The organism is Bariatricus sp. HCP28S3_A7 (genome assembly GCF_052066375.1).
In the GTDB taxonomy this organism is placed as follows: Bacteria; Bacillota; Clostridia; order Lachnospirales; family Lachnospiraceae; genus Allocoprococcus.
In genome coordinates, this window is the sequence record NZ_JBQHSG010000014.1 from 1 (window position 1) to 57671 (window position 57671).

The 57671-nt window shown below is 42.5% G+C and carries 52 protein-coding genes, 3 pseudogenes, 1 riboswitch and 1 other annotated feature (1 of these 57 running past the window's edge); of the genes and pseudogenes, 46 read left to right on the forward strand and 9 right to left on the reverse strand.

What is annotated here, in order from left to right:
- The 8 genes and pseudogenes from ACTNA4_RS10375 to ACTNA4_RS10410 all read left to right on the forward strand — a co-directional run.
- Window positions 1-235, forward strand: a pseudogene (locus ACTNA4_RS10375) (hypothetical protein); the annotation flags it as partial.
- A gap of 35 nt (window positions 236-270) precedes the next feature.
- Window positions 271-582 carry a hypothetical protein gene (locus ACTNA4_RS10380; RefSeq protein ID WP_441025123.1) on the forward strand — a complete coding sequence of 104 codons (312 nt, stop codon included), beginning with the start codon at window positions 271-273 and terminating at the stop codon, window positions 580-582.
- Window positions 563-1081, forward strand: coding sequence for a prepilin peptidase (locus tag ACTNA4_RS10385; RefSeq protein ID WP_427820033.1), 519 nt, complete (start codon window positions 563-565; stop codon window positions 1079-1081). The genes ACTNA4_RS10380 and ACTNA4_RS10385 overlap by 20 nt, the downstream gene beginning before the upstream one ends.
- A gap of 30 nt (window positions 1082-1111) precedes the next feature.
- Complete coding sequence (locus tag ACTNA4_RS10390; RefSeq protein ID WP_441025127.1) at window positions 1112-1369, forward strand: hypothetical protein; 258 nt, start codon at window positions 1112-1114, stop codon at window positions 1367-1369.
- Window positions 1300-1569: a helix-turn-helix transcriptional regulator gene (locus tag ACTNA4_RS10395; RefSeq protein ID WP_441017540.1), complete on the forward strand. Its 270-nt coding sequence runs from the start codon at window positions 1300-1302 to the stop codon at window positions 1567-1569. Before ACTNA4_RS10390 ends, ACTNA4_RS10395 begins: the two co-directional genes overlap by 70 nt.
- A gap of 84 nt (window positions 1570-1653) precedes the next feature.
- A pseudogene (locus ACTNA4_RS10400) lies at window positions 1654-1856 on the forward strand (AAA family ATPase); the annotation flags it as partial.
- Between the two features lie 198 nt (window positions 1857-2054).
- Window positions 2055-2840 (forward strand): Uma2 family endonuclease, encoded by a 786-nt coding sequence (locus ACTNA4_RS10405; protein ID WP_441029930.1) that lies wholly within the window; start codon window positions 2055-2057, stop codon window positions 2838-2840.
- Between the two features lie 203 nt (window positions 2841-3043).
- Window positions 3044-3430 (forward strand): DegV family protein, encoded by a 387-nt coding sequence (locus ACTNA4_RS10410; protein ID WP_441029932.1) that lies wholly within the window; start codon window positions 3044-3046, stop codon window positions 3428-3430.
- Between the two features lie 59 nt (window positions 3431-3489).
- On the opposite strand, the gene ACTNA4_RS10415 is transcribed toward ACTNA4_RS10410, so the two are convergent.
- A complete protein-coding gene (locus tag ACTNA4_RS10415) occupies window positions 3490-4434 on the reverse strand; it encodes a hypothetical protein (protein WP_441029934.1) in 945 nt (314 codons plus the stop codon).
- 315 nt (window positions 4435-4749) lie between these two features.
- Between ACTNA4_RS10415 and ppk1 the strand changes: the two genes are divergently transcribed.
- From ppk1 to tuf, 24 genes are all read left to right on the forward strand, one after another.
- A complete protein-coding gene (ppk1, locus tag ACTNA4_RS10420) occupies window positions 4750-6831 on the forward strand; it encodes a polyphosphate kinase 1 (protein WP_441029935.1) in 2082 nt (693 codons plus the stop codon).
- 261 nt (window positions 6832-7092) lie between these two features.
- Entirely contained in the window at window positions 7093-7242 is a 150-nt protein-coding gene (gene rpmG, locus ACTNA4_RS10425; RefSeq protein ID WP_081445272.1) for a 50S ribosomal protein L33, read from the forward strand.
- A 22-nt stretch (window positions 7243-7264) separates the two neighbouring features.
- Window positions 7265-7462 (forward strand): preprotein translocase subunit SecE, encoded by a 198-nt coding sequence (gene secE / locus ACTNA4_RS10430; RefSeq protein WP_427806096.1) that lies wholly within the window; start codon window positions 7265-7267, stop codon window positions 7460-7462.
- 35 nt (window positions 7463-7497) lie between these two features.
- Entirely contained in the window at window positions 7498-8013 is a 516-nt protein-coding gene (nusG, locus tag ACTNA4_RS10435) for a transcription termination/antitermination protein NusG (RefSeq protein ID WP_427806095.1), read from the forward strand.
- Window positions 8014-8067: 54 nt separating this feature from the next.
- Complete coding sequence (gene rplK, locus ACTNA4_RS10440) at window positions 8068-8493, forward strand: 50S ribosomal protein L11 (protein WP_427806094.1); 426 nt, start codon at window positions 8068-8070, stop codon at window positions 8491-8493.
- A 92-nt stretch (window positions 8494-8585) separates the two neighbouring features.
- Entirely contained in the window at window positions 8586-9278 is a 693-nt protein-coding gene (rplA, locus tag ACTNA4_RS10445; RefSeq protein WP_427806093.1) for a 50S ribosomal protein L1, read from the forward strand.
- 214 nt (window positions 9279-9492) lie between these two features.
- Window positions 9493-10287 (forward strand): Uma2 family endonuclease, encoded by a 795-nt coding sequence (locus ACTNA4_RS10450; protein ID WP_427820027.1) that lies wholly within the window; start codon window positions 9493-9495, stop codon window positions 10285-10287.
- A 58-nt stretch (window positions 10288-10345) separates the two neighbouring features.
- Window positions 10346-10488: a sequence feature (ribosomal protein L10 leader region), on the forward strand.
- Between the two features lie 29 nt (window positions 10489-10517).
- Window positions 10518-11030 carry a 50S ribosomal protein L10 gene (gene rplJ / locus ACTNA4_RS10455; protein WP_441029937.1) on the forward strand — a complete coding sequence of 171 codons (513 nt, stop codon included), beginning with the start codon at window positions 10518-10520 and terminating at the stop codon, window positions 11028-11030.
- Window positions 11031-11065: 35 nt separating this feature from the next.
- Window positions 11066-11443: a 50S ribosomal protein L7/L12 gene (rplL, locus tag ACTNA4_RS10460; protein ID WP_427806090.1), complete on the forward strand. Its 378-nt coding sequence runs from the start codon at window positions 11066-11068 to the stop codon at window positions 11441-11443.
- A gap of 332 nt (window positions 11444-11775) precedes the next feature.
- A complete protein-coding gene (gene rpoB, locus ACTNA4_RS10465) occupies window positions 11776-15639 on the forward strand; it encodes a DNA-directed RNA polymerase subunit beta (protein ID WP_427820026.1) in 3864 nt (1287 codons plus the stop codon).
- 13 nt (window positions 15640-15652) lie between these two features.
- On the forward strand, window positions 15653-19360 hold the full coding sequence (gene rpoC, locus ACTNA4_RS10470) for a DNA-directed RNA polymerase subunit beta' (protein ID WP_427806088.1): 3708 nt from the start codon (window positions 15653-15655) through the stop codon (window positions 19358-19360).
- A gap of 184 nt (window positions 19361-19544) precedes the next feature.
- Window positions 19545-20087, forward strand: coding sequence for an XRE family transcriptional regulator (locus ACTNA4_RS10475; protein WP_441029939.1), 543 nt, complete (start codon window positions 19545-19547; stop codon window positions 20085-20087).
- A 368-nt stretch (window positions 20088-20455) separates the two neighbouring features.
- Window positions 20456-21529, forward strand: coding sequence for a M24 family metallopeptidase (locus ACTNA4_RS10480; protein WP_441025109.1), 1074 nt, complete (start codon window positions 20456-20458; stop codon window positions 21527-21529).
- A gap of 17 nt (window positions 21530-21546) precedes the next feature.
- A complete protein-coding gene (locus ACTNA4_RS10485) occupies window positions 21547-23190 on the forward strand; it encodes a peptide ABC transporter substrate-binding protein (RefSeq protein WP_441029941.1) in 1644 nt (547 codons plus the stop codon).
- A 183-nt stretch (window positions 23191-23373) separates the two neighbouring features.
- Window positions 23374-24300, forward strand: a complete 927-nt coding sequence (locus ACTNA4_RS10490) for an ABC transporter permease (protein ID WP_427806084.1) — start codon at window positions 23374-23376, stop codon at window positions 24298-24300.
- A gap of 10 nt (window positions 24301-24310) precedes the next feature.
- Window positions 24311-25234 carry an ABC transporter permease gene (locus ACTNA4_RS10495; protein WP_427806083.1) on the forward strand — a complete coding sequence of 308 codons (924 nt, stop codon included), beginning with the start codon at window positions 24311-24313 and terminating at the stop codon, window positions 25232-25234.
- A gap of 17 nt (window positions 25235-25251) precedes the next feature.
- A complete protein-coding gene (locus tag ACTNA4_RS10500; RefSeq protein WP_427806082.1) occupies window positions 25252-26277 on the forward strand; it encodes an ABC transporter ATP-binding protein in 1026 nt (341 codons plus the stop codon).
- Entirely contained in the window at window positions 26277-27251 is a 975-nt protein-coding gene (locus tag ACTNA4_RS10505; protein ID WP_427806081.1) for an ABC transporter ATP-binding protein, read from the forward strand. The genes ACTNA4_RS10500 and ACTNA4_RS10505 overlap by 1 nt, the downstream gene beginning before the upstream one ends.
- Before the next feature lie 181 nt (window positions 27252-27432).
- Window positions 27433-28518 carry a M24 family metallopeptidase gene (locus ACTNA4_RS10510; RefSeq protein WP_427820022.1) on the forward strand — a complete coding sequence of 362 codons (1086 nt, stop codon included), beginning with the start codon at window positions 27433-27435 and terminating at the stop codon, window positions 28516-28518.
- A 229-nt stretch (window positions 28519-28747) separates the two neighbouring features.
- Complete coding sequence (locus ACTNA4_RS10515; RefSeq protein ID WP_441029943.1) at window positions 28748-30511, forward strand: LCP family glycopolymer transferase; 1764 nt, start codon at window positions 28748-28750, stop codon at window positions 30509-30511.
- Window positions 30512-30706: 195 nt separating this feature from the next.
- Window positions 30707-31129, forward strand: coding sequence for a 30S ribosomal protein S12 (rpsL, locus tag ACTNA4_RS10520; protein ID WP_427806078.1), 423 nt, complete (start codon window positions 30707-30709; stop codon window positions 31127-31129).
- A 201-nt stretch (window positions 31130-31330) separates the two neighbouring features.
- Window positions 31331-31801, forward strand: a complete 471-nt coding sequence (gene rpsG / locus ACTNA4_RS10525; RefSeq protein ID WP_427806077.1) for a 30S ribosomal protein S7 — start codon at window positions 31331-31333, stop codon at window positions 31799-31801.
- Between the two features lie 117 nt (window positions 31802-31918).
- On the forward strand, window positions 31919-34036 hold the full coding sequence (fusA, locus tag ACTNA4_RS10530; protein WP_427806076.1) for an elongation factor G: 2118 nt from the start codon (window positions 31919-31921) through the stop codon (window positions 34034-34036).
- A 119-nt stretch (window positions 34037-34155) separates the two neighbouring features.
- The gene (gene tuf, locus ACTNA4_RS10535; protein ID WP_427806075.1) at window positions 34156-35349 is read left to right on the forward strand and encodes an elongation factor Tu; all 1194 of its coding nucleotides are present in this window, start codon (window positions 34156-34158) and stop codon (window positions 35347-35349) included.
- A 428-nt stretch (window positions 35350-35777) separates the two neighbouring features.
- Here tuf and ACTNA4_RS10540 read toward each other — a convergent pair whose 3' ends face one another.
- Window positions 35778-36695, reverse strand: a complete 918-nt coding sequence (locus ACTNA4_RS10540; protein WP_427806074.1) for a cation diffusion facilitator family transporter — start codon at window positions 36693-36695, stop codon at window positions 35778-35780.
- 158 nt (window positions 36696-36853) lie between these two features.
- Window positions 36854-36938: riboswitch (NiCo riboswitch) on the reverse strand.
- Window positions 36939-37093: 155 nt separating this feature from the next.
- Between ACTNA4_RS10540 and ACTNA4_RS10545 the strand changes: the two genes are divergently transcribed.
- The 4 genes from ACTNA4_RS10545 (at window position 37094) to ACTNA4_RS10560 (ending at window position 40328) form a co-directional block, all read left to right on the forward strand.
- Window positions 37094-37732, forward strand: coding sequence for a 4'-phosphopantetheinyl transferase family protein (locus tag ACTNA4_RS10545; RefSeq protein WP_441029946.1), 639 nt, complete (start codon window positions 37094-37096; stop codon window positions 37730-37732).
- A gap of 30 nt (window positions 37733-37762) precedes the next feature.
- A complete protein-coding gene (locus ACTNA4_RS10550; protein WP_427806072.1) occupies window positions 37763-38698 on the forward strand; it encodes a carbohydrate kinase family protein in 936 nt (311 codons plus the stop codon).
- 73 nt (window positions 38699-38771) lie between these two features.
- Window positions 38772-39308, forward strand: coding sequence for a V4R domain-containing protein (locus tag ACTNA4_RS10555; protein WP_441029948.1), 537 nt, complete (start codon window positions 38772-38774; stop codon window positions 39306-39308).
- Window positions 39309-39323: 15 nt separating this feature from the next.
- Window positions 39324-40328, forward strand: coding sequence for a diguanylate cyclase (locus tag ACTNA4_RS10560; RefSeq protein WP_441029950.1), 1005 nt, complete (start codon window positions 39324-39326; stop codon window positions 40326-40328).
- Window positions 40329-40358: 30 nt separating this feature from the next.
- Here the strand turns inward: ACTNA4_RS10560 and tpiA are convergent.
- Window positions 40359-41024 (reverse strand): annotated as a pseudogene (gene tpiA, locus ACTNA4_RS10565) (triose-phosphate isomerase); the annotation flags it as partial.
- Between the two features lie 30 nt (window positions 41025-41054).
- Here tpiA and ACTNA4_RS10570 point away from each other — a divergent pair.
- From ACTNA4_RS10570 to mutY, 4 genes are all read left to right on the forward strand, one after another.
- The gene (locus ACTNA4_RS10570; RefSeq protein ID WP_441029970.1) at window positions 41055-42032 is read left to right on the forward strand and encodes a 2-keto-3-deoxygluconate permease; all 978 of its coding nucleotides are present in this window, start codon (window positions 41055-41057) and stop codon (window positions 42030-42032) included.
- A 196-nt stretch (window positions 42033-42228) separates the two neighbouring features.
- Entirely contained in the window at window positions 42229-42732 is a 504-nt protein-coding gene (locus ACTNA4_RS10575) for a YcxB family protein (protein ID WP_441029952.1), read from the forward strand.
- A gap of 24 nt (window positions 42733-42756) precedes the next feature.
- Window positions 42757-43539 carry a DeoR/GlpR family DNA-binding transcription regulator gene (locus tag ACTNA4_RS10580; RefSeq protein ID WP_441029953.1) on the forward strand — a complete coding sequence of 261 codons (783 nt, stop codon included), beginning with the start codon at window positions 42757-42759 and terminating at the stop codon, window positions 43537-43539.
- A complete protein-coding gene (mutY, locus tag ACTNA4_RS10585; RefSeq protein ID WP_441017573.1) occupies window positions 43529-45295 on the forward strand; it encodes an A/G-specific adenine glycosylase in 1767 nt (588 codons plus the stop codon). Before ACTNA4_RS10580 ends, mutY begins: the two co-directional genes overlap by 11 nt.
- Window positions 45296-45352: 57 nt before the next feature.
- Here the strand turns inward: mutY and ACTNA4_RS10590 are convergent, their stop codons facing one another.
- The 3 genes from ACTNA4_RS10590 to ACTNA4_RS10600 form a co-directional block, all read right to left on the reverse strand.
- Window positions 45353-46024 carry a phosphatase PAP2 family protein gene (locus ACTNA4_RS10590; protein WP_427806065.1) on the reverse strand — a complete coding sequence of 224 codons (672 nt, stop codon included), beginning with the start codon at window positions 46022-46024 and terminating at the stop codon, window positions 45353-45355.
- A gap of 77 nt (window positions 46025-46101) precedes the next feature.
- Window positions 46102-46920, reverse strand: coding sequence for a glycerophosphodiester phosphodiesterase family protein (locus ACTNA4_RS10595; RefSeq protein ID WP_427806064.1), 819 nt, complete (start codon window positions 46918-46920; stop codon window positions 46102-46104).
- Between the two features lie 24 nt (window positions 46921-46944).
- Window positions 46945-47862, reverse strand: a complete 918-nt coding sequence (locus ACTNA4_RS10600) for a diacylglycerol/lipid kinase family protein (protein ID WP_441029955.1) — start codon at window positions 47860-47862, stop codon at window positions 46945-46947.
- Window positions 47863-48029: 167 nt separating this feature from the next.
- On the opposite strand from ACTNA4_RS10600, the gene ACTNA4_RS10605 reads away from it, so the two are divergent.
- Both ACTNA4_RS10605 and ACTNA4_RS10610 read left to right on the forward strand, forming a co-directional pair.
- Window positions 48030-48395 carry a CidA/LrgA family protein gene (locus ACTNA4_RS10605; RefSeq protein WP_427806062.1) on the forward strand — a complete coding sequence of 122 codons (366 nt, stop codon included), beginning with the start codon at window positions 48030-48032 and terminating at the stop codon, window positions 48393-48395.
- A gap of 2 nt (window positions 48396-48397) precedes the next feature.
- On the forward strand, window positions 48398-49087 hold the full coding sequence (locus ACTNA4_RS10610) for an LrgB family protein (RefSeq protein ID WP_427806061.1): 690 nt from the start codon (window positions 48398-48400) through the stop codon (window positions 49085-49087).
- A 64-nt stretch (window positions 49088-49151) separates the two neighbouring features.
- Here the strand turns inward: ACTNA4_RS10610 and ACTNA4_RS10615 are convergent, their stop codons facing one another.
- Together ACTNA4_RS10615 and ACTNA4_RS10620 are read right to left on the reverse strand one after the other, a co-directional pair.
- Window positions 49152-50894, reverse strand: coding sequence for a [FeFe] hydrogenase, group A (locus ACTNA4_RS10615; RefSeq protein ID WP_427806060.1), 1743 nt, complete (start codon window positions 50892-50894; stop codon window positions 49152-49154).
- A complete protein-coding gene (locus tag ACTNA4_RS10620) occupies window positions 50888-52720 on the reverse strand; it encodes an NAD(P)-binding protein (RefSeq protein WP_441029957.1) in 1833 nt (610 codons plus the stop codon). The genes ACTNA4_RS10615 and ACTNA4_RS10620 overlap by 7 nt, the downstream gene beginning before the upstream one ends.
- A 300-nt stretch (window positions 52721-53020) precedes the next feature.
- Here ACTNA4_RS10620 and ACTNA4_RS10625 point away from each other — a divergent pair, with 300 nt between their 5' ends.
- Together ACTNA4_RS10625 and glpK are read left to right on the forward strand one after the other, a co-directional pair.
- Complete coding sequence (locus ACTNA4_RS10625; protein WP_441029972.1) at window positions 53021-54052, forward strand: aldose epimerase family protein; 1032 nt, start codon at window positions 53021-53023, stop codon at window positions 54050-54052.
- 440 nt (window positions 54053-54492) lie between these two features.
- A complete protein-coding gene (gene glpK / locus ACTNA4_RS10630; RefSeq protein ID WP_441029958.1) occupies window positions 54493-55986 on the forward strand; it encodes a glycerol kinase GlpK in 1494 nt (497 codons plus the stop codon).
- A gap of 97 nt (window positions 55987-56083) precedes the next feature.
- Here the strand turns inward: glpK and ACTNA4_RS10635 are convergent, their stop codons facing one another.
- Entirely contained in the window at window positions 56084-56689 is a 606-nt protein-coding gene (locus ACTNA4_RS10635; RefSeq protein WP_427806057.1) for a TetR/AcrR family transcriptional regulator, read from the reverse strand.
- A 106-nt stretch (window positions 56690-56795) separates the two neighbouring features.
- On the opposite strand from ACTNA4_RS10635, the gene ACTNA4_RS10640 reads away from it, so the two are divergent.
- Both ACTNA4_RS10640 and ACTNA4_RS10645 read left to right on the forward strand, forming a co-directional pair.
- On the forward strand, window positions 56796-57278 hold the full coding sequence (locus tag ACTNA4_RS10640; protein WP_427806056.1) for a DUF4143 domain-containing protein: 483 nt from the start codon (window positions 56796-56798) through the stop codon (window positions 57276-57278).
- Between the two features lie 363 nt (window positions 57279-57641).
- A protein-coding gene (locus tag ACTNA4_RS10645; protein WP_427806055.1) for a Tex family protein crosses the window boundary here: on the forward strand, window positions 57642-57671 show its 5' portion. 2127 nt of this gene lie beyond the right edge of the window; 30 of the gene's 2157 nt are visible here — the first part of the coding sequence; its start codon is at window positions 57642-57644; its stop codon lies off the right edge, out of view.

Here is a 57671-nt window from a genome sequence, read left to right on the forward strand (position 1 = left end):
TATCACCAAAACAGGATTCGAAGATGTCTCTGAGTATGAACTTTTTATTCGCTGTTTTTCAGAGCAGTCCATTGTCGAACAGGGAAAACGTCGCTGGATTACTAAGGAAGATAACCTCGGCAATTCAACCATGCTGTTAAATCCAACTGATCCTGAGGCTACATACCGAAGGAAAGCAGGGAAAGAATATCGCGGCTATGTGGCTAATGTAGAGGAAACTGTTGGGATCGTGTGACATCGGTCCAAAATGATGGTGCAAGACACATTTTTGTGACAAAAGGAGATGCAAACCAGACAGAGGATCCGTATTTAACTTCGGAAGAAGATGTGATTGGTAAAGTTATCTGCATTTCATATCCGTTGGGAGTTGCAGTACATCTGCTGTCCAATCCTTTGATTTTTATACCGCTTATTCTCCTTCCTTTGTTCTTTATACTGATCTATAACTTGATCTATTCTGTTAAAGTTACAAAAGGTATTATTCGTGAAGAGGAAGAAGCGGCTGTGCGGGAAGCTGTGGAAGCGATTCGTAAGAAAAGGGCAGAAGAAGAGGAGGAAAAGAATGATTCAAAATCCAAGTAGTGTCTTTCATGGCCTCATGGAATATGATTCAATAGCGTTAAACCTGAGAAATCTGGTATTTTTCTTCTGTCTGCTATATTTGTCAGTAGAAGATTTGAAAAGATACAGGATTCCGGATAAATGTCTGGGAATCTCTGTAATTGCATGGTGCATGGCAATACCATTTGCATATCAGGATTATGGTGGATGGAGTGGTATTGCTGTGCATTTACTGGCTGCTGTAGTATACGGCGGCGGCGTACTTATTCTTTCCATTCTTATTGAGCAAATCTTTAAAAAAGAAAGCCTTGGCGGCGGTGATGTGAAATTAATTGCTGTCATGGGACTGTATCTTGGTATGAATTTATCATTGTATGCATTGTTCTTTGCATGTATTTTCGGTTTGGTTATATTGCTTATAAGTTATAAGAGCCGTGAGGGAAAGGGTGGAGTAATTCCATTTGGACCGGCTCTTGCGGCAGCAACCATGTTGATGGTTTTGTGGGGACAGGTTCCGTGACTCATTTATTCGGAAATGGAACGGAAGATTTTGCCGAACAAAGATGCGTTTCGCCAGTTTACGACTACATCTGCAGAGTTGTATGCGATTTATCTGAATGATTTCCTCGAAGCGCTTGCCACAGGAGTTTATAAAAAGACTTCAGATAAGTTGAAGATTTTTCTTGACGCGAATGGGACGACGAAGATCACTTCGCTCTACAAATATTGTCCCTTGCTGTGCTGGCAGAAGAATTTCACAAAAATGCGTCTTTCCTTTCCGGGCAGTTCAGCAAAGAGACCGGGATGAGTATGACCGATTACATTCATCACGCCCGAATTCGTGCGGCGGTTCAGTACTTTAATACGACACAGATGTCGGTCACGCAGGTGGCGACAAGCGTTGGAATGGATAATTTCGGATATTTCTCGAGGATTTTCCGAAGAGAGATCAGAATGAGCCCGCGGGAATATAAGAAGATGGTATCGGGCGGGAAAAGTGGGAAATAAAATTCGCAGCATCATTGTAATCGTAAAGAAAAATCATTATACTAAAAATAGAAATAAAAATAGAATCTATTAAAGGAGGCATTTATGGCAAGAACAGTAGGAATTGGGATACAGGATTTTGAAAAATAATAACGAATAAATGCTTCTATATAGATAAGACGGATTTTATCCGTGAATGGTGGGAAAGCAAGGATGATGTGACACTAATTACCCGTCCGAGGCGCTTTGGAAAAACGTTAACTATGAGTATGTTGGAGAAGTTTTTCTCACTTGATTATGCAGGGCGGGTGGGTGTCCGAAAAACAGGTACTACACTAATTCGCGTGTCCACTGTTATGGGTACATTATAACTCATTAGTTGAGAGTCGTGGGGACAGGTCCCTTGACTCCCCTTCAACTCCCCATCCCCACGACTCCCACTATTCTCTTGACAAAATAACCGCAAACGGTTAAAATGTAAAAAACGGTTAAAGGAGATAGAGGCAGTGATTTCTGATATATTAAAACGAAAAAAGGAAGAAAGGGGTATGACCACCGAGGCACTATCTCGACTTTCCGGAGTACCGGTGGGAACGATCAATAAGATTTTGAACGGGGAAACCAGGTCGCCCAGATACGATACGCTGATGGCACTTGAGAAAGTTCTTATGGATAAGAAGGATACGGATGAATATCTTGTCATACGGGATTCGCAGGCGGCTTTGGAATATCAGGGGTGTGGACCGTATACGATAGAAGATTACCGGGCACTTCCGCAAGAGGTGCGTGCAGAACTGATTGATGGGGAATTGATTTTTATGGAAGCGCCAGGCACTGCACATCAGATTCTTGTGATGAAGATTGCATTTTTATTAGAATTATTTATACGAGAGAATAAAGGAGAATGTTTGGTGCTTCCGGCTCCTCTTGATGTACAGCTGGATTGCGATGATAAGACGCTGGTTCAGCCTGATATTGTAGTACTGTGCAAGAAAGAAAAACTTGTAAAAGAAGGTATTTACGGAGCGCCGGATATGGTGATTGAGGTTACGTCGCCTTCTACCAGAAGAATGGATTTTGCCAAAAAGATGGTGAAATATGATAATGCCGGTGTGCGGGAATATTGGATTGTTGATCTTCAGAAGAAAAAAGTGGTGACGTATCACCTGGAAGAGGACCCGATGCCGTCCCTTTATACATTCGGGGATAAGATCCCGGTTCAGATTTTTGATGAAAAATTAGAGATAGATTTTGCAGGATTTGCAGATGTATTAGAAAGCATACCTGAGTAATGCGAGCAGGTGGTGACGGGGTTCGTTTGTCAGAGAGGGTTCATCCTTGCGGCTGAACTGTTATATTTTTGGAGAATTTTGGGGAAAATGCCTGAATAACTGTGAGAAGATTGTGAATAATTGCCGAAATGTCTTGGTGGCAACACGTAAATAATGCAAACTGCAATAAGTAGAAATCAAAACTATGTTGCGAGGTATTGGATGTGGTTCAAATTATTACAGACTCTTCAACACTGCACACGGTGGAGGAGGCAAATGCATTGGGAGTCGAGACGTTGCCTCTTTGTGTCAATATTGACGATCTGGAAGGGCGCGACCTTCAGATGGATATGAAAGATTTTTATGAAAGGATTCGTAAGGGACAGATTCCCAGAAGTTCCCAGCCGCCAATTGGTGAGGTGGTGGATATGTTTGATAAATACAAGGATTCAGACATTATCAATATCACCATAGCGGACGGACTTTCCGGTACATATCAAAGTGCGTGCGCGGCGAAGGAAATGTCAGAAAATCGGGAGCGGATTACGGTCTTCAACTGCAGGACGCAGGGCGGTCCGCATTGCGTGGCGATTCAGTATATTGAAAAATAGCAGGAAAAGGGGGAGGTCGCATAGCGCTCTCCCCAGTGTTTTTTGAAATACATCCAACATTAGTAACCAATTCCCATCCCAAAGAGCAGGAGCAGGCTTGTAAGTACAAGATTCAGAGTCTGGAATTTCCAGCTCCATTTCACCCAGGTACCATAGTTTACATCCGCAAGACCCAGACCGATCAGAAGAACCGGATTTGTCGGGTAGAATACATTGGAGAAGCCGTCGCCGAACGCGAATGCCGCAACGCAGAGCTGGGCAGAGATCCCGAATACCTGTGCAACCGGAACGATCAGCGGCATCAGCAGAAAGGCTTTGGCAGAACCCGATGGAATGAAGAAGTTCATGATCAGTACAAATGCAAGGGCGCGGAACCAGATTCCCGAGAACATCGGAAGTCCGGCAAGTTCCTGTGCTACACCTACGGTAAATGGATTGCAGACTCCGGCAGCAAACCCACAGCCTACGGCAAGAAGACTCATGCCGACACCGGTAAGAGGATCCCATCCCAGGCTGACGGCCAGCGCAACGACGATCGGAACCAACGGAACGTATTCTTCGAAGGACCCGATAAAAGAACCGAGGGCCATGAAGAACAAGGTGATGACGGCCAGAAGCTGGTAGCGTTTCTGACCGAATCGGCTGGTAATTCTGTCCAGCATATATTTCATAAGATTACATTTCTCAAGACTGTTAAAAACGCCTCCGATCACCAGGAGGAAGACGATAACGGCAATCAAAGCTCCGCTTCCTTCTGAGCTGAGAACGAGAAGTGGGGAAAAGATCCATTTCCAGAACGGAATTCCGCCTTCTACATAAGAGAATCCTGCTTCGGTATCGATTACCGTATTTCCGGATGCATCTGTGAGTCTGGCGTATTCACCTCCCGGGATCAGGAATGTAAGTATGTAGGTGAGTACCATCAGAACAAAGATGACTGCGATTGCGGTCAGGGAAGAACGTGTGCTGATATTTAGGCCTTTTTTCTGTTTTTGTGTTCCCATTTTTTTCCCTCTCTGTTAGAATAGTTATAAGGTATTTGCTACGATTATATACTCCCGGGTAAGCTAAGTCAATAAAAGAGGGGGTGGCACTTTGCGGAGAAAGGAACGGGAAGATTTATGGCTTAAACCGGATCATGAAGCATGTTTCGGGGCAAAGCGAATGGTCTTATGAGGAAAGCATGCTTCGGAGCGTCGGAGTTTTTAAACTTAAAGCGGAAGAAATGAGCTGTAAGGAACAACAACGATGAGACATGTCTATATCCGCGGCAATTGAATGATGCTTGTAAAATGGCGAAAGAGAGAAGGAAACAAGGAATGAAGAATAAGAAACAAAGTGAAAAGAAGAATCAAAACCTGTGTATGACAAACAGAGAATTGTCATGGCTTCAGTTTAATGAACGAGTGTTAAATGAAGCCGGGAATCCAAGAGTGCCTTTGGCAGAAAGGATGACATTTGCGTCTATTTTCCAGACAAATCTGGATGAATTTTTCATGGTACGTGTCGGTACGCTCCTGATGCAGATGCAGTCTTCGGAAGAAATTATAGAGAATAAAACTGGCATGAATAGTAAAGAGCAGGTCAAGGAGATTCTCAAACGTGTGAACGTGCTTGAAGAGAAGAAGGCAAAAATATATGAGCAGCTTATGGGTGAACTGGAGCCTGAGGGAATCCGTATCATTAATTTTAACAAGTTGTCCGCGGAAGAAGGAAAACTTCTGGAGAAGTATTTTGACGCGCATATTGCCCCGTTCCTTTCTCCGATGATCATCGGGAAGCAGCAGCCGTTTCCGTTCCTTGCAAATAAACAGTTGTATGCGATTGTTTTACTTGAAACACCGAAGGGCAAGAGAAGAACCGGACTGGTTCCCTGCTCCAACAGCGTATTTAAACGGCTGATTGAGATCCCTACAAGACCGGGAACCTTTATGTTGTCAGAAGAACTGATCCTTCATTTCGTTTCCAAATTGTATTCAAAATATATTGTGAAAGAAAAATCTATCATGCGTGTGACGCGTAATGCGGATATTGATGCGACAGAGATATATGACGAAGATCTTGACTACAGAGATATGATGGAACAGTTGATCAAACGTCGTACCAGGCTGAATCCGGTGCGAGTGGAGTTCAGCCGCAGTATCAATAAAAAGACAAAGCAGGAAATTGCCCGTTTCCTGAAAATCGGGGCGGATCATATTATCGATGTGAAGACACCACTGGATCTGTCTTTTGTATTCTCGCTCCAGACCTATCTTCGAGATAAACCGGAATTGTTTTATGAAAAACGCAGTCCGAGACTCAGCCCGGCGCTGAACCTGAAAGAAAATCTGTTTAGCCAGATCGAGAAGAAGGATGTGCTGCTTTCCTATCCGTATGAAAGCATGAAGCCGTTCCTGCAGCTCCTTCAGGAAGCGGCAGAAGATGAGTCGGTCGTTTCTATTAAAATGACGCTTTATCGTGTTGCAGAGCGAAGCAAGATCATTGACACGTTGATCGAGGCTGCCGAAAATGGCAAGGAAGTTGTTGTTCTGGTTGAACTGAGAGCAAGATTTGACGAGGCGAATAATATTGAAATGTCCCACAGGCTTGAGGATGCCGGATGTCAGATCCTTTATGGACTGGGAGACTATAAGGTTCATTCCAAACTGTGTCTGATCACACGCAAAACGGAAACGGGATTTGCTTACATAACCCAGATCGGAACCGGAAATTATAATGAAAAAACATCAAGGCTTTACACAGATCTTTCTCTGATCACGGCAAGACAGTCCATAGGAGCAGAAGCAGCAGAGATATTTACCGCGTTGCAGAAGGGAGAAGTGGTCGAGCATACGAACGAACTCCTTGTCGCGCCGAAATGTCTGCAGAACAAGGTAGTGGATATGATCGATGCGGAGATTGAGAAGGTGAAACAGGGCAGTACAGGATATGTGGGGGTGAAGATCAATTCGCTTACGGATAAGGTTCTGATCGATAAGATGATCGAGGCTTCGCAGGCCGGAGTGAAAATTGATCTGATCGTCAGAGGTATCTGCTGTCTGAAACCGGGTGTGAAAGGCATGACAGAGAATATTCATGTGATCAGTGTTGTCGGGCGTTTCCTTGAACACTCCAGAATCTACCGCTTCGGAAGGGGAGATGAGGAGAAGATTTACATTGCATCTGCCGACTTTATGACCAGAAATACGGTTCGCCGTGTGGAAGTGGCTGCTCCGATTTATGACCAGGATATCCGCACCAGAATCCGTCATATATTTGACACGATGATGATGGATGATGAGAAAGGAAAAGAACAGAATTCAGAAGGAGAATACTGCGACCGGTCTGTAAATGCAGAAAAACTGAACTCTCAGGAATTCTTCTATCAGGAAGCATATGATATGGAAAATGGAAGATAGTTTGTAAATAATCCGGCAAAACACGGGAAATATGTGTTTTGCCGGATTTTTAATAGCTGTGGACGGAAGGAGAATTTGCCGGATAACAAAAAGAAAACCTTGACTTTGCGGGGACTGTATGTTACACTATCCTAGCGAATGGAAGTTATAGGTCTTTTTTTTATGCCTATTTTTAGCAGAATTCCGGAGACGGGATTTTGCAGACAGCCTCGCAAGCTGTCGTGTAACTGAAAATTAGAACATAAAAGCGAGGTGGAAGTTGTGCGTACAAGAATTACACTGGAATGTACAGAATGCAAACATCGTAACTACAACATGACAAAGGATAAGAAATCTCATCCGGAGCGCATGGAGACAAAGAAATACTGTAGATTCTGCAAATCACACACATTACACAAAGAGACGAAATAGTCGTTGAAGGGAAGTGAATGTTATGGGAGATGCTAAAGAAACCCGCAAGACACCGTTTTTCAAAGGTGTAAAAGCAGAGTTTAAGAAGATTATCTGGCCAGACAAAACCACACTTGCCAAACAGACAGCGGCAGTCGTATCTGTTTCTGTTTTGCTGGGAGCGATTATCGCGATTACCGATATTCTTGTAAAATACGGAATTGATTTCTTAGTAAGATAAGATACTGATAATGGTAACACAGGAAAGGTGATATTATGGCAGAAGCAAAATGGTATGTGGTTCATACCTATTCAGGGTATGAGAACAAAGTAAAAGCCGACATTGACAAGACGATTGAGAACCGTCATCTGGAAGAAGAGATTCTGGAAGTTCGTGTTCCGATGCATGAGGTTGTGGAACTGAAGAACGGAGTGCAGAAGGCATCACAGAAAAAGCTTTTTCCGGGATATGTACTCATTCATATGATCATGAATGATGATACATGGTATGTCGTAAGAAATACCAGAGGTGTGACTGGTTTCGTTGGTCCGGGGTCCAAACCGGTTCCGCTTACAGACGAAGAAATGGCACCGCTCGGAATCCAGAAAGAGGATGTTGTCGTTGACTTTGCAGAGGGCGATACCGTTACTGTTATTGCCGGGGCATGGGAAGGAACGGTTGGTGCTGTTCAGTCCATTAATATGCAGAAACAGAGTCTTACAATCAATGTTGAGTTATTTGGTCGCGAAACACCGGTAGAAATTAGTTTCGCAGAAGTCAAGAAAATGTAGCAGACATTACGTGGGAGGGAAATCCCCGCAAATACCACAAGGAGGTACTTTAAAATGGCAAAAAAAGTTACAGGTTATATCAAATTACAGATTCCAGCCGGAAAGGCTACTCCGGCTCCACCGGTTGGTCCTGCTCTTGGACAGCATGGTGTAAATATCGTTGAGTTTACAAAACAGTTCAACGCAAGAACAGCAGACCAGGGAGATTTAATTATTCCGGTTGTTATCACTGTTTACAGTGACAGAAGCTTCAGCTTTGTTACAAAGACACCGCCGGCAGCAGTTCTGATTAAGAAAGCCTGCAATATCAAATCAGGTTCAGGCGTTCCGAATAAGACAAAAGTTGCTAAGATCACAAAAGCTCAGGTTAAAGAAATCGCAGAGATGAAGATGCCTGATTTAAATGCAGCTACTGTTGAGAGTGCTATGAGTATGATCGAAGGAACCTGCAGAAGTATGGGTGTAACTGTAGTTGAATAAGTCTGATTTACGGGCGAAAGAACTACACTATGAAAACTGTAAACAAGCACGTGGGAGGGAATTCCCGTAATCACCACTAGGAGGTATTTAACATGAAAAGAGGAAAGAAATATGTAGAGGCTGCTAAACAGGTTGACAGAACAGTCCTCTATGATAAAGCAGATGCAATCGCATTAGTTAAAAAATGTGCGACAGCAAAATTTGACGAGACAATCGAAGCTCATATCAGAACCGGATGTGACGGACGTCACGCTGATCAGCAGATTCGTGGAGCAGTTGTTCTTCCACACGGAACAGGTAAAAAAGTTCGTATCCTTGTATTTGCAAAAGATGCAAAAGCAGAAGAAGCAAAAGCGGCTGGCGCAGATTACGTAGGAGCAGAAGAACTGATTCCGAAGATCCAGAATGAAAACTGGTTTGAATTCGACGTTGTAGTTGCTACACCGGATATGATGGGTGTTGTTGGACGTCTTGGTCGTGTACTTGGACCAAAAGGTTTAATGCCGAACCCGAAGGCTGGTACCGTAACAATGGACGTTACAAAAGCAATCAACGAGATCAAAGCTGGTAAGATTGAGTACAGATTGGACAAGACAAATATTATCCATGTACCGATTGGAAAAGCTTCCTTCACAGAAGAACAGTTGGCGGACAACTTCCAGACGCTTATCGATGCAATCAATAAGGCTAAACCGGCAGCAGTAAAAGGACAGTACCTTAGAAGTGTAACTCTTACTTCTACAATGGGACCTGGCGTAAAACTGAACCCGATGAAGTTAGCTTAATTGATGATATATTGATACCTATCGAGGACGCAGCATTTCAAAGTGCTGCGTCCTGTTTTTTGTCAATGAAGCATTGGAGAGATGCAGATTATATAATATGGTAAAATAATAATATTGTATAAAAAGAGTTGAATATTATTATAATAAATGGTAATATATAATATATAAAGAGGCGTGGCGGGCAAGTGCAGATTGAATGGAAGGAGGAACGGGAATGGATATACGTGATATTAAGAATCGGAAAAAACAATTGGGTCTTACGAATAAACAGCTTGCTGACTATTCGGGGGTATCGCTGGGGACTGTGAATAAGATCTTGAGCGGAGCGACAAAATCGCCGCAGATTGATACGCTGGACGCATTGGATCGTGCGCTTCAGCGGAAGGAATTCCGGTATCATACGGAATCGGAACCTGTTCTTTGCATTCGGGAAGAGTCCATTGCCTACGATACAATGAAAAAGGATGGGGAGTATACATTAGAGGATTACTATGCGCTTCCGGAAGAAGTGAGAGCAGAGCTGATAGACGGTTATCTGATTTATATGGATGCCCCGACAATTGTACATCAGGAAATAATTGGTGAACTGTGTTATTATATGAGGGATTATGTCAAGAAAAATGAAGGGGAGTGCAGAGTGATCCTTTCACCTATAGATGTCTGCCTTAGTAAAGATAATAAAACGATGCTTCAGCCTGATCTTGTGGTGATATGCGACAAAGAACTGACGGACGGGCGAAGAATTAATGGTGCGCCGGATTTTGTGGCTGAAGTAGTATCGCCATCCAGCCGCAAGCGGGATTATATGATCAAGCTTAATAAATATTGGAAGGCAGGAGTACGCGAATACTGGATCATCGATCCGGAGAAGAAGGATATCTCTACATATTGGCTTCAAGGAAGCGACACGGAGTTTGAAGTAATGCATTATGACTTTGAGGATAAAGTTCCGATGAGAATATGGGCTGGTGCGGAAATTGATTTTTCTGAGTTTGATATACTGTGGTAAGCTGAAAAAATTACGAAAAAATCCAAAAAGTACTTGACGAACAGGAGAACACCTGTTATTATATATAGCGTAACTGCCAGAGACAGTAGGTGCCGCAAGGCATAAGGATGAAAACGCCTACCGAGGAAGAAACGAATTCGATAAAAGTTTGAATTTATAGAAGCTTCCAGTCTGCGGACAGGGAGCTTTTTCTAGGCAGCTCATAAATAATACAAGGAGGTGCACCATTCGTGGCAAAAGTTGAATTAAAACAACCTATCGTTCAGGCAATCGTAGATGATATCACTGATGCACAGTCAATCGTGCTGGTTGACTACCGCGGATTAACTGTAGCAGAAGATACAGAACTTCGTAAGCAGTTAAGAGAAGCTGGTATTGTTTACAAAGTCTGCAAAAACACAATGATGAAGAGAGCTTTTGAAGGAACAGATTTCGCACAGTTAGACGAATATCTGGAAGGACCGAGCGCTATTGCAATTTCTAAAGACGATGCAACAGCACCGGCAAGAATTATTTGCAAGTTTGCAAAGACAGCTCAGGCTCTTGAAGTTAAAGCAGGTGTGGTTGAAGGCACAGTATATGACGCTAACGGAGTTGCAGAGTTATCTAAGGTTCCATCAAGAGAAGAATTACTGTCCAAGTTACTTGGAAGCTTACAGTCACCGATTACCAATCTTGCTCGTGTGCTTAATCAGATCGCAGAGCAGAATGGAGCTCCGGCAGAAGCCGCAGCAGAAGAATAAGAGTATTATAAAAATATCAAATGGAGGAAAATAAAATGGCAAAATTAACAACAGCAGAATTTATTGAAGCTATCAAAGAATTATCTGTATTAGAATTAAATGAATTAGTTAAAGCATGTGAAGAAGAATTTGGTGTATCTGCAGCAGCAGGTGTTGTAGTTGCAGCAGCAGCTGGAGACGGAGCAGCTCAGGAAGAAGAAAAAGATGAATTCAACGTAGAATTAGTAGCAGCTGGTTCTTCTAAAGTTAAAGTAATCAAAGTTGTTCGTGAAATCACAGGACTTGGATTAAAAGAAGCTAAAGAATTAGTTGACGGAGCACCGAAGGTAGTGAAAGAAGCAGTATCTAAGGCAGAAGCTGAAGAAATCAAAGCAAAACTTGAAGCTGAAGGCGCAGAAGTTGCCCTTAAGTAATTTTAAGAGTATTCCAAAGCGGGGGAGAGAGATCTTCCCCGTTTTTTCTAGACAGAAGTACCATTTTTGTTTCTTGAAATCATTTAAAAAATATTCCAAATCACAAAAAAATCCTTGACAAGCCAGCAGACTCTATGATATAGTAAAAAATGCGCTATTGTGGAAATTTATGCTATAATTGCGCCCTAAAATCGACTGTTTCCGATAAAAGGGAGATAGTTGAGCCACAGATTGAAGTCGTGGACGGCAAAAACTGTCCACTTGTTTAAAAATCTGTGTGAGTGTTAGGCGGAATTAACCCGAAAATTTATTATATAAGGAGTGAAACGTCAATGGAGAAAAACAGAATTCGTCCCATCACAACCGGAAAAAGTATGCGTATGAGCTATTCCAGACAAAAAGAAGTACTCCAAATGCCGAACTTAATCGAAGTTCAAAAGGACTCCTATCAGTGGTTCTTAGACGAAGGATTAAAAGAAGTATTTGATGATATTTCTCCGATTACAGATTACAGTGGACATCTGAGTCTGGAACTGGTGGATTTTACATTATGTGAAGACGAGGTAAAGTACTCAATCGAAGAATGTAAAGAGCGTGACGCGACTTATGCGGCACCGCTGAAAGTGCGTGTAAGGCTTCATAATAAGGAAACGGATGAGATTAACGAACATGAGATCTTTATGGGAGATCTGCCGTTAATGACGAAGACGGGTACTTTCGTAATTAACGGAGCAGAACGTGTTATTGTAAGCCAGTTGGTACGTTCTCCTGGCATTTATTATGGAATTGCACATGACAAAATCGGTAAAGAATTATTTTCTTGTACGGTAATTCCGAACCGCGGCGCATGGCTTGAATATGAGACGGATTCGAATGACGTTTTCTATGTGCGTGTTGACAGAACCAGAAAAGTGCCGATCACAGTGTTGATTCGAGCCCTGGGTGTTGGTACGAATGCGGAGATTTTGGAACTCTTTGGTGAGGAACCGAAGATTCTGGCAAGTTTTAGCAAAGATACAGCGGAAAACTATCAGGAAGGTCTTCTTGAATTATACAAGAAGATTCGTCCGGGTGAACCTCTTGCTGTGGACAGTGCTGAAAGCCTGATCACAAGTATGTTCTTTGATGCAAGACGTTATGATCTTGCTAAAGTTGGACGTTATAAATTTAATAAGAAGCTTCTGCTCCGTAATCGTATTAACGGACGAGTTCTGGCAGAAGATGTTGTAAGCCCTCTGACAGGAGAGGTGATCGCGGAAAAAGGAACGGAAGTTGACAGAGAACTTGCAGATACAATTCAGAACGCGGCAGTCCCATATGTATGGATTGCAAGAGAAGAGGGAGAACGCAATATCAAAGTTCTTTCTAATATGATGGTAAATCTGCAGAGCATTGTTGACATTGACCCTAAGGAAGTGGGCGTGACGGAGCTGGTGTACTATCCGGTTCTCGCTGAACTTCTGGAAGAGACAGCAGGCGATATCGATGAATTGAAAGATGCGATTCGCAAGAATATCCATGAGCTGATTCCGAAGCACATTACAAAAGAAGATATTTTCGCATCCATCAATTATAATATGCATTTGGAATATGGTCTTGGAAATGATGATGATATTGATCATCTTGGCAATAGACGTATTCGTGCGGTCGGTGAACTGCTTCAGAATCAGTACAGAATTGGTCTGTCCAGATTGGAAAGAGTTGTTCGTGAAAGAATGACAACACAGGATCTGGAAGGGGTATCCCCGCAGTCTTTGATCAATATTAAACCGGTTACGGCAGCTGTGAAAGAATTCTTTGGTTCATCTCAGTTGTCACAGTTTATGGATCAGAATAACCCGCTGGGTGAGCTGACTCATAAGAGACGTCTGTCTGCCCTTGGCCCAGGTGGTCTGTCTCGTGACCGTGCCGGATTCGAGGTTCGAGATGTACACTATTCTCACTATGGAAGAATGTGCCCGATTGAGACACCTGAAGGACCGAACATTGGGCTTATCAACTCTCTGGCATGTTATGCGAGAATTAATGAATACGGTTTCGTGGAGGCTCCGTATCGTAAGATCGACAAGAGCGATCCGATGAACCCGGTAGTAACAGATGATGTTGTCTATATGACAGCAGATGAAGAAGATAATTATCATGTAGCACAGGCGAATGAGCCACTGGATGAAGAAGGACATTTCATTCATAAGAATGTATCTGGTCGTTACCGTGAAGAGACTCAGGAATATGAGAGAAGAATGTTTGACTATATGGACGTTTCTCCGAAGATGGTATTCTCTGTAGCTACAGCATTGATTCCTTTCCTGGAAAATGACGATGCCAACCGTGCGCTGATGGGATCCAACATGCAGCGTCAGGCGGTACCGCTTTTGATGACCGAAGCACCGGTTGTCGGAACTGGTATGGAAGTAAAATCAGCCGTTGACTCGGGAGTCTGCATTGTGGCAGAACAGGGCGGTGTGGTAGAACGCGCAACTGCAACAGAAATCGTAATTAAGCAGGATGATAAGACCAGGAAAACGTATAAATTGACCAAATTCCTCCGCAGTAACCAGAGTAACTGTTATAATCAGAGAACGATTGTTGTCAAGGGAGAACGGGTAGAGGCAGGACAGGTTATTGCAGACGGCCCGTCTACATCAAATGGTGAGATGGCGCTTGGTAAGAACCCGCTGATCGGCTTCATGACCTGGGAAGGTTATAACTACGAGGATGCTGTTCTGTTAAGTGAAAGACTGGTACAGGATGATGTATACACTTCTGTGCATATTGAAGAGTATGAAGCAGAAGCCCGTGACACCAAGCTTGGGCCGGAAGAAATTACACGTGATATTCCGGGTGTCGGTGACGATGCGCTGAAAGATCTGGATGAAAGAGGTATTATCCGTATCGGTGCGGAAGTTCGTGCCGGGGACATCCTCGTCGGTAAAGTGACACCGAAGGGTGAAACAGAGCTGACGGCAGAAGAGAGACTGCTTCGGGCAATCTTTGGTGAAAAAGCCCGTGAAGTAAGAGATACTTCTTTGAAAGTACCGCATGGCGAATACGGTATCGTTGTGGATGCAAAAGTATTTACAAGAGAAAATGGAGATGAACTCTCACCGGGAGTAAATCAGGCAGTTCGTATTTATATCGCTCAGAAGAGAAAGATTTCTGTCGGTGATAAGATGGCCGGACGTCATGGTAACAAGGGTGTTGTTTCCCGTGTGCTCCCTGTAGAAGATATGCCGTTCCTGCCGAACGGACGTCCGCTTGATATCGTGCTTAACCCTCTGGGTGTGCCGTCACGTATGAATATCGGACAGGTGCTTGAGATTCATCTGTCTTTGGCTGCGAAAGCTCTTGGATTCAATATTTCTACACCGGTCTTCGATGGCGCCAATGAGGTTGATATTATGGATACGCTTGACCTGGCGAATGATTATGTAAACTTGAGCTGGGAAGAGTTTGAAGCAAGACATAAAGAAGAGCTGCTTCCGGAGGTTATGGAATATCTGTATGAGAATAGAGACCACAGAGAACTATGGAAGGGGGTTCCGCTGTCAAGAGACGGTAAAGTTCGTCTTCGTGACGGACGTACCGGTGAATTCTTTGACAGCCCGGTAACGATCGGACACATGCATTATCTGAAACTGCATCATTTGGTTGATGATAAGATCCATGCGCGTTCAACCGGTCCTTACTCACTGGTAACCCAGCAGCCACTTGGTGGTAAAGCGCAGTTTGGTGGACAGCGTTTCGGAGAAATGGAGGTTTGGGCTCTTGAGGCGTACGGAGCTTCCTACACTCTGCAGGAAATCCTGACAGTAAAATCTGATGACGTTGTAGGACGTGTGAAGACTTATGAAGCAATCATAAAAGGTGAGAATATTCCTGAACCGGGTATTCCGGAATCCTTTAAAGTACTTCTGAAGGAGCTGCAGTCTCTTGGCCTTGACGTACGAGTACTGCGTGATGACAATACAGAAGTTGAGATTATGGAAAGCGTAGATTATGGCGATACAAATCTGAACCACATCATTGAAGGAGACAGACGTTACCGCAATGACGAGGATTTCGGAAAACATGGATACAGCACACAGGAATTTGAAGATGGTGAGCTTGTGGACATTGATGAAGAGCCGGATGACGCTGACTTTGAAGAAGACTTTGAGGAAGAATTTGAAGATTTTGACGATATGGACTTAGAATAGGGAGGATGCCGAAATGACAGAAAATAAAAACGAAGTAACATCTCAGCAGATGACATTCGATGCAATTAAAATTGGTCTGGCATCTCCGGAGAAGATTCTGGAATGGTCACACGGTGAAGTGACAAAACCGGAAACCATCAACTACAGAACTTTAAAACCGGAAAAGGATGGTCTGTACTGTGAGAGAATTTTCGGACCGAGCAAAGACTGGGAATGTCACTGTGGAAAATATAAAAAAATCCGCTACAAAGGTGTTGTCTGTGACCGCTGTGGGGTTGAGGTAACCAAGTCAAGTGTGCGTCGTGAACGTATGGGGCACATTGCACTTGCTGCCCCGGTTTCCCATATCTGGTATTTCAAGGGGATTCCGAGCCGGATGGGACTGATCCTGGATCTGTCCCCGAGAACACTGGAGAAGGTTCTGTATTTTGCTTCTTATATCGTGCTGGATAAAGGAGAGACAGATCTTCAGTACAAGCAGGTTCTTTCTGAAGCTGAGTATCAGGAAGCGAGAGAAACATGGGGCAATAAGTTCCGTGTCGGTATGGGTGCGGAATCTATTAAAGAATTACTGGAAGCAATCGATTTGGACAAAGAATATGCAGAACTTCAGTCAGGACTGGAAGGTGCAACCGGACAGAAGCGTGCAAGAATTGTAAAACGTCTCGAAGTGGTTGAGGCATTTCGTGAATCCGGTAACAGACCGGAGTGGATGGTAATGACTGTAATCCCGGTTATTCCGCCGGATCTGCGTCCGATGGTTCAGCTTGACGGAGGTCGTTTTGCAACATCAGATCTGAATGACCTGTACCGCAGAATTATCAACAGAAATAACCGTCTTAAGAGACTCCTTGAACTGGGAGCTCCGGACATTATTGTAAGAAACGAAAAGAGAATGCTTCAGGAAGCAGTCGATGCTCTGATCGACAACGGACGCCGCGGACGTCCGGTAACCGGACCTGGTAACCGTGCGCTGAAGTCTCTTTCCGATATGCTGAAAGGTAAATCAGGACGTTTCCGTCAGAACCTTCTGGGAAAACGTGTTGACTATTCAGGACGTTCCGTTATCGTAGTAGGACCGGAACTTAAGATTTACCAGTGTGGTCTTCCGAAAGAAATGGCAATTGAGCTCTTCAAACCATTTGTAATGAAAGAACTGGTTGCAAACGGAACCGCACATAATATTAAAAATGCGAAAAAGATGGTAGAACGCCTTCAGACAGAGGTGTGGGATGTACTGGAAGATGTAATCAAGGAACACCCGGTTATGCTGAACCGTGCCCCCACGCTGCACAGACTTGGTATTCAGGCGTTTGAACCGATTCTTGTAGAAGGTAAAGCAATCAAGCTTCATCCGCTTGTTTGTACAGCATTTAATGCCGATTTCGACGGAGACCAGATGGCTGTCCATCTGCCGCTGTCCGTAGAAGCTCAGGCAGAGTGCCGTTTCCTCCTTCTTTCTCCGAATAACCTGCTGAAACCGTCTGATGGTGGTCCGGTGGCCGTTCCTTCACAGGATATGGTCCTTGGTATTTATTATCTGACGCAGGAAAGACCGGGAGCATTAGGAGAAGGAAAAGCATTTAAGAGCATTAACGAAGCGATTCTTGCATATGAGAATGGAGTAGTTACACTTCATTCCAAAATTAAAGTTCGTGTTACCAAGACTCTTCCGGATGGAACTGAGAAAACAGGAACAGTTGAATCAACATTGGGAAGATTTATTTTCAATGAGATTATTCCGCAGGATCTGGGCTTTGTTGATCGTGAAGTAGAGGGAAATGAACTGCTTCTTGAAGTGGATTTCCATGTCGGCAAAAAACAGCTCAAAAAGATCCTTGAAAAAGTTATTAATACACACGGAGCTTCAAAGACTGCTGAAGTGCTTGACAGTGTAAAAGCAATCGGTTACAAATTCTCTACAAGAGCAGCGATGACTGTATCCATTTCCGATATGACGGTGCCGCCGCAGAAACCGGAATTGATTCAGAGAGCACAGGATACAGTAGATAAGATTACAAAGAACTTCAAACGTGGTCTTATTACAGAAGAAGAACGTTATAAAGAAGTTGTTGAGACATGGAAAGCAACGGATGATGAACTTACAGAGGCACTGCTTTCCGGACTGGATAAATATAATAATATCTTCATGATGGCCGATTCCGGAGCCCGTGGATCAGATAAGCAGATTAAGCAGCTTGCAGGTATGCGCGGACTTATGGCTGATACAACCGGTCGTACGATCGAGTTGCCGATTAAGTCAAACTTCCGTGAAGGTCTGGACGTATTGGAGTACTTCATGTCTGCGCATGGAGCGCGTAAAGGTCTGTCAGATACCGCTCTTCGTACAGCGGACTCTGGATATTTGACCAGACGTCTTGTTGATGTTTCACAGGAACTGATTATCCGTGAAGTGGACTGCGTAGAAAAAGGTGCAGAGATTCCAGGTATGTATGTGCATGCATTCATGGATGGAAATGAAGAGATTGAAAGTCTTCAGGAACGTATTACAGGACGTTATTCCTGCTATACGATTTGTGATAAAGATGGAAATGTGCTTGTAAAAGCAAATCATATGATCACTCCAAAACGTGCAGAGAAGATTATGAAATACGGTGTGGATGAAAATGGAAATTCTCCACTTAAAAAGGTGAAGATCCGTACGATTCTGACCTGTAAATCACATATCGGAATCTGCGCAAAATGTTATGGAGCCAACATGGCAACCGGAGAACCGGTACAGGTTGGTGAGGCTGTCGGTATCATTGCGGCTCAGTCAATCGGAGAGCCAGGTACCCAGCTTACCATGCGTACCTTCCATACCGGTGGTGTGGCCGGTGATGATATCACGCAGGGTCTTCCTCGTGTCGAAGAGCTTTTTGAGGCAAGAAAACCGAAAGGACTTGCGATCATTACAGAATTTGGTGGTGTTGCAACAATCAACGATACAAAGAAGAAACGTGAGATTATTGTGACGAATCAGGAGACGGGTGAGTCGAAAGCTTATTTGATTCCGTATGGTTCACGAATTAAGATTATGGATGGTGCTGTTCTTGAAGCCGGTGACGAGCTGACAGAAGGTAGTATCAATCCGCATGATCTGCTGAAGATTAAAGGACTTCGTGCAGCACAGGATTATATGCTCCAGGAAGTACAGAGAGTATATCGTCTGCAGGGTGTAGAAATCAATGATAAGCATATCGAGGTTATCGTGCGTCAGATGCTTAAGAAGATTCGAGTAGAAGAAAAGGGCGATACAGAGTTCCTCCCGGGTACGATGGTCGACGTACTTGAATTCAACGACGTGAATGAAAAGCTGGAGGCAGAGGGCAAAGAACCGGCAACCGGTGAACAGATCATGCTTGGTATTACTAAGGCATCGCTTGCTACCGAGTCCTTCTTGTCTGCTGCGTCCTTCCAGGAGACAACGAAAGTTCTGACGGAAGCTGCTATTAAGGGTAAGGTGGATCATTTGATCGGCCTTAAGGAAAATGTTCTTATCGGTAAGCTTATTCCGGCAGGAACCGGTATGAAGAAATATCGGGATGTTCGCTTGAACACAGAACTGGCGATGGAAGATGAAATTGTTCTCGATGATTTTGATGATGCGGAAGAAGGCGAAATGGTTGAAGCACCAGAACTAAATGCAGAAAATGATGCTGCTAATGTCGAAGAAACTGCGGATACAGAGACCGAATTTGCTGAAATAACAGAAGAATAGGCTCATTATTTCATGTAAAATTGACAGGGGATAGTATGTGAAAATACTATGCCCTGTTATTATTTTCGGGTTTATGAATTTATTATACATTCTTATAGATTTCATTTTAATATTGCAAATTTGAAAAAAATTAGCTATTATTAACGACATATTCAAAATTACTTTGCAAAAATGAGGTGGGAAGATGTTGGATATACGCCATCTTGGGGAGAGAATCAGAGAAAACAGGAAGAAAAAGATGATGACAATTAAAAGCCTTTCGGAGTATACCGGATTGTCAGTAGGGTATCTGAGCATGCTGGAACAGAATAAGACGACTCCTACAATCGATAACCTTGCCAGGATTTGTGAATCGCTGGAAATCAGTATCGTTGACATTCTTGAGTCTGAATGTGAGGCGAAAACAATCATTCGCAAGGAAGAACTCACAGAGGCAAGTTATCCGGATGAGAACTTAGTTGTTAATATAGCAGATTTCAGACGTTCCAACTATGTTTATGAATATATTACGATACAGCCAGGGGAACCGCCTAAAAAAAAGGAATATCGTCACAATCGTGACGAAATGTGCACGGTGATATCCGGATGTCTGAACTTGATTATCGAAGGAAGAGAATACACATTGCATGAGCGGGATTCGGCATATATCAAAGAGGGAGAACGTCATTGTATATACAACACCGGTGAAAAAGAGTCGGTCAGTCTTTGGGTATACCATAGAAAATAGTTGAGTTTAAGTGGATTAAAGTAAAAAAGGATATTGTGAAAAAAATAGCAAAATTCATATTTCCCTTGACACAAGGTGAAATAAAGGATATAATAGAAAAATCATATTGATGAAGAAAAAATCATCTTCGTGAAAATAATAAATGAGAATCTGCAATACTAGAAACAGATGGTTGGCTTCCGGTTTCACGTAACCTTCTGCTTAGTCAAGCGTGAAAGAAAGGGTTTTCAATACAATTTCATAAGCGGACGTCATAGCGTGAAACTATGACTTGGGAAGACAAGGACGTCATGATGAAAATCATGACGCTTTTTTATTATCAAAATAGACTGCGTTCTAGTATACGGTATAGAAATTGGGGGATTGCAATGAGTAAGATTGAACAACTGAGAGAGTACATGGAGAAGGAAGGTTTGGATGGTTTTTATGTGGCGAAGCCGGCTAACGTGAGAGCGGTCAGTGCATATACAGGAGAGGATTCTTTTCTTTTTATTACGAAAAGTAAACAGTACTTTCTTACAGATCCGCGGTATACTGAACAGGCATCATATGAATGCCCGGAGTATGAAATCAGGAATTGGCGAAGCACAAGGAGCCGCAGTATAGGGGAAGCAGTTGCGTTATGTGCTGAAGAAGAAAAAGTTGAAAGAATAGGATTTGAACAGGATTATCTCACATTTGGAGCATGGAAATCCATGCAGGATGCCATGAAAGTTGAGCTGGTTCCCACTCTTAACGTAATAGAAGAACTTCGTGCGGTGAAGACGCCTGAAGAGATTAAGAACCTGACAGTGGCATGTGATATTGCATCCAGAGCATTTGAAAAAATCTTGAAAGACGTGCGTGTGGGTGTAACTGAGAAAGAACTTGCATCAAAGCTTGCCCATTACATGGTAATGGAAGGAGCTGATACCAAGCCTTACGGAGGAATTCTTATATCAGGAGCGAGAACATCGCTTCTCCATGGAATTCCGAGTAATAAGGCAATCGAATATGGCGACTTTGTATTGATGGATTATGGATGCCAGTACAAAGGATATTTGTCAGATATGACAAGAACCGTTGTTGTAGGGAAAGCGGATGAAAAACAAAAAGAAGTATACAATCTCTGCAGACGGATGACAGAAGAAACAGAAGCTTCTGTCAAAGCGGGAGTGACGGGCACATCCTGTTATGAAGCGTCACTCAAAGCAATTGAAGGGACCGAATATTTCCAGTATCACTATACGGGAATCGGTCATGGAGTAGGGCTGTTCGTACATGAGCTTCCGAATATTGGAGCAAATTGTGGGAATATTCTTCCGGAGAACAGCGTGATGACGGTAGAACCAGGACTTTATATTCCAGGCTGGGGCGGTGTCCGGATCGAAGATCAGGGTATTGTCACAAAAGACGGATATGAAAACCTGATAAGTGCTACACATGAGCTAATAGAACTTTAAATGAAGGAGGAAAAGTTATGAAAAAGAGATTATTAGCAGCATTACTTTCTGCAGCTATGGTAGTTACCATGTTTGCAGGCTGCGGTACACCTGGATCAAAGAAATCCGATGACAGCAGTGAAACAGAAGGTACAGGTAAGAAAAGAGTTACATATACTCTGCGTGAAGACATTCCGTCAGCAGATCCGCAGAATAGTAACTCCATTTCTTCCGCATCAGCAAATATCCATATGCTGGCTTGCCTTACAAGAAATGTAGAAGGAGAAGTGAGAGGAGACGCAGCAGAAAGCTGGGAAGTTTCTGATGACGGACTTGTTTACACCTTCCATCTTCGCGATGGCCTGAAATGGAGTGACGGTGTGGATGTAACTGCAGATGATTATGTTTACGGTATGCAGAGACTGATGGATCCGGCAGAAGCTTGTGACTATGCATTTATCGGTTACATCCTGAAAAACGGTACAGCTGTAAATAATGGTGAAGTTTCTGTTGAAGAACTGGGTGTTAAGGCACTTGATGACAAGACTGTAGAAATTACTCTGGAACATCCGGCGGTATATTTCGAATCAATGGCATCTATGTGTGCACTTGGACCAGCAAGAAGAGACCTTGTAGAAAAATATGGAAAAGAATATGCAGCAGATCCTGAAAAAGCAGCATATAATGGACCGTTCACGATGACTGAGTGGAAACATGGTGATCAGCTTGTTATGACAAAGAATCCGGATTATTGGGATGCCGACAGTGTAAAACTTGACGAAATCTGCATCAAGACAGTCGCTGATGCTAAGACAGCAGTTGCTATGTGGGAGAATGGCGAAGTTGATATTACAATTGTTCCTACAGAAATGACAGAACAGTATGCAGATGATTCAGAATTCTACTTCACAGGTGCGGATGATTACATCATGCTGAACCAGAGTGAAGGCAAGCTTCTTGCAAATAAGAACTTAAGATTTGCTCTTAACTATGCAATCAATCGTTCTGAATACAATACGCTTGTTAATAATGATGTTTACGAACCGGCACAGAGACTTGTTCTTCCGAACGTAACAGCAGCGGATTCTACATATGGTGAGAGATATCCATATGAACCATTCCCGCTTGAAAATGATGATGCAAAAGCAAAAGAATATCTTGCAGCAGCTATGTCTGAACTGGGCGTAAACAATGCAGCAGATATCAAGCTTGAACTTCTTACAACTGATACAGAAGGTGCTAAAAAGCAGGCAGAAGTTCTTCAGGAACAGTTCCAGAAGAACCTTGGAATCACAGTAGAAATCAAACAGGTTACTTACAAACAGAGACTTGAAATGGAACAGACTAAAGAATATGATATGGTAGTTACGGGATGGGTACCGGATTACTCAGATGCTTATTCTTACTTGGAACTCTGGATCAGCGATGGACAGTACAACCATTCAGGATATAACAATCCTAGATATGATGAACTGCTGGAAGCTTCTCAGTTTGAGACAGACGCTGCAAAGAGACAGGATATGTTGTTCGAAGCAGAGCAGATCTTCCTCGGAGAAGATTCAGCACTTGTTCCGCTGCAGCTCCGTCGTGAACAGTATCTTGTAAATCCGAAGCTTGAAAACTTCAATGTTTACTTTGTAGGATATGACTTCAACCTGGTATATGCAGATCTTGCAGAATAAAATATTATATAATATTTTAGTCAGAGAGGACAGTTTGTCCTCTCTGACTAAGTAATAAAACTTGTTGGGAGGGAAAAAGTATAGTTTCCCTTCCTCTTTAACGGTTTTGATTATCCGGAGGGGCATGTGGTGTGGGATAATCAAAACCGTTAAGGAAACGGGCTGAAGAAAGGAGAAGCACAAATGGCAAAATATATTGCAAAGCGAGTTTTACTTGCAATCGTCACATTGTTTGTTCTGACAAGTGTAGTGTTTGTTCTTGTACGTTTGATGCCGGGTGATCCATTTTCCAGTGATAAAATGACACCGGAAATCCGCGCGAATCTGGAAGCGTATTATGGTATGGACAAACCGTTGCCGGTTCAATACATAACTTATATGAAGAATGTACTTCACGGAGATTTGGGATATTCCATGAAGTATGAAGGAAGAACTGTTAATCAGATTATTGCGGAATCTTTCCCGTATTCTGCAGACCTTGGTATCCGTTCCCTTTGCTTTGCATTGTTCTTCGGACTGATCCTTGGAATAATTGCAGCGCTGAATCGTGGGAAAAAGCTTGATTTTTTCTGTATTTTGATTGCGATTATCGGTACATCTATGCCGGACTTTATTATGGGATCTGTATTGCAGTATTTCTTCGGAATCAAATGGAAGATTCTTCCGGTTGCGCAGTATACAAGCTTTAAACACACGATTCTTCCATCGATTGCTGTTGGATTCTATACACTGGCTTCTGTATCTCGTTTAATGCGTTCGAGTATGCTGGAAGTTGTTACGTCTGATTACACAAAGACAGCTAAGGCAAAAGGGCTTTCTGATTTACGAATTACGATAAAACATCAGATCAGAAATGCGATTACTCCGATTATTACGATTATGGGACCGACAGTTGCCTCTGTACTTACCGGTACTTTCGTAATCGAAGCCTTATTTGCAATTCCTGGAATGGGAAAACATTATGTAGACAGTATCAATATGAATGACTATACACTTGTGCTTGGAATGACGATCTTCTATGGAGCATTCTTGATTATCGCTATTTTAGTAGTAGATATTCTGTATGGTATCGTTGATCCGAGAATTCGTCTCAGCGGTAAAAAAAGGTAGGTGACAGGAAATGGCAGAGATAACAAGAGATAAATTTAAAGTAGTAGGTAAAAATATTCAGAGCATGGAGTCCATTTCACGTCCGAATATCGGTTACTGGCAGGATGCGTGGAGACGAATTCGCAAAAATAAGGTTGCATTCTTTTCCTTGTGTTTGATCGGATTTTATGTACTTATGGCAATCTTTGCTCCGATGCTGAGCAGATATGATTTTTCAACACAAAGTGTTGCCGAGATGAATCAGAGCTTTTCTGCAAATCACTGGTTTGGTACAGACTCTCTTGGACGAGACCTCTGGGTTCGTGCCTGGAAAGGTGCAAGGGTATCCCTTACAATTGGGTTTGCAGCAAGTATTATTAATGCTTGTACAGGTTCACTCCTTGGAGGTATTTCCGGCTTCTATGGAGGAAAAGTGGATATGATCATCCAGCGAATCGTAGATGTACTTTATGGTATTCCGAGCATGATCGTTACGATTCTGCTGATGGTTGTTATTGGTAATGGAGTCCACTGTCTGATCCTTGCGATGTGCTGCGTAGGATGGATCGGGAGCTGCCGTTTCGTTCGAGGAGAAGTGCTGAAACTTCGTGAATCGGATTTCGTGGCTGCTGCAAGAATTCTTGGTGTGCCTGACATTGTTATAATTGTAAAACATATTCTGCCGAATATCATGGGACTTATCATTACGAACCTTACCATGGCAATTCCGGGAGCAATTTTCCAGGAGGCATTCCTGAGCTATATCGGTCTTGGTATTAAGCCGCCGAACTGTAGCTGGGGTGTTCTGGCGAAAGATGGTATTGCGCAACTGAGAATTCATCCGTATCAGGTAGTTGTTCCGGCATTTTTGATCTGTACAACAATGCTTGCACTTAACCTGTTAGGTGATGGCCTTCGCGATGCGTTCGACCCGAAACTTAGAGGAACTGAGTAAGAAAGGAGTAGGAAGAGATGGAAAATTTATTAGAAGTAAAAAATCTGACATTCTCCTTTCGTACATACGGAGGAGTAGTAAAAGCAGTACGGGATGTAAGCTTTGAAGTGCGTCCGGGAGAAATCCTTGGAATCGTTGGAGAATCAGGATGTGGGAAGAGCGTTACTTCGTCATGTATTATGAGACTGAATCCGGAACCACCGGGATTCTTTGAGGGTGGAGAGATCCTTTACAAAGGGAAAGATATTCTGAAAATGAATAAAAAGGAACTGCGCCAGATTCGCGGTACAGAGATTGGATTTATTTTCCAGGACCCAATGACTTCTTTGAATCCGACGATGAGAATCGGTAAACAGATTGAAGAAGTATTTGTCAATAAGAAAGGCATGAGTGCTGCAGAAAAAAAACAAAAAGCGCTTGAGATTCTGAAACTAGTTGGTATTTCTGATGGGGAGAAGAGATATAGACAGTATCCGCATGAACTTTCAGGTGGTATGAAGCAGCGTGTTATGATCGCAATTGCGCTGGTAGGAAGTCCGAGTATTGTAATTGCAGACGAACCGACCACATCACTGGATGTTACGATTGAAGCACAGATCCTTGAACTGCTTAAGAATCTTCAGAAGACATTGGGAACCTCTATTATTCTGATAACACATGACCTTGGCGTTATTGCAAAGCTTTGTGATCGTGTTCTTGTTATGTATGGAGGAAAAATTGTAGAGCGAGGTACTGCTGAAGAAATCTTTTATGACACGGCGCATCCGTATACTAAGGGACTTATGCAGTCTATTGCTAGATTGGATACAGCAAAAGGTGAAAAACTGAAACCGATCGAAGGAACTCCGCCAGATCTATTCAGCCCACCGGTAGGATGTCCATTTGCCGCACGTTGCGAATATTGCATGGATATCTGTAATGAGATGCCTCCGGAAACATATGATTTGTCCGGTGAGCACGAGACCTGCTGCTGGCTGCAGCATGAATTTGCACCGGACAGTGATTTGAGAAAAGTTCCGGCTGAGAAAGGAGAGGTGGAATAATGGAAAATAAAGAATTAAAGCAGCCTCTCGTACAGGTGAAAAATTTATGTAAGTATTTCCAGCTTAACAGAAAAGCAACACTGAAAGCAGTAGATGATGTCAGCTTTGATATTTATAAAGGGGAAACGGTCAGTCTTGTTGGAGAGTCCGGGTGTGGAAAATCAACGACAGGTCGCTGTATGATTCGTCTGTATGACCTTACAAGCGGTCAGGTATTGTATGATGGAAAAGATATTTCTAAATTAAATAAAACTGAGCAGAAAGAGTTCTGCAAAAAAGTACAGATGATTTTCCAGAATCCATATTCTTCATTGAATCCGAGAATGACGGTGAAAGAGATTGTTGGAGAAGGGCTGAAGCAGCATGGAATGTCTGCGAAGGAAGTCGATGAAAAAGTTGAACAGCTGTTGAAAACAGTCGGTCTTAATAAAGATCATATGTCTCGTTTTCCGCATGAATTTTCTGGCGGACAAAGACAGCGTATCGGTATTGCGAGAGCACTTTCTGTAGATCCTGAATTCATTATCTGTGACGAACCGATTTCGGCCCTTGATGTATCTATTCAGGCACAGGTGATCAACATGCTAAAAAATCTGCAGGAAACAATGGGACTGACCTATTTGTTTATTGCTCATGATTTGAGTGTTGTAAAATATATTTCGGATCGTGTGGTAGTTATGTATCTGGGGACGATCGTTGAGACAGCCGAGACGGAGGAGCTCTATTCGAACCCGACACATCCTTATACAAAGGCTCTTCTGTCTGCAATTCCGGAAGCAGATCCGAAAAAAGCAAAAGCAAATGAGCGTATTCCGATAAAAGGCGAGATCCCAAGTCCGATCAATCCGAAGAACTGTTGCCGATTTGCTGAAAGATGCCAGTATGCAACAGAACGCTGTTTTAATGAAATGCCACAGTTACATGAAATCAAACCCGGACATAAGGTTGCATGTCATCTTACAGAGAATATGTAAAGAAAATAGAAGGAAGTCTTTCGAATCTGAAAGGCTTCTTTTTATTGCCTTTCAGATATCAAAAAGGTCGGGAGGGACTTTTTGGTCGATTTTGCCTTTGTTGACAGAAATACGGAAAGAGCATATAATTGATTCAATTGAAAAAATATATATCAAATGATGTATAAACAGGAGGAATAAAATGGATACAAATAAACTGAATCGTATTCTTGATTTAATGAAAGAACAAGAAGTACCGCAGATGATTATTTCTGATCCTATGGCAATTTTTTATTTGACAGGGAAGAAGATCGTTCCGGGGGAAAGATTACTCGCATTATATTTAAATATTAACGGCGGGCATAAACTGGTAGTCAATAAGTTGTTTCCACAGGAAAAAGACCTTGGTGTTGAACTTGTATGGTACGATGATATTGAGGATGGAGTAGAAATCTTAAGTAGATTTGTTGAAAAAGGCAAAACAATCGGAGTTGACAAGACATGGCCTGCAAAATTTCTTCTCAGACTGCAGGAATTGGAACCGGAAAGTAAGTTTGTTAATGGCTCTCTCATTGTAGATGCAATCAGAAAGGTGAAGAATGACGATGAAAAACAACTGTTAAGGGAAGCATCACTTGCAAATGATAGAGTAATGGAAGAACTTATTCCATTGACGGCCAAAGGATATACCGAAGTGGAATTAAACAGGATCGTGCGTGGCTTATATGAGAAATCAGGACATTCAGGAGTTTCTTTTGATCCAATAACGGCTTATGGTAAATCCGGAGCTGATCCGCATCATGTAACAGATGGATCAAAGGGTAAAAGAGGAGACAGTGTTGTCCTTGATATCGGCGGTATTTTGAATGATTATTGCTCTGATATGACAAGAACTGTTTTCCTTGGTGAGGTTTCGGACAAAGCGCGTGAGGTTTACGAGATTGTAAAAGAAGCACAGCAGAGAGGAATTGAGGCTGCAAAACCTGGAAATCGCTGGTGTGATGTTGATTTTGCCTGCCGTAATTATATAGAAGAAAAAGGATATGGGGCATATTTTACACATCGTACAGGCCATTCCATTGGACTTGAAGATCACGAATATGGGGATGTCTCAGCAGTCAATGAAGAAATAATCAAACCGGGGCAGTGCTTTTCGATTGAGCCGGGAATCTATCTTATGGAAGAGGGGATCGGTGTTCGAATAGAGGACCTTGTACTGATTACGGAGGACGGATGTGAAGTTCTGAATAAGTTTCCAAAAGATCTGATTGTGGTACCTATGGAATAGTGGATGAGAACACCGGTTCGTATTTCATGAATTTTTAAGATTTGACAGTGACTGAATGGACTGAAAGCGGTTGACAATAGATATAAAAACCGTTATGATATACAATTGTAATTGTAAATTTTACGTTAAAGGACGTAATAGAATTGTAACAAAGTCTAGGGGCGGTCAACTGGGAAGCAGGCAGCGTGGAATTATGCGCCCGACATAAGATGAATGAAAGAGAGAGGACATGGGCCAGAAAAGAAATAGAGCAGGAAATAACAGCCAAAATCGAAATGAACGGAACATTAGCAACAGCCGCGAAGTGAGCAGACGGACTAAGGGGAAAAACCGGTATTCTTTTGAAGAAGACAGAAGAACAACGGCCAGATATTACGATGATGATGGATATTATCAGCCTGAGCCTAAAAGAAGGAAAAAAACGGCATCTGCTAAGATAAAGAATAAGAATGAATATATGAAGAATTCTAAGAATGGAAGTTCTACATATGATAGTAAGGGTAAGAAGCGGAAAAGACGCGGAAGAAGAAAGAACGTTGTGAGCAAAACGATAGGAATTATACTGGCTATCATCCAGTTCGTTTTGTCTGTAGTTTTTACAGTGAATGTAATGTTCTTTGACATGCTGACAATTACATATATTATGGTACTAGTAGGAGTACTTCTTATTTTGCTAGGAATCACGCTACTGACTCAGATAGGTGCGAAGGGAAAAGGGATAGGTGGTAAGATATTCTGTATTATTCTGTGTATCATTCTGGCGATGGGATCTTTCTACATTGGTAAGATCAATAATGCATTTCAGAAGATAACCGGCAGCAATACAATGACCAGTTCTATGGTAGTTGCGGTTCGGCAGGATGACAGTGCACAAAAGCTGACGGACACAACGGATTATGTTTATGGCGTACAGTATGCAACCAATGCGGATCAGACGAAGTCGGCAATTAGCCAGATAGAAAAAGAAATGGGAAGTGAAATAGTCCAGAAGGAGTATTCAAGTACGATTGAAGCTGCTCAGGGACTTTTGTCAGGAGAAGCAGATGCGATGATTTACAGCTCTGGTCAGACCGGAATCATCACAGAGCAGATCCCTGAATTTGAGAATGAAATCAAGGTCATCTATAAACATAGTATTGTTGTTCAGATAGAGAATGCCGCGGAAGATACCAGTGTAACTGAGCCGTTTGCGGTATATTTAAGCGGAATGGATACCTATGATGATATTACGTCAGGTGATAGAAGTGATGTGAACATTGTTGCGGTTGTGAACCCGAAAAGCCATCAGATTCTACTGATCACGACTCCACGAGACTATTATGTCCCGATACCTGGGATTTCAGGTGGTCAGAATGACAAACTGACACACGCAGGTATATACGGAATTGAGGCGTCTATGGATACACTGGAAGAATTATATCACATGGATATTCCGTTCTTTGGACGGGTAAACTTTACTTCCATGATCAATATTGTAGATGCTTTGGGTGGTTTGGATGTTGACTCGGATGCAGAGTTTGATACGGGACAGGATTCCGGGATGATTGAGCATATTAATGAAGGCATGAATCATCTGAACGGAAAAGAAACACTGGCGTTCTGTCGTGAACGTCATGCTCTTGCCGATGGGGATAATGCTCGCGGAAGACATCAGCAGGCTGTTATTACTGCAATCATTAAAAAGATGATGTCTCCGTCCATGTTAAGAGGTGCTTCCGATATTATTGCAAGTGTGAGTGACGGCGTTGATACGAATTTCAGTATGAATCAGATCCAGTCTTTGATTAAGACACAGCTTCGAACGAACGCAGAGTGGAATATTTATTCTGTTTCAGCCGAAGGTGTTGGTGATAAGCAATATTGTTATTCTTCCGGAGATGCATTATTGTATGTATGTATCCCGGACGAAACATCCGTTTCAAATATTATTGATCTGGTCAACCGTGTTGAAGCGGGCGAAGTGCTTGAAGAATCAACTGTCGTTGGACAATAGAATATATAATATACAAAGAAAAAGGCATTTACTGGAAAATATTCGTCAAAATATTTCCGGTAAATGCCTTGACTTTTCTTGCGGTATATAATACAATAACCTAGCGTGCAAAGAAACGTGCGGTTATTTTTGCGTGCATTTAAACAGACAATGTTTAAAACGTAACCAATTATTACATCATAGGAGGTGAAAGAGATGCCAACATTTAACCAGTTAGTAAGAAAAGGTCGTCAGACAGCTGTTAAGAAATCTACCGCTCCGGCTCTCCAGAAAGGATACAACTCTCTGAGAAAGAAAGCTACGGATACATCTGCACCGCAGAAGAGAGGTGTTTGTACAGCAGTTAAGACAGCTACACCGAAAAAGCCGAACTCAGCTCTTAGAAAAATTGCCAGAGTACGTCTTTCTAACGGAATCGAAGTAACAAGCTACATTCCAGGAGAAGGACACAACCTTCAGGAACATAGCGTTGTTCTGATTCGTGGTGGTCGTGTTAAGGACTTACCAGGTACAAGATACCATATCGTTCGTGGAACACTTGATACAGCAGGTGTTGCAAAGAGACGTCAGGCTCGTTCTAAATACGGAGCTAAGAGACCAAAAGACGCTAAGAAATAATAACGAAACAACAAAGTTATCGTATCACAAACAGAACTATGAGGATTATAGTTGGTTGCGGGTTTAATCCAGATAAATGCCCATCTCTGGCATCAGGATGTCCCGTGAGCTGATGACACATAGAGAGACACATGTGAGTACCGATGAATTATTCAAGCAGGGCCAGAAGGCTTTGCCAATATGTATAAGGAGGGAAGGACCGTGCCACGTAAAGGACATACTCAAAAAAGAGACGTATTAGCGGATCCGTTATACAATAACAAAGTTGTTACAAAACTTATCAACAACATCATGCTAGATGGTAAGAAAGGTGTAGCACAGAAGATTGTATACGGAGCATTTGAAAGAGTTGCAGCAAAGGCTGATAAGCCGGCTATCGAAGTGTTCGAAGAAGCAATGAACAACATCATGCCAGTACTTGAAGTAAAGGCAAGACGTATCGGTGGTGCAACATACCAGGTACCAATTGAAGTAAGAGCAGACAGAAGACAGGCTCTTGCACTTCGTTGGCTTACATTGTACTCTCGTAAAAGAGGAGAGAAGACAATGGAAGAAAGACTGGCAAATGAAATTCTTGATGCAGCAAACAACACTGGTGCATCTGTAAAGAAAAAAGAAGATATGCACAAGATGGCAGAAGCAAACAAAGCATTTGCTCATTACCGTTTCTAAAACTGGGACATATTATAAAATGTTCCGGAAACAAGATGCAGAAGATCGTCTCACAGTGCCTGCATTATGCTGCGCATAGAGACGAATCTGCGCGACAAATATTAGGAGGACAAAATCTTGGCTGGAAGAGAATATCCATTAGAGAGAACCAGAAATATCGGTATTATGGCACATATTGATGCTGGTAAGACAACTCTTACAGAGCGTATCTTATATTATACCGGTGTTAACTATAAGATTGGTGATACTCATGAAGGAACTGCTACCATGGACTGGATGGAACAGGAGCAGGAAAGAGGTATCACAATTACTTCAGCAGCTACGACATGTCATTGGACTTTGGAAGACCATACAAAGCCGAAAAAAGGTGCTCTCGAACATCGTATCAACATCATTGATACTCCGGGACACGTTGACTTTACCGTAGAAGTTGAACGTTCACTTCGTGTACTTGATGGTGCCGTAGGTGTATTCTGTGCTAAGGGTGGTGTTGAACCTCAGTCAGAAAACGTATGGCGTCAGGCAGACACATACAATGTACCGAGAATGGCTTTCATCAATAAGATGGACATTTTGGGTGCAGATTTCTACAATGCAGTAGAACAGATTAAGACAAGATTAGGTAAGAACGCAATCGTTCTTCAGCTTCCAATCGGTAAGGAAGATGATTTCAAAGGAATCATTGATCTTATGGAAATGGAAGCATATATCTACAATGATGATAAGGGAGATGACATTACAGTTTGTGAGATCCCGGAAGATATGAAGGATGATGCAGAGCTTTATCACCAGGAATTAGTCGAAAAGATCTGTGAATTAGATGATGATCTGATGATGATGTATCTGGAAGATGAAATTCCGTCAAATGATGAACTGAAAGCAGTTTTAAGAAAAGCTACATGCGAGTGTACAGCTGTACCTGTTTGCTGTGGTTCTGCTTACAGAAATAAAGGTGTTCAGAAACTTCTGGATGCAATTATTGAATATATGCCGGCTCCGACTGATATTCCGGCTATTAAGGGTGTGGATGAAGACGGAAATGAAGTTGAAAGACATTCATCCGATGAAGAGCCGTTCTCAGCTCTGGCGTTCAAGATTATGACTGACCCGTTCGTAGGTAAACTGGCGTACTTCCGTGTTTACTCAGGAACAATGAATTCTGGATCTTATGTGCTGAATGCAACAAAAGGAAAGAAAGAACGTGTTGGACGTATCCTTCAGATGCATGCAAATAAGAGACAGGAATTAGATAAGGTTTATTCAGGAGATATTGCTGCTGCAATCGGATTTAAGTTCACCACTACCGGTGATACAATCTGTGATGAACAGCATCCGGTTATTCTTGAATCCATGGAATTCCCGGAACCGGTTATCGAGCTTGCTATTGAGCCGAAGACCAAAGCTTCTCAGGGTAAACTTGGTGAATCACTTGCAAAACTTGCAGAAGAAGACCCGACCTTCCGTGCTCATACAGATCAGGAAACAGGTCAGACCATCATCGCAGGTATGGGTGAGCTTCATCTGGAAATTATCGTAGACAGACTTCTTCGTGAATTTAAGGTAGAAGCTAATGTTGGTGCACCTCAGGTTGCATACAAAGAAGCATTTACCAAGGCAGTTGACGTTGACAGCAAATATGCTAAGCAGTCCGGTGGTCGTGGACAGTACGGACATTGTAAAGTTAAGTTTGAACCAATGGATGCTAACGGAGAAGAGACATACAAGTTTGAATCTACCGTTGTCGGTGGTGCAATTCCGAAGGAATATATCCCGGCTGTAGGTGAAGGTATCGAAGAAGCTATGAAGGCTGGTATTCTTGGTGGATTCCCGGTTGTTGGTATTCATGCTAACGTTTATGACGGATCTTACCATGAAGTTGACTCTTCTGAAATGGCATTTCACATTGCAGGTTCCCTTGCATTTAAGGATGCGATGAAGAAAGCTGAGCCTGTACTTCTTGAGCCTATCATGAAGGTAGAAGTAACCATGCCTGAAGAATACATGGGCGATGTAATCGGTGATATCAACTCTCGCCGTGGACGTATCGAAGGTATGGATGATCTTGGCGGAGGAAAGATCGTAAGAGGTTATGTACCGCTTTCTGAAATGTTCGGATACTCTACAGACCTTCGTTCGAGAACACAGGGACGTGGAAACTACTCAATGTTCTTTGAAAAATACGAACCGGTTCCGAAGTCTGTACAGGAAAAGGTATTATCTAACAAAAACGCATAAAAAATGCGAAAAAGGCTTGAAAAACTGTATTATTTGAAATATAATCAGAATTAGCCGAGTTAAAACATCGAAACTAAAAATGCCCAAAGTGGGTGCTATATTTAAGGAGGATATTCAAAATGGCAAAGGCTAAATTTGAAAGAACAAAACCGCATTGTAATATCGGTACCATCGGACACGTTGACCATGGTAAAACAACTTTAACAGCTGCTATCACAAAAACTCTTTCTCAGAGAGTACCTGGTAACGCTGCAGTAGATTTCGAAAACATTGACAAAGCTCCGGAAGAAAGAGAACGTGGTATCACAATCTCTACAGCTCACGTTGAGTATGAGACAGAAAAACGTCACTACGCGCACGTAGACTGCCCGGGACATGCTGACTACGTTAAGAACATGATCACTGGTGCTGCTCAGATGGATGGTGCTATCCTCGTTGTAGCTGCTACTGATGGTGTTATGGCTCAGACAAGAGAGCACATCCTGCTTTCTCGTCAGGTAGGCGTTCCTTACATCGTTGTATTCATGAACAAATGTGATATGGTAGATGATGAAGAACTTCTTGAATTAGTAGAAATGGAAATTCGTGAACTTCTTGATGAATACGAATTCCCGGGAGATGACACTCCGATTATCCAGGGATCAGCTCTGAAAGCTCTTGAAGATCCGTCAGGAGAATGGGGAGACAAGATCATGGAACTTATGGATGCAGTAGATTCATACATTCCGGATCCAGAACGTGCAACAGACAAACCATTCCTTATGCCTGTAGAAGACGTATTCTCTATCACAGGACGTGGAACAGTTGCTACTGGTAGAGTAGAACGTGGTGTTCTTCATGTTTCTGATGAAGTAGAAATCGTTGGTATCAAAGAAGAAAACCGTAAAGTAGTTGTAACAGGTGTTGAAATGTTCCGTAAACTTCTTGATGAAGCTCAGGCTGGTGACAACATCGGTGCACTTCTTCGTGGTGTTCAGAGAAACGAAATCGAAAGAGGACAGTGTCTGTGTAAACCAGGTTCAGTAAAATGCCACCACAAATTTACTTCTCAGGTTTACGTATTAACAAAAGATGAAGGTGGACGTCATACTCCATTCTTCAACAACTATCGTCCACAGTTCTACTTCAGAACAACAGACGTAACTGGTGTCTGCGAACTTCCAGAAGGAACAGAAATGTGTATGCCTGGTGACCACGTAGAAATGACATGTGAACTGATCCATCCAGTAGCTATGGAGCAGGGACTTCGTTTCGCTATCCGTGAAGGCGGACGTACAGTAGGTTCTGGTGTAGTTAAAGAAATCATCGAATAATTTCTTTGAATTAACATTATTGTAAAATATAAATCCCGGGAAACTTTAGTTTCCCGGGATTTTGGTATCAAAAACATATCTTATGTATCAAAATTAAAAAATCTCTTATCAACCCTTACTATATATCTTCAGAAGAATATGTAAAAAGATGGGAACAAGTGACGTATGAGAAAAAAGCATTTGCAGAAGGGACAGTTGAAACAAAGGCATTGCCAATTAATATTGGCTTAATTGATACATTAATTCAGGAATATTTGATTTGATATAAGATATTATTCTGTGTAGAAAGCATGCCAGAAATAAGTTTTCTAATATACCAAAAGCATGCCGGAGATAAGTTTTCCAATACATCAAAAGCGGGCCGTTAAAAAAGAGAAGATATATATCTTCCCCTTTAACGTATTATACATACAAAAAATATATCTCTTTTATCCCTGATAAGGATTCACATGCACCATAATATGCTTTACCTTCGGAAATTCATTTTCAATAGCATCATGTGCTTTCTCAGCAATCTCATGTGCCTCATTCAGTGAGAGGTTTCCGTCAGCACTGATTTCAATATCAACATAGATCTTATTGCCAAATACGCGGGTCTGAAGGAAATCAATTCCCATTACACCGGTTTGAGATTCTGCGAGGCGTCTAATGGCATTTTCTGTATCAATATCACAAGAATGATCTACCATTTTATCTATTGCATCCTTGAAAATATCCAAAGCTGCTTTCGCAATAAAGAAACAGATGATCAGGCTCGCAATCGGATCAAGAATAGGAAATCCCATGCGGGCCCCTGCAATACCGATCAAAGCACCTATGGAAGAGAGTGCGTCGCTTCTGTGATGCCAGGCGTCGGCCATTAGTGCACTGGAATCGATTCGTTTGGCATTGATTCGAGTATACCAGTACATGGCTTCCTTCGTGACGATGGAGATCAAAGCAGCTATAAGTGCAAGCTGTCCGGGGATGGCGAGAGATTCATAATTTCCACCCATAATATTCTGAAGAGCCTCTGCTCCTATTGCGAGTCCGGTGAATAGAAGCACCACGGACAGTATAATGGCAGCGACGCATTCGAAGCGCTCATGACCATAAGGATGTTCTTTGTCGGAATCTCTGGCGGATAATTTCACTCCTATAATTACGATAATGCTGCTGAACACATCGGAAGCCGAGTGAATTGCATCGCTGACCATCGCGCCGGAATGTGCGAGGATACCTGCCAGAAGCTTAAAAGCCGAGAGGATAAAATTGCCGATAATACTTACCATAGTTACCTTTGTCGCGACTGCTTCGAAATAATCAGAAGAAGACGGCTCGGAAAGATTTGTGTTGTTTGTTCCCATAAAAGTTACCTCCTGTTAATAAAGTATGATAGCTCTATGTCACTTGCTTGATTGTCGAAAGGGTGTTTCTTCGTATATGAAGTGGGGAGAAAATGAGATGTCATATAAAAAATATGACCATGTAATAAAAAAACACCCACGAACCCAGTAAAAGCAACTACTGTCCCGCGGATGCGTTATCCACTGCCACTTATGTGACCCGGCTCCCTTGGCATATGCCACGGCCTGCTCAGTTTGTACTGTAGATTAATATGCAGTGCAAAGAGTATTGAAGATAATATAGCAAAATATAGGAGAATTGTCAAGCAAAAAACGTGTATATACTTGAACTGCTAAATTTTTTATAATACAATCAATTGTATTAAGCATTTAATAATCACGGGAGTATAGTAAGAACGATGATGCATTTGTATTTGGCAGACATAGAGGATCTGGAGAAGATAAATGATATAGAAGGTGCGCTGAAACTTTTGACGGAGGAACGCAGAAGAAAGTACCTAAAACTCAGAAATGAAAAGGCGAGGAGAGAATGCCTGGCTGCCGGGCTCCTTTTAAGAAAGGTGCTCGAAATACATGGAGTGGATTTGAAAACGGTGCATACAAATGATGACGGGAAACCGGAGGCAGAAGGAATCTGCTTTAATCTGTCGCATTCTGGAAATGTTGTGATATGCGCTGCCTCAAAGGATAATGTAGGATGTGATATCGAGAAGATCGGAAGTGCACCGAAGCGGGTTGCAGAGCGGTTTTTCTGCGAAGATGAAATCGACTGGATCGAGAGTTTTGCGAATGAAGACAAAAATCGGGAATTCTTTCGAATCTGGACGATGAAAGAAAGTTATTTGAAAATGACTGGCGAAGGACTTCGGACAGCATTGAACAGTTTCCGGGTATTTCCGGATATCTTGAAGATTTCCAGAGAAGGAAATATGCAGCCTTGTCTGATGAAAGAATATAAATATTCCGGATATCAGATTACCGTATGTGCAATGGAAGAAGAATTCGCGGAGCAAATCATGCGGGTTGCTCTCCTTTGAAAAGATTGAATTGAAGGAAAGGGTAAAACAATGGAAGAAAATGATGAAAAAAAGGTGGAAAAAGAAAGAGATAAAATCATGATTATCGGAGCATCGATTCTTGATGTGATGGTCAGACCTGCAGACAGACATGTATTTGAAACGGGATCGAGTGCTGCAGAAGATATCAGCATATCCTTTGGAGGAGATGCACTAAATGAAGCGACTGTTCTAGCGTCTCTCGGTAAGAAAGTGAGTTTGCAGACCCTGATCGGGGAAGATGCAGAGGCCGGAATGATCAGAAGGCATTGTACAGATATGGGAATTGCTTTACAGACGAAGAATAAGTATGAAAATGTAAAAACAGGAGTAAATGTCGTGCTTGTGCAGGAAAATGGAGAACGGAATTTCCTCACGAATAAGAATGGGAGCCTTCGGAAGCTTACAGTGGAAGATCTGGATATTCCATTTCCCGATGATATCGGAATTCTATGTTTTGCCAGTATTTTTGTATTTCCTGAGATCGGGAATCGTGAATTAGAGTATATTTTCAGGACGGCAAAAGAGCAGGGGATTCTGGTGTGTGCAGATATGACGAAAAGAAAATTTGGAGAAAGTCTGGAGGATGTAGCGGATGCGCTTGGTTATGTGGACTATCTGATTCCCAATGAAGAAGAAGCGTGTCTCCTTACGGGAGAGAACTCTGCGGAACTGTCTGCTGAACGTTTTATAGAAGCGGGAGTCGGCTGCGTTATTATCAAATGTGGATCGAGAGGATGCTACATCAGAACCAGAGAGAGGAAAAAACATATTGAAGCAGTGCGGGACGTGAAATGCATCGACACGACTGGAGCCGGTGACAGCTTTACGGCGGGATTTCTCTATGGATTGTCGGAACAATGGGAAATTGAGAAATGTGCTGAATTCGCCAATCAGTGCGGAGCCAATGCGGTTCAGGTGACCGGTGCAGTTAATTGGTGTATTTAGATACATTAAGCAACATAATGTTTTCAATAACCTCTTATGTATAGTAGAATATATTAAGAGGAGCATTGAAAAGATGAAGAATATTTTTATGGAGAATCAAAAAGAAATTACATTTGAAGAGTATATGGCATATAAGAAGGATGGAAGGGAGAATCTGGGGGATAACCTTCCTGTAGCTGTTTACCGTATGCTGGAGTATTCTCTTAGAAACACGCTTATTGAGGAGTATGGAAAGGAAACGCAGATCAAGATTTTCCGGAAAGCGGGTTATCAGGCCGGTACAATTTTTGCGAAGAATTATCTGAATTGCGATTTGCCTTTGGAACGTTTCCTTGGAGATCTGCAGACACAGATGGAGACTATGAAAATAGGTGTACTTCGGGTAGAAGGTGTAAACAGTGATGATGGAACAATTATGCTGACTGTTTCGGAAGATGCTGACTGTTCAGGACTGCCTCTTTTGGGAGAAACAGTATGTAATTATGATGAAGGGTTTATTGCAGGAATTTTAAGTGAATATACAGAAAAAAATAATAAAGCACAAGAGATTGACTGCTGGGCGACAGGAGAAAGAGTATGCCGTTTCAGAGCGGAACCTCTGGAAAAATAGAAGGGAACGGATAAAATGGAAGATAAAAACAGTGTACTCCTGTTCGAATATCTTAGAAGTATCTTGTATGATTCGGAGATAAATAGGCTGGATATAGATCAATTGGATGAACCGTTCCAGAAGCTTGGCAAGGGGATGCAGTATCTCCAGGAAGCAGTGGAGGAAATGCTGCGGTATTCGGCGGATTTGTCATGTGGAAATCTTTCCGGGCCGTACCCCTCAAGAGAGAATTTTTTGTGTGTAAATTTAAAAAATCTACATGCAAATATGAATCATCTTACATGGCAGGCGAAACAAGTGGCTGCGGGAGATTATTCCCAGCATGTTTCTTATCTTGGGGAATTTTCGGAAGCCTTTAATACAATGATAGAACAGCTTCGGGAAAGAGAAAATCTGCTTATGAAAAAAGCGGAAATGGCTGAAAATTATAATCGACTTCTGATTGAACTGACACATTCGCGTCAGGAATGTATTATGGTGGTTGATGCACATTCGGGAGAGATCGTATATTGTAATAAGTCTAAGAACGGAGACGGTGAGTTCGCGGAAGGAAAATGTAGTACCTGCTGTGGTTGTGAACAACGACTGACAATTCATGATGAAATATTGAAGTGGAAAGATACGGAGAAAAAAATATCAAGAAATGATTCGGATAAATATACTGTTTGGGAAAAAGAAGACAGTGAAGGACGAATCTATCAAATAACAACCTATGCTATTGAATGGAAGGAAAAAGAGGTATACGTACATATTATTACTGATATTACCGAAAGTCGCAGAAAAGGTATGATCTTGGAAGATAAGGCTTATCGTGATCCAGGGACAGGACTTTATAATAGGCGGTATTTTGAAGAGTATATGGAGCGGGCTCTTTTGAAGAGGGAACAGCTTACGTTGTGCTATATCGATATTGATGGACTGAAATATGTGAATGATAAATATGGACATCTTGAAGGCGATAATTATATTGCGATGATTGTAGCCGCAATCAAGAATAAAGCAAAATATATACGGGTGTAGCTTTTGGGGCTGCACCCGATATTTTTTCCTTTATTGCGCCTCATAAGTGGCCTTTGCATTCCGGATAAGCATGTTGAACTTATCAGCATCCCAGGCTGCACGTCCTGTGAAAAGTCCGTCAATGGAAGGCTGTACAATCAGTTCGTTTGCATTTCCCGGATTTACGCTCCCGCCGTAAAGAACCGGAATCTCATCAGCTGCTTCGCCGAAAATCTCCCACAGACAGTTCTTGATGACTTTGTGCATTTCTTCCGCATAATCTGCGCTCGCCGGCGTCCCGTTTACGCCGATGGACCATACTGGTTCATAAGCAACCCAAATATTATTTGCTTGTTTGGCCGGAACATCATGGAATCCGATTTTAAGTTGTGTGCGGAGCACTTCTGCGCTGATGCCGAATTTTTTTTCTTCTGCAGTTTCACCGATGCATAACAGTGTGGTGAAACCATGATTCAGGGCGGCTTTTACTTTTTTGTTCTCTTCTACGTCTGTTTCTCCGAAAACATGGCGTCTTTCAGAATGGCCAATCATTACCAGATCCAGGCCAAGCTCTTTCAACATAAGAGGAGAGATCTCACCGGTAAATTGTCCCTGGTCTTCCCAGCTCATGTTCTGTGCACCGAGTTTTACATATTTACGATCGACTTTGCTGGTTGCGCTTTCCAGTGTTGTGTAGGACGGGATGATAAATAATTCAAACCTAAAGATCTTGATTTGTTAAACAAAATGAAAAACCTTCCGGGCGGACTGGTTATCATCCCACTGGTAATTGCTGTACTGCTTGCGACATTTGTATCACAGGTATTCCAGATCGGTGGATATGTAACAGCGTTGTTCTACGAAGGAAATGCATGTATGATGGGATTCTTCCTTATTGTATGTGGTTCAACAATTAACATTAAACAGGTAGGTATGCCGCTTTACAAAGGTGTTGTACTGACAGGTATCAAATTTGTGCTTGGTGTACTTCTCGGTCTGGCAGTTGGTAAAATCTGCGGACCTACAGGATTCCTTGGCATTACTCCATTCGTTATGATCGCAGCGATTACAAACTCAAATGGTTCCCTTTATATCTCACTGTCTTCACAGTTTGGTAATGCAACAGATACAGGAGCAATCTCCATCCTGTCTCTGAACGACGGACCGTTCTTCACACTGGTAGCTCTTGGCGCAACAGGACTTGCATCTATTCCGTTCAAGTCTCTGATCGCAACATTGATCCCGATTCTGATTGGATTTATCTGGGGTAACCTTGATGCAGGATTCAGAAAAGCATGTGCAACCGCACAGCCGATCGTTACATTCTTTATGACAATTTCTATTGGAGCAAAGACCGATGTTAAGACGATCCTCACAGCAGGAGCTTCCGGTATCGTGCTTGGTCTTATCTCTGCTGCAACAGCTGCTATTTTCTTCTTCGTATTCAATCTTCTTCTTCCGAAGAAGGAAAGAAATGCTATGGGCGCAGCAGTTGGTACAACCGCTCTGAACTCTGCGATGACTCCGGCAGCCGTTGCAGAAGCTGACCCATCCATGGCAGGATATGTAGATATGGCTACAGCACAGTGCGCAACCGCGTCTATCATTACACTGTTCCTTGCACCGTTTATTACCGCATTCTTTGATAAAATGATGCAGAAGAAACAGCTTGGTATCTACTCACCGGAAGGCTGGGCACACGAGAAGGTAGTGAAAGCTGAATAGTTTGAAATGAAATTTACAGAATAGAAAACGAAAATATTTGTTATAATGGTGGTAAAAAAGTCCTCTTGTGTGTTACAATACAAAAGGACTTTCTGACGTTGCCATGCATACGACAAAAAGATCTGCCAGATCTTTTTGAACGGAATATAATTTTTGCCGGACGGTATGAAAGTTTCCGGTATATGGAGGGACGAAAATGAAAGAAAAAATAACAGTCAAAATGACGGACAAGTATTTGTTTGATTTTACACTTTACTATACGTATTCTAAATTTGCCGGTTTTCTGACGAATGTATTGGGAGCGGCGATCGCGTTCATGGGTATTATCATGTGGATCATGGGGAAAGCAAAGGGCTTGAACGTGCTGTTTTATTTTGTGGCGGCGGCGATTTTTATCGCATATACACCTCTGCTCCTGAGATTCCGGGCTAAAAAGCAGGTGCAGGAGATTGAGCAGTATCGTGAACCAAATGAGTTTACCTTTGATGAAGAAGGAATTACGGTTGAATGGAAAGGGAAGGTTCGGAATTATCCTTGGGAGAAGACTGTCAGGGTAGTTGCAGCGCCCAAAACGATTGGGTTTTATTATGATGAGAATCAGGCTTTGATCGTTCCAAAAGAGGATTTCAAAGACCGATTCGTGCCAATTATGACGATGGTAACGCAGCATGTGCGTCCGGGATGTGTGCGGCTTAGATAGAAGATATAGAGGTGGATTTTCAAAATGATGCAGGAAAGGCGGAATGCCATTTTACAGGAACTGAATGAGTATGGTAAGGTGAAAGTTGCTGATTTGAGTAAGAAGCTTGAATGCTCTGAAGTAACAATACGGAATGATATTAAGAGTATGGATAAGGAAGGTCTTCTGAAAAGGACCCATGGAGGAGCAATCAGACTGGATGAGAAAGTGCAGAGAAAATATTCTGCGGAGAGTATTTATCGGAACACGGAAAAGAAACGCCAGATCGCTGCCTGTGCATATGCGTATATCGAGGATAGAGATACCATTATTATCGATGATGCATCCAGCAGTTTTTATCTTGCTTTATATATTAAAGAGCATCCTGAGAAAAGGATTGCTGTTGTGACGAATTCTCTTTTGGTGGGCAACGAGCTGGCCGGGGTGCGTCATGTGGAGTTATATCTGATTGGTGGTCATGTGGGTGGTCATCTGGCAGCAACAATGGGAGAGTCAGCTTTACAGAATATGGAACAGTTCCATGTGGACAAAGGATTTATAGGAGTCCACAGTATCAATTTTGATGTAGGTCTTACCTCCATCGAGACTCCTCAGATGCAGGTGAAACGGGCGATCTTGAAGGCGGCTTCCCAGGTGTATGTACTTGCTGACAGCAGTAAGTTCGGAGGGGGATATGTATCGGTGATCTGTCCGGTGAAGCAGGTGTATAAGATTATTACGGATGCGCAAATTGGAAAAGAATATGTCCGAAAAGCGGAAAGAGAGCAGATTCCGCTGGTTGTTGCGAGTACGAAATATGAAATATAACAGAATAATAAAGGGAAGATTTCTTGCGCGGCCGAACCGCTTTATTGCTCATGTGGAGATAAACGGGTGTGAAGAAATCGTGCATGTCAAAAACACTGGGCGATGCGCGGAGCTGTTCTGCAAAGGCAGCGAAGTCTTTGTTCAGGAATCGGATAATCCGCAACGTAAAACACGTTGGGATCTGATTGGAGTTGTGAAAGACGGGAAAATGGTGAATGTGGATTCACAGATTCCGAACCGTGTGGTTCAGGAGTGGATCGAACAGGGACATTTATTTGAAAATGTCAGAATGGTTCGTCCGGAGACGACCTACGGGAATTCCCGATTTGATTTATATGTAGAATATGATAATAAAAAGGCATTTGTCGAAGTGAAAGGCGTGACGCTGGAAGAAGATGGTGTCGTGCGGTTTCCTGACGCGCCAAGCGAACGGGCGGTGAAGCATGTAGAGGAACTGATACACGCTGTTCAGGAAGGATACGAGGCATATGTCTTTTTTGTGATACAAATGAGAAATGTCCGTTATTTCACACCAAACAGGGATACGCATCCGGCTTTTGCGGATGCGCTGGCGCGGGCAAAAAATGCCGGGGTTCAGATCCTTGCATATGACTGCCGGGTTGGATACGATTCGATCGAAATTGCCGAAGAGGTTCCGGTGGTATTGGAGAATCCGGAATTGTATGAGATGACGGTGCCACTGGTCTCGTGGTATCGTGAAAATCACAGAGAACTTCCCTGGCGTCAGAATGTCAGTGCATATCGTGTCTGGGTTTCGGAGATCATGTTGCAACAGACACGGGTGGAGGCTGTAAAACCATATTTTGAACGGTTTTTGAAGGCGTTTCCGACGGTAAAGGAATTGGCCCAGGCTGATGAGGATCAGCTTCTTAAGATGTGGGAGGGGCTTGGATATTATAATCGTGTGAGAAATATGCAGAAAGCGGCCAAAGTGATTATGTCGGAATATCAGGGGATTTTTCCGTCCGAATATGATCAGATACGTGATCTGCCCGGAATAGGCAATTACACGGCAGGTGCGATTGCATCATTTGCATTTGGTATACCCAAAGCTGCTGTTGACGGAAATGTTCTGCGGGTTGTATCCAGAATGATGGCGAGTGAAGAAGATATTATGAAGGCATCTGTTCGAAAAAACATGGAGCAAATGCTGGAACAGGTGATTCCGGCGGATGCGGCGTCTGACTTCAATCAAGGATTGATTGAGCTTGGAGCAACAATCTGCGGACCGAACGGAGAACCCAGATGTGATATCTGTCCGCTTGCGTCTTTGTGCCTGGCTTATAAAGAAGGATGCCAGGATCGGCTCCCAGTCAGGAAAAAGGCGAAGGAGCGAAGAATCGAAGAAAGAACAATCCTGATTTTTCAGGATCTGGAGACAGTGGCAATCCGGAAACGTCCGAAGAACGGATTGCTTGCGGGGATGTATGAATTCCCGAATGTCGAAGGAAGGCTTTCGATGGATGAGGTGATTGCCTACAGTAAGAAAATCGGATTGATGCCGGTTCATGTGCAGAAACTTGCGGATGCAAAGCATATTTTCAGTCACGTAGAATGGAGAATGACCGGGTATCACATTCAGGTTGATGAATTGGAAAAAAACTGTACAGAGTCGATGATCTTTTTGAATCCGAAGGAAGTGCAGGAGAAATACTCCATGCCGGCAGCGTTTGAGGCCTACACTTCCTATATGAATATCCAGCTTGGACAGAAGAAATATGGAGTCGAATTATAGAAGAAGAGCTTTGATCAACATGTAAATCTGTTGCTCAAAGCTCTTTTATTATATGCACTATATAGTAGGCTGTGCCAACGCAGGGGCTTTTACCTGTTCTGGGATATAAACAAATTGGTAAATGAAATAAATCATTACAATTGCGGCAATTACATCGACTACTGAATGTTGCTTTAGGAACATAGTGGAAAGAACGATGGAAACTGTTAACACCAGAGAACCATTCTGTACCCACTTGTATTGACGCAGCTTCTGGCTGTTACGGATTGCGATATAGCAGCCGATGGAATTATAAACATGAAGACTTGGCAATACATTCGTTGATGTGTCTGCTCTATAAATGAATCGAACCAGATCAACAAAAATGTTATCCCGTGCAAAAGTGGAAGGGCGTAAATTGAGTCCGTTTGGAAAAATGGTACAAATTATTAAAAATAAAGTCATCCCAGTTATAAGAAGGGTACAGATTCTGTAAAAACCCTGCTTATCTGTAAAAAAGAAGTAAAGTACAGTACCGGAAACATATACAAACCACAACAAATAAGGAATAATGAATATTTCAATAAAAGGAATATAATCATCGAAAACAGAGTGAATCACAAAATAATTGGAGGTTACATGTTTCTCAAGCCATGAAAACCAGGGCATATAGATGAAACCATATAAAAAAACCCAGGCATGATGGTACTTATCAAATAATTCTTTTATATTTATTGTAAGACGTTTCACTGGAAACTCCTCCTTTCTTTAATCTTCGGTCATTATAACATTATTCGTTTTCATCTACAATATTCTTCATAAAACCTTCATATTTTTTTAGAAAATCCTTCGAAAATGTACATATCATATTTCTGCTGAGCCTGGTTATAAGTTTTGGGATTACGCAATGTCCAGACGGCAATTGGAATGCGATAAAGGTGTTGATTTAACCATACACCAAGATTTGAGGTGTCTGTCATTTTGTAGGAAATAAAATCTGGATGACAGAACATGTTTGTCAGTAAATGCTGCACGAAAAAACGTGCCAAATAAGGGCTTTCTGGATTAGTTTTTGTAAGTGAGGATGAAAGCTGTCCGCGAAGGATATCAGGTGCATTTTTAAAAAACCAGCGTACTCCAAGGCTATTAAAAGACTGAATTAAAACAGGTCCGTTGTAAGTTCTAAGTAGTTTCAGCGTATAATTACAAAGACGAGTATCTGTTGAAGGAAGCTTTAGTTCAATCAGAAGAGGAACACGGCCGTTTACGTAATTCAAAACATCTGAAAATAGAGGAATATGCTCTGAAGTCCCTTGTAATCGAAGAGATCGTAACTCTTCATAAGAGGAATTTTCTATTGTGCCGGGAACATGACAAATCCGATCTAATGTTTCATCGTGGAAAACAACAATTTGATTATCGCGTGTCAGATGGATATCCAGTTCAATGGCAAGATTGTTATTTAATGCTTCGCGGAAAGCAGCCATGGAATTTTCCGGAATGAGCTTATCTGCACTGTGCAGGCCTCTATGTGCATAATCACGCTGAAGAAAAGGTTTCATTTCTTTTCGGCGTAAAAAATTCGGCATAATCATAATAAGATAAAACGTTAATAATAAAGAGAGAACAATTAATATTTGTAACATTTAGAAATCTCCTTATAAAACTGGTTATGGTACAAGTATTTGTAATGAGTCTGATTCGAGCATCCATTCTAATTCCGATTCTGCAGGAAAGGGTTCACCGTCTGAATGAAGTACTAAAGGAACATCGACTTTTACATTCGCATGTTTAAAACGATAAATATGTACACCTTTCATGTGAGTGTGTTTACCTGAAAAAACCGTAGGAAGAATTGTAAGTGCAGCAACTTTCGGAACATCTGCGATAACAATAAGATCCAAAAAATTATCATCAGGTTTTGCAGTCGGACAAAATTTACAGCCGCCTCCTTCAAAAGGGAGGTTCATAGCAGCAGCAAAATAAACCTTTTGAAAATGCAATGTTTTGGTTCCATCTATTAGTAGTTTCATTTTAATGGGGTGCCATCGAAATAACGTTCCTACTGAAAGTGCGACATAACCAAGTTGACCCAGATTGATTCTGTTCAGAATACGCTTGATACGAGATCTGTTTATTTGATGACAGATGGCGGCATCATAACCGATACCTGAACTTACGGCAAAGCGGTGTGACTGATAATTAAAGTTCAGAACGCCGAGGTTAAGAGTGCGCTTATGGGGAGAATGCAGAACGATTTCCAATGCTTTTTCGGGATCAGATGGAATCTGAAGACCTCGTGCGAAATCATTGCCTGAGCCAAGTGGAATATAGCCTAAAGTGGTTTTGTCAAGATAACAGATACCGTTTATTACTTCGTTTATGCTTCCGTCACCACCAAGCACAACCAGAGTATGTTGGTGTCCATCGGATGTGATCTCTTGGGCAATTTTAGTGGCATGACATTTGTATTGTGTAAAATACATTTGATAAGCCACTTGTTCGTCCGCAAGTTTCTGCTCGATCTTTTCCCATACGATTTTTCCAAGACCGGAACGGGCACACGGATTTACGATGAAATGTAACATATAATTAGCACCTCGTTTCATTAAGGAATTGTTGCTTTTATTATATCTTTATTGATTTGTTGTGTAAAGGGAAAGATCAAAATGGAATTGTGTATAAAATGTGTTCTTGCATCAACAAAAACAATGTGATACGATGAAATGGTATTTATTGAATAGGAGGGGATTTTATGAAATATATAAAACAATTCGGAATTATTTTGATTTTTTCATTTGCAGGTGAACTATTGAATTATTTGATACCATTGCCAATTCCAGCCAGTATTTATGGTATTATTCTCTTATTTTTCTGTCTTGAAGTGAAATTAATTCCGCTTGATAAGGTGGAAGAGGCAAGTAGATTTATGATAGAAATCATGCCGCTCATGTTTATTCCTGCTGCTGTCGGACTGATGGAATCGTGGGATATCATTAAGCCTGCCTGGATGCAGTATATTACCGTTACGGTCATTTCTACGATTGGAGTTATGGCTGTAGCGGGAAGGATAACACAGGCGGTAATACATAGGGATGCTCGAAAGAAAGGAGACAGGTAGAAATGGTATTTTTTGAAAATTCGGTTTTTTTCGGGGTTTTGTTAAGTTTGTTAACATATGGAATAGGAAGTCTTATGAAAGCAAAACTAAAACTGCCAATTTTTAATCCATTATTAATCTCAATCCTTTTGTCTGTTTTAATACTGGTTGTGTTTCGAATTGATTATTCGACTTATTATGAAGGGGCAAAATATCTGAGTTATCTGTTGACACCGGCTACAATTTGTCTTGCCGTACCATTGTATGAACAGATGGAGCTTTTGAAGAAAAATTGGAAAGCTATTTTTGGGGGGATTTTTGCGGGAGTACTTACAAGCCTTGGAATTATATTAGCAATGGCATTATTATTTAAATTCAGCCATGAAGAGTACGTTACTTTTCTGCCAAAATCTATAACGACAGCCATTGGAATGGGAGTTTCGGAAGAATTGGGAGGATATGCATCCATTACGGTTGCAATCATAATTATTACAGGTGTTGTGGGTAATATATGTGCAGACACTGTTTGTAAATTATTTAAAATAACGGATCCTGTTGCGAAAGGAATAGGTATAGGTACTGCTTCTCATGCGATTGGAACGGCGAAAGCTATGGAGATGGGAGATGTAGAAGGGGCTATGAGTAGTCTTTCTATAGTTGTATCAGGGATTTTAACTGTGATTGCTGCGTCGGTTTTTGCGCAGTTTTTATAATGATGTTATAAGAATGCCCTCCGTTAAAACGGAGGGCATTGTATTTAGTAATTATAATCTCAGATTAATTCCCGCGCGGCATCTCCCATGCATTATGGTCTGTATGGAGAAGCATATGAGCTTTATGAGAACATGGTTTTTCCATATAATCTTCATAGAGCTTCAGAACATCCGGGTTCTCGTGTGAGAAACGGATCTTGGAATGCTCATCCAGGAAGTACAGATTCTTTCCACGCTCATGTGCAAGTTCTTCGCCGTCGTGGATCGGCTGGCCACCGCCGCCTACACATCCGCCAGGACAGGCCATAACTTCTACAAAGTCATAATGCACTTCGCCGTGTTCGATTGCTTCGATCAGTTTTCTGGTATTGCCAAGTCCGCTGACAACAGCAGCACGTACGGTTGCGTCTCCGAGTTTAACTTCTGCTTCGATGACACCTGTTCCGAAAGCAGGGCTTCTTACGATCTTGAATGCGTCTGGTTCAGGATTACGTCCAGTTACCAGATAATGAGCGGAACGAAGAGCAGCTTCCATTACACCGCCTGTCGCACCAAAGATAACACCTGCTCCTGAGTATTCCTTCATGAGCGGATCACACTCACGGTCAACCAGAGTCTTTGGATCAATGTGAGCAGAACGGATCATACGCGTCAGTTCGCGGGTCGTAAGAACGATATCCGTGTCGTGTCCTGCATATTCTTTGTAGAACAGTTCCATATTGCTTTCGCCCTTCTTTGCCACACACGGCATGACAGAAACGGTGAAGATATCTTCGGGAGCCACTCCGATGGACTCTGCAAAGTATGTCTTCATAACGGCACCAAACATCTGCTGCGGGGATTTCGCACTGGATAACTGTGGAACCAGATGCGGATACTGGGATTTGATGAAACGAATCCAGCCAGGACAGCATGATGTGAACATCGGACGAAGCTTCAGTTCGCCTTTGGTAAATCTTTCAAGGAACTCGGTTCCTTCTTCCATAATTGTAAGATCGGCTGAGAAAGAAGTATCGAATACATAATCAACGCCAAGTCTCTTAAGAGAATCCATAATCTTTCCGACTGTAGCCTCTTCGAGCGGAAGGCCAAGTGCCTCTCCCCATGCTGCACGCACAGCAGGAGCAACCTGTGCAACAACTACCTTCTTCTTATCTGCAATAGCATCCCATACTTTTTCTGTGTCATCGCGTTCGCGAAGAGCACCTACCGGACAATGGGTGATACACTGTCCGCACAATGAACAGGATACTTCTGTAATCTTTTTATTGTTTGTTACATTGATTGTGGTTCTGGAACCGGTACTTGTCACATCCCAGATATGTAAATCCTGAATCTTATCGCAAACCTGAATACAACGCATACACTTGATACATTTCTTCGGATCGCGAATCAACGGGAAGTCTTTATCCCATGGGAAATCTTCCAGACGCTGTTTGAACGGAATATCCAGAATGTTCAGGTCATTGGCCAGAGTCTGGAGTGCACAGTTACCGCTGCGGACACATGATGAGCATGTTCCGTCATGCTGAGACAGAATCAGTTCCACATTTCTGCGTCTTGCTTTACGAACCTTCGGGCTGTTGGTATAAAGAACCATGCCTTCTTTTACAACGTTATTACAAGAAGTGATCAGTTTATCCATGCCTTCAAGCTCTACAAGACAGACACGGCATGCTGCGATTTCGTTGATGTCTTTCAAATAACAGAGCTTAGGGATCGGGATGCCGGCACTTGCTGCGGCTTCCATGATTGTTGTACCCTCGGGTACAGATATTTGTTTATTATCAATTGTAATGTTTACCATAATTTTTCCCGGCCTCCTTTGAAGCTGCCGTAGCCGAAGTGGTCGCAGCGCAGACATCTGCTGGCTTCCTGTTTTGCTTCTGCTTCGGTCATACAGTTTTCTACACCGTTGAAGTCACAGACACGTTCGCAGGCTTCGCGTTCGGTCATGTTGACTCTTCCGCACGGCGGGCGGTCGTCAAGACGAGCTTCCGGAATCTCAACATCGCAGCTGATTACGTGATGGAATCCGAGATATTCGTCAATATTTGCAGCTACTACTTTGGCAGCAGCGATCGCTTTGATTACAGATGCAGGACCTGATGCACAGTCACCGCCGGCAAATACGCCCGGAATATTATCAAATCCGCCGTATTTCTGGGTAATGATCTTACCGCGCTGTACAGGAACACCTGCTTCTTCGAAATGCTGGTATTCAATATCCTGTCCGATTGCTACGATCAGAGTTTGGCACGGAATAAATATATCCGGCTCTCCGGTCGGGCGTACACTTGCACGGCCGTCCTTGATCTTACTGATCATCTGAGGAGTTACATAAATACCTGTTACATGTCCGTTCTCATCGGTTGCGATGCGTGACGGAGCCATCAGGGTCTGAACTTCGATTCCTTCTGCAACAGCACCCTCAATCTCAGCCGGAAGAGCAGTCATATCTGCAACACGGCGACGATAAACGATGCTAACTTTCTTGGCACCGAGACGTTTTGCAGTACGTACAGCATCCATAGAAACGTTTCCGCCTCCGATGACAGCAACTTCCTGTCCGGTAAGATCCGGATTCTGTTCTTTTCCGACATCACGAAGGAACTGAACTGCGGAAAGAACACCTTCAGCATGTTCACCTTCGATACCAAGCTTCTTATCGGTACTTGCACCGATCGTGATAAGTACGGCATCATACTCTTCGCGAAGGCTCTGAATGGTCATATCTTCACCGATTCTTTTGCCGTAGATTACTTCCACACCGGTCTCGAGAATTGCATTGATATCATCATCAAGACGATCTTTCGGAAGACGATAGTTCGGAATGCCATAGCGGAGCATGCCGCCGAGCTTCGGAAGCATCTCGAACACGGTTGTCTGGTGACCCATAAGCTGCAGATAATAAGCCGCACTTAAGCCGCCCGGACCTCCGCCTACGATAGCAACACGTTTGCCGGTTGACGGTCCGCACTTCGGAGGCGGTACCTTTCCGGCATAGTCAGCAGCCATTCTCTTAAGACCACGGATATTGACAGCATCATCCACAATATTACGACGGCAGCGTGCCTCGCATGGATGTTCACAGATAAATCCACAGGTAGTCGGGAACGGATTGTCCTTACGAATCAGGCGGATCGCATCTGCATAGCGTCCTTCTCCAACCAGAGCGATATATCCAGGAATATCAACATGAGCCGGGCAAAGAGATACACACGGAACCGGCTGTGAGTAATGGCATGTACATCTCCCCTGATGCACATGTTCTTCGTAATCTTCACGGCAGCCGATCAGGCTCTTGTAAACCATATGTGCTGCTTCATAGCCAATCGCACAGTCAGCACCTTCCATGATTGATACTGCGAGCTCTTCCATAAGATCAAGCGTATCCATCGTTGCATCGCCGTTCATAACATCTGTCAGCAGGTTCTTCAGCTGCCACAGACCGATTCGACACGGAACACATTTTCCACAGGTGTGTGTATGACACATCTCAAGAAATGCACGTGTCATGTCCACCGGACAAAGTCCCGGAGGACTGGATTCGATTCTGCGTTCCAGATCTTTGTAAAGCCCTTCAATGACAAGCTGGGCACGATCCGGAGCAGAAATTTCAAGTCTACTCATAGTTCTTTTCTCCTTTAAATATAAAATGATGTTGGGGGCATAAGCCTATGGCATCTGCTTGGCCTTTTCTATCGATTTAATTTATAAGCAGACGTCATAAAACTGAACATTCTATAAATACATTGTACTAAAATTAAAACAATTTAGCAAGCTAAGTTAAAATATAGTCAGGATGGATAAAAATATAACAATGTGGTGGATTCTTTGATTTTAAATCATATCTTTTTTTGCTGAAATATGGTATTCTAAAAATAAAAATAACCTCGGCGTAGGGGATTTGAAGAAAGGGCGGATGGAATGATGAAAATAACAGATTTTGGGGCAACCGTGAATGGTGATGAGACGAAGCTTTATACTTTGACGAATTGTAATAACATGGAGATTTCCGTAACAGACTATGGAGCTGCGCTTACTCAGGTTATCGTGCCGGACAAAGAGGGAAATCTCTGTGATGTGGTTCTCGGCTATGATGAAGCAGCGGAATATGAAGCAGGCGGACTTTTCCTGGGGGCAACCGTGGGAAGAAGTGCGAACCGGATCGGCGGAGCTTCTATTGAGATTAATGGGAAGATCTATGAACTTGTGAAGAATGATAATGATAATAATCTGCACAGTGGACCGGATTTTTATCATAACAGAGTCTGGGATGTTAAAGAAACTGAAGAGGATCATGTTACCTTTGTTCTGGAAAGTCCGGACGGAGATCAGGGATACCCCGGAAATCTGCATATAGAAGTAACATACACACTGACAGAGGATAATGCCGTAAAGATTTCTTATTATGGTGTATCGGATGAGGATACCGTGATCAATATGACGAATCACAGCTATTTTAACATGGATGGACATGCATCGGGAGATGTGATGGAACAGGAAGTATGGATCGATGCGGATGCATTTACCCGCGCAGACAAGGAATCCATTCCGACCGGAGAAATTGTTCCTGTTGAGGGGACACCGATGGATTTCCGTACAAAGAAAAAACTTGGACGGGATATCTATGATGATTATGAAGCGTTAAATTATGGTATGGGATACGATCACAACTGGGTTCTGAACAATGATGGTAAATTCGCCAAAGTAGCAGAAATGCATTCGGATGAAAGCGGTATTACGATGGAAGTCTATACGGATTTACCGGGAATGCAGCTTTATACCGGTAACTTTATTATTGATGAAAAGGGCAAAGGCGGTGCGATCTATCATAAACGGCAGGCGGCATGCTTTGAGACTCAGTATTTCCCGGATGCAATCCACAAAGAGAATTTCCCGGGACCGATCTGCAGAAAAGGAGATACCTACAAGACAACCACAATGTACAAATTTGTGTAGCACTATAGATATAATCTATATATTGGCTTTATATATCAAAATAACTGATTTGCTTTTTGCGTTGATACGAGATACAATAGAGACACAAAGAGGTAGCCAATACCAATAATTGCAAAATTCCCTTCTAAAATTAAAAGACCTTTCAGGAACGCTTGCCTGAAAGGTTTTTTGCATGCAAGAGAATATCTTTTTTACAGAAAATGTGTTATTCTAAAATTGCAAAGAGTTTCTGCTGAAATAGCTTATAGATACGATCTATATATAGAGAGGTTATATTAAAATTACTGATTTGATTTTTGCATTGATACGAGATACAATAAAGACACAAAGAGGTAGCCAATACCAATAATTGCAAAATTCCCTTCTAAAATTAAAAGAGCCTTTCAGGAACGCTTGCCTGAAAGGTTTTTTGCCATATAAAAATAAATGGAGGAATGGTAATGAAAAAATACGTAATGGCACTGGATCAGGGCACCACAAGTTCGCGCTGTATCTTATTTGACAAGCAGGGCAATATCTGCAGTATGGCACAAAAAGAATTTAAGCAGATCTATCCTCAGCCCGGTTGGGTAGAACATGATGCGATGGAGATCTGGGCATCGCAGCTCTCCGTTGCAGCGGAAGCGATCAGCAAGATCGGTGCATCGGGGACTGAGATTGCTTCGATCGGAATCACGAATCAGAGAGAAACAACGGTCGTATGGAACAGGCATACCGGAAAACCGGTATATCACGCGATCGTGTGGCAGTGCAGAAGGACGGCAGACCGGATCGAAAGACTGGTGGAAGACGGGCTCTCTGATTATGTTCATGAGACAACAGGCTTAATACCGGATGCGTATTTCAGTGCTTCGAAGGTGGCGTGGATCCTGGATAACGTCGAAGGAGCAAGGGAAGAAGCAGAGGCGGGAGATCTGCTGTTCGGTACGATCGATACCTGGCTGATCTGGAACCTGACGAAAGGAACTGTACATGTTACTGATTATACCAACGCTTCCAGGACGATGATGTTCAATATTCATGATCTTTGCTGGGATGAAAAAATACTGGAATATTTCCGGATTCCGAAATCCATGCTCCCGGATGTGAAACCGTCCAGCCATATCTACGGATATACAGAAGGAAGCGTATTGGGAGACAGTATCCCGATCGCAGGGGCAGCAGGTGATCAGCAGGCTGCACTTTTCGGACAATGCTGTTTCACGGCGGGAGATGTGAAGAATACATACGGGACCGGATGCTTCCTCCTGATGAATACGGGGGAAAAGGCGGCAGTCTCCCGGAACGGGCTTCTGACAACGATAGCAGCCAGCGTGGAGGGGGAAGTCCAGTATGCGCTGGAAGGCAGTGTGTTTGTGGCCGGTGCGGGAATCCAGTGGCTCCGCGATGAGATGAGAATGATTAAAAATGCCGCTCAGTCGGAAGAATACGCCATGTCTGTGAAGGACACGAACGGAGTTTATATTGTGCCCGCGTTTACCGGTATCGGTGCGCCGTATTGGAATCAGTATGCCAGAGGAACGATCGTCGGTGTTACAAGAGGATGCAGTAAAGAACACTTTATTCGGGCGGTCCTGGAATCCATGGCTTATCAGACAAAAGACATTCTTGATGTGATGGAACAGGAATCCGGCGTGAAGATCACAAGCCTGAAAGTGGATGGCGGCGCTTCCATGAATAATTTCCTGATGCAGTTCCAGTCCGATATTCTGGACGTGGATGTACTGAGGCCGGAATGCGTCGAGACAACCGCTCTGGGCGCTGCGTATCTGGCCGGAATTGCTGTCGGATATTGGGAAAATACGGACGATATCCGTGAAAACTGGGCACTTTCCAGAACATTTGCTTCTGAAATGCCGGGTGAAACCAGAGAAAAACTGGTGAAGGGATGGAAGAAAGCTGTGAAATGCGCGCTGGTGTGGGCAGAAGAATAAAGAAGGAGACTGTAGGAAAATCGAAAGTCTTAGAAAGGAGGAGGTGTGACCCGAATGGGGCACGCCTCCCAATAACGTCTTTTATAAAAACGTTTTTCTAAAATATCCCATCCAGATAATGCCCCAGTGAACGCCGGATATTTCCTTCAAAATCTGTATCTCCGTTATGGAGACACCATTCAAATACATTTCCGATGACCAGCATACGGATATCGGTACAAATATCCTCAAGGGGGATGGTGGGCGTTACAATACCGGCATCGATTGCTTTTTGGAGATAGTGCTCCACCGTAATAATCGGATAAGGGCGTTCCGTGCGTATACTGGGATTCAATGCCTGATTCTTCGGGGTATAATAATTGGCCATGAATTCCACACCGAGTTCGCGGCAGTATTCGGCATAATTTAGATATACATGAATAATGGCAATTTTTGCTTCTTCTGCATCTTCAGGCGGCTCCAGAAGATCCGGATTGATGCTTGGCTGCTCTTCTATATAATATGAAAGCAAATCGTCTTTCGTCTTAAAATGATGGTAGAAACTTCCGTTAGAAACTCCTGCCTCTTCACAGATATTTTTAATAGACAACTGTTCATAGCCCTGTTTTTGAAGTATTGTTTTTGCGGCACGGAAAATTCTGCCTTTTGTTTCTTTGGATTTCAGTTGTTGCTTCGATAGTGGTTCCTTTTCAATATCGCTCATTTCATTACCTCTTATTTTTTATTTCGTGATCAAAAATGACCGTCTCCGTATGTTAGAGTATACCATAATCATTCAGAAATAGCAAGAAAACAGAGTGGACTCTAAAATGTGTGAAAATAAATACAGCACTTTGGGAATCATTTTTTATCTTCACCCATACTCTGACAATTTGCTGAAACGACTTGTAAAAACGCCAAAGTTGTATTTCTATGATACGGGGTTAGTCTGTTATTTGACTCGTTGGAGCAGTGCAGAGACGTTGGAAAGTGGAACTATGAATGGTGCGATTTTGGAAAATTATGTAGTGTCAGAAATAATGAAGACGTATTTAAATAGTGGTAAACAGCCGTTTATGTATTATTATCGGGACAAGGATGCCAAAGAAATTGATGTGATATTAGAACATGATGGGGTCTTGAACCCAATTGAAATTAAAAAAACATCAAATCCCGGAACAAAACTGACGAAAGTATCTGGTTTATTAGATAAAGCATCCACACCTAGGTCAAAAGGAGCAGTTATCTGTATGAAGCCTGCGCTTGGGGCGGTTGATAAAGATAATTATATCGTTCCGATTTGGATGATTTGATTTTTATTATTGCATCATTTTCAGTTATTCGGCGGAGAAAAGGGCGGACGGTCAGCTTTTGATTCTGTTGTGTCCGAAGACGACTTTTGCACTTGTTGGGAGGAAAAAGGGGGCATTTATGGGGCAAACCTGTATTAAGAATGTCGGATATCAGCTCAAAAATGGTATGATTAAAGAAGTGATTTTGAAATAACTGCTGATACTGAAGGAGAAAAAATATTTTGTGCATATGTGATAAATAGCGTCGTGGACAGAGGCCCCGGCGCTATTTTTAGATGATTCGTTGAAAAATTGAAATCATCATGATATGATAAGCAGTAGTGTTTCTGTGCTTTGGCATAAAGAAAGTGAGGATTTTATTACATGGACATTAATCAAAAGATTACCGAAGAA

Excerpts from the sequence above, each read along its gene's own strand:
- rplK (WP_427806094.1), top strand. The coding sequence starts at position 8,068 with ATGGCAAAAAAAGTTACAGGTTATATCAAATTACAGATTCCAGCCGGA.
- ACTNA4_RS10485 (WP_441029941.1), top strand. The coding sequence starts at position 21,547 with ATGAAAAAGAGATTATTAGCAGCATTACTTTCTGCAGCTATGGTAGTT.
- ACTNA4_RS10475 (WP_441029939.1), top strand. The coding sequence starts at position 19,545 with ATGTTGGATATACGCCATCTTGGGGAGAGAATCAGAGAAAACAGGAAG.
- ACTNA4_RS10575 (WP_441029952.1), top strand. The coding sequence starts at position 42,229 with ATGAAAGAAAAAATAACAGTCAAAATGACGGACAAGTATTTGTTTGAT.
- rpoB (WP_427820026.1), top strand. The coding sequence starts at position 11,776 with ATGGAGAAAAACAGAATTCGTCCCATCACAACCGGAAAAAGTATGCGT.
- ACTNA4_RS10540 (WP_427806074.1), bottom strand. The coding sequence starts at position 36,695 with ATGGGAACAAACAACACAAATCTTTCCGAGCCGTCTTCTTCTGATTAT.
- ACTNA4_RS10610 (WP_427806061.1), top strand. The coding sequence starts at position 48,398 with ATGGTATTTTTTGAAAATTCGGTTTTTTTCGGGGTTTTGTTAAGTTTG.
- ACTNA4_RS10580 (WP_441029953.1), top strand. The coding sequence starts at position 42,757 with ATGATGCAGGAAAGGCGGAATGCCATTTTACAGGAACTGAATGAGTAT.
- secE (WP_427806096.1), top strand. The coding sequence starts at position 7,265 with ATGGGAGATGCTAAAGAAACCCGCAAGACACCGTTTTTCAAAGGTGTA.
- ACTNA4_RS10555 (WP_441029948.1), top strand. The coding sequence starts at position 38,772 with ATGAAGAATATTTTTATGGAGAATCAAAAAGAAATTACATTTGAAGAG.
- ACTNA4_RS10415 (WP_441029934.1), bottom strand. The coding sequence starts at position 4,434 with ATGGGAACACAAAAACAGAAAAAAGGCCTAAATATCAGCACACGTTCT.
- ACTNA4_RS10450 (WP_427820027.1), top strand. The coding sequence starts at position 9,493 with ATGGATATACGTGATATTAAGAATCGGAAAAAACAATTGGGTCTTACG.
- ACTNA4_RS10500 (WP_427806082.1), top strand. The coding sequence starts at position 25,252 with ATGGAAAATTTATTAGAAGTAAAAAATCTGACATTCTCCTTTCGTACA.
- ppk1 (WP_441029935.1), top strand. The coding sequence starts at position 4,750 with ATGAAGAATAAGAAACAAAGTGAAAAGAAGAATCAAAACCTGTGTATG.
- ACTNA4_RS10595 (WP_427806064.1), bottom strand. The coding sequence starts at position 46,920 with ATGTTACAAATATTAATTGTTCTCTCTTTATTATTAACGTTTTATCTT.
- ACTNA4_RS10480 (WP_441025109.1), top strand. The coding sequence starts at position 20,456 with ATGAGTAAGATTGAACAACTGAGAGAGTACATGGAGAAGGAAGGTTTG.
- mutY (WP_441017573.1), top strand. The coding sequence starts at position 43,529 with ATGAAATATAACAGAATAATAAAGGGAAGATTTCTTGCGCGGCCGAAC.
- rpoC (WP_427806088.1), top strand. The coding sequence starts at position 15,653 with ATGACAGAAAATAAAAACGAAGTAACATCTCAGCAGATGACATTCGAT.
- glpK (WP_441029958.1), top strand. The coding sequence starts at position 54,493 with ATGAAAAAATACGTAATGGCACTGGATCAGGGCACCACAAGTTCGCGC.
- ACTNA4_RS10545 (WP_441029946.1), top strand. The coding sequence starts at position 37,094 with ATGATGCATTTGTATTTGGCAGACATAGAGGATCTGGAGAAGATAAAT.
- ACTNA4_RS10605 (WP_427806062.1), top strand. The coding sequence starts at position 48,030 with ATGAAATATATAAAACAATTCGGAATTATTTTGATTTTTTCATTTGCA.
- ACTNA4_RS10640 (WP_427806056.1), top strand. The coding sequence starts at position 56,796 with ATGTGTGAAAATAAATACAGCACTTTGGGAATCATTTTTTATCTTCAC.
- ACTNA4_RS10495 (WP_427806083.1), top strand. The coding sequence starts at position 24,311 with ATGGCAGAGATAACAAGAGATAAATTTAAAGTAGTAGGTAAAAATATT.
- ACTNA4_RS10560 (WP_441029950.1), top strand. The coding sequence starts at position 39,324 with ATGGAAGATAAAAACAGTGTACTCCTGTTCGAATATCTTAGAAGTATC.
- ACTNA4_RS10490 (WP_427806084.1), top strand. The coding sequence starts at position 23,374 with ATGGCAAAATATATTGCAAAGCGAGTTTTACTTGCAATCGTCACATTG.
- ACTNA4_RS10620 (WP_441029957.1), bottom strand. The coding sequence starts at position 52,720 with ATGAGTAGACTTGAAATTTCTGCTCCGGATCGTGCCCAGCTTGTCATT.
- ACTNA4_RS10570 (WP_441029970.1), top strand. The coding sequence starts at position 41,055 with ATGAAAAACCTTCCGGGCGGACTGGTTATCATCCCACTGGTAATTGCT.
- ACTNA4_RS10510 (WP_427820022.1), top strand. The coding sequence starts at position 27,433 with ATGGATACAAATAAACTGAATCGTATTCTTGATTTAATGAAAGAACAA.
- rplA (WP_427806093.1), top strand. The coding sequence starts at position 8,586 with ATGAAAAGAGGAAAGAAATATGTAGAGGCTGCTAAACAGGTTGACAGA.
- nusG (WP_427806095.1), top strand. The coding sequence starts at position 7,498 with ATGGCAGAAGCAAAATGGTATGTGGTTCATACCTATTCAGGGTATGAG.
- rplL (WP_427806090.1), top strand. The coding sequence starts at position 11,066 with ATGGCAAAATTAACAACAGCAGAATTTATTGAAGCTATCAAAGAATTA.
- tuf (WP_427806075.1), top strand. The coding sequence starts at position 34,156 with ATGGCAAAGGCTAAATTTGAAAGAACAAAACCGCATTGTAATATCGGT.
- ACTNA4_RS10625 (WP_441029972.1), top strand. The coding sequence starts at position 53,021 with ATGAAAATAACAGATTTTGGGGCAACCGTGAATGGTGATGAGACGAAG.
- ACTNA4_RS10615 (WP_427806060.1), bottom strand. The coding sequence starts at position 50,894 with ATGGTAAACATTACAATTGATAATAAACAAATATCTGTACCCGAGGGT.
- rpsL (WP_427806078.1), top strand. The coding sequence starts at position 30,707 with ATGCCAACATTTAACCAGTTAGTAAGAAAAGGTCGTCAGACAGCTGTT.
- ACTNA4_RS10550 (WP_427806072.1), top strand. The coding sequence starts at position 37,763 with ATGGAAGAAAATGATGAAAAAAAGGTGGAAAAAGAAAGAGATAAAATC.
- ACTNA4_RS10515 (WP_441029943.1), top strand. The coding sequence starts at position 28,748 with ATGGGCCAGAAAAGAAATAGAGCAGGAAATAACAGCCAAAATCGAAAT.
- ACTNA4_RS10600 (WP_441029955.1), bottom strand. The coding sequence starts at position 47,862 with ATGTTACATTTCATCGTAAATCCGTGTGCCCGTTCCGGTCTTGGAAAA.
- ACTNA4_RS10385 (WP_427820033.1), top strand. The coding sequence starts at position 563 with ATGATTCAAAATCCAAGTAGTGTCTTTCATGGCCTCATGGAATATGAT.
- ACTNA4_RS10635 (WP_427806057.1), bottom strand. The coding sequence starts at position 56,689 with ATGAGCGATATTGAAAAGGAACCACTATCGAAGCAACAACTGAAATCC.
- ACTNA4_RS10505 (WP_427806081.1), top strand. The coding sequence starts at position 26,277 with ATGGAAAATAAAGAATTAAAGCAGCCTCTCGTACAGGTGAAAAATTTA.